Annotated in this window: 60 protein-coding genes and 1 tRNA gene (2 of these 61 running past the window's edge); 39 read left to right on the top strand and 22 right to left on the bottom strand. The window is 64.8% G+C overall.

All coding sequences use genetic code 11. From position 1 onward, the window contains the following. From EGD98_RS04035 to hpt, 9 genes are all read left to right on the top strand, one after another. On the top strand, positions 1–705 hold the final stretch of the coding sequence (locus EGD98_RS04035) for a Na(+)/H(+) antiporter subunit D (protein ID WP_220587068.1). 1,077 nt of this gene lie to the left of the window's left edge; 705 of the gene's 1,782 nt are visible here — the last part of the coding sequence; the start codon falls outside the window, past its left edge; it ends in the stop codon at positions 703–705. A gap of 139 nt (positions 706–844) precedes the next feature. Then, the gene (locus EGD98_RS04040; RefSeq protein ID WP_220587069.1) at positions 845–1,228 is read left to right on the top strand and encodes a type IV pilin domain-containing protein; all 384 of its coding nucleotides are present in this window, start codon (positions 845–847) and stop codon (positions 1,226–1,228) included. Between the two features lie 20 nt (positions 1,229–1,248). Continuing rightward, positions 1,249–1,626, top strand: coding sequence for a type IV pilin domain-containing protein (locus EGD98_RS04045; protein WP_220587070.1), 378 nt, complete (start codon positions 1,249–1,251; stop codon positions 1,624–1,626). 152 nt (positions 1,627–1,778) lie between these two features. Then, positions 1,779–2,228 (top strand): type IV pilin domain-containing protein, encoded by a 450-nt coding sequence (locus EGD98_RS04050; RefSeq protein WP_220587071.1) that lies wholly within the window; start codon positions 1,779–1,781, stop codon positions 2,226–2,228. 150 nt (positions 2,229–2,378) lie between these two features. Beyond that, positions 2,379–2,951, top strand: a complete 573-nt coding sequence (locus EGD98_RS04055) for a DUF7344 domain-containing protein (RefSeq protein WP_220587072.1) — start codon at positions 2,379–2,381, stop codon at positions 2,949–2,951. Between the two features lie 246 nt (positions 2,952–3,197). Then, positions 3,198–3,569 (top strand): type IV pilin domain-containing protein, encoded by a 372-nt coding sequence (locus tag EGD98_RS04060; protein ID WP_220587073.1) that lies wholly within the window; start codon positions 3,198–3,200, stop codon positions 3,567–3,569. Positions 3,570–3,940: 371 nt separating this feature from the next. Next, the gene (locus EGD98_RS20730; protein WP_236039220.1) at positions 3,941–4,312 is read left to right on the top strand and encodes a type IV pilin domain-containing protein; all 372 of its coding nucleotides are present in this window, start codon (positions 3,941–3,943) and stop codon (positions 4,310–4,312) included. 417 nt (positions 4,313–4,729) lie between these two features. Beyond that, complete coding sequence (locus EGD98_RS04070; protein WP_220587074.1) at positions 4,730–5,113, top strand: type IV pilin domain-containing protein; 384 nt, start codon at positions 4,730–4,732, stop codon at positions 5,111–5,113. A 108-nt stretch (positions 5,114–5,221) separates the two neighbouring features. Further along, positions 5,222–5,791 carry a hypoxanthine/guanine phosphoribosyltransferase gene (hpt, locus tag EGD98_RS04075; RefSeq protein WP_220587075.1) on the top strand — a complete coding sequence of 190 codons (570 nt, stop codon included), beginning with the start codon at positions 5,222–5,224 and terminating at the stop codon, positions 5,789–5,791. Between the two features lie 135 nt (positions 5,792–5,926). On the opposite strand, the gene EGD98_RS04080 is transcribed toward hpt, so the two are convergent. The 4 genes from EGD98_RS04080 to EGD98_RS04095 all read right to left on the bottom strand — a co-directional run bounded on the left by EGD98_RS04080 (position 5,927) and on the right by EGD98_RS04095 (position 8,817). Then, a complete protein-coding gene (locus EGD98_RS04080) occupies positions 5,927–7,165 on the bottom strand; it encodes an RNA-guided endonuclease InsQ/TnpB family protein (RefSeq protein ID WP_220587076.1) in 1,239 nt (412 codons plus the stop codon). A 256-nt stretch (positions 7,166–7,421) separates the two neighbouring features. Further along, positions 7,422–7,496, bottom strand: a tRNA-Met gene (locus EGD98_RS04085). A 68-nt stretch (positions 7,497–7,564) separates the two neighbouring features. Beyond that, positions 7,565–8,053: a GtrA family protein gene (locus EGD98_RS04090; RefSeq protein ID WP_220587077.1), complete on the bottom strand. Its 489-nt coding sequence runs from the start codon at positions 8,051–8,053 to the stop codon at positions 7,565–7,567. Further along, the gene (locus EGD98_RS04095; protein ID WP_220587078.1) at positions 8,050–8,817 is read right to left on the bottom strand and encodes a glycosyltransferase; all 768 of its coding nucleotides are present in this window, start codon (positions 8,815–8,817) and stop codon (positions 8,050–8,052) included. The genes EGD98_RS04090 and EGD98_RS04095 overlap by 4 nt, the downstream gene beginning before the upstream one ends. Before the next feature lie 99 nt (positions 8,818–8,916). On the opposite strand from EGD98_RS04095, the gene EGD98_RS04100 reads away from it, so the two are divergent. Further along, the gene (locus EGD98_RS04100) at positions 8,917–11,244 is read left to right on the top strand and encodes a DUF2298 domain-containing protein (protein WP_220587079.1); all 2,328 of its coding nucleotides are present in this window, start codon (positions 8,917–8,919) and stop codon (positions 11,242–11,244) included. A 60-nt stretch (positions 11,245–11,304) separates the two neighbouring features. Here the strand turns inward: EGD98_RS04100 and EGD98_RS04105 are convergent, their stop codons facing one another. After that, complete coding sequence (locus tag EGD98_RS04105) at positions 11,305–11,565, bottom strand: HAH_0734 family protein (RefSeq protein WP_220587080.1); 261 nt, start codon at positions 11,563–11,565, stop codon at positions 11,305–11,307. A gap of 116 nt (positions 11,566–11,681) precedes the next feature. On the opposite strand from EGD98_RS04105, the gene EGD98_RS04110 reads away from it, so the two are divergent. The 7 genes from EGD98_RS04110 to EGD98_RS04140 all read left to right on the top strand — a co-directional run bounded on the left by EGD98_RS04110 (position 11,682) and on the right by EGD98_RS04140 (position 15,120). Next, positions 11,682–12,095: a hypothetical protein gene (locus EGD98_RS04110; protein ID WP_220587081.1), complete on the top strand. Its 414-nt coding sequence runs from the start codon at positions 11,682–11,684 to the stop codon at positions 12,093–12,095. Between the two features lie 146 nt (positions 12,096–12,241). Continuing rightward, on the top strand, positions 12,242–12,526 hold the full coding sequence (locus EGD98_RS04115) for a 50S ribosomal protein L44e (protein WP_220587082.1): 285 nt from the start codon (positions 12,242–12,244) through the stop codon (positions 12,524–12,526). Positions 12,527–12,528: 2 nt separating this feature from the next. Further along, the gene (locus tag EGD98_RS04120) at positions 12,529–12,702 is read left to right on the top strand and encodes a 30S ribosomal protein S27e (protein ID WP_220587083.1); all 174 of its coding nucleotides are present in this window, start codon (positions 12,529–12,531) and stop codon (positions 12,700–12,702) included. 1 nt (position 12,703) lies between these two features. Then, complete coding sequence (locus EGD98_RS04125; protein WP_220587084.1) at positions 12,704–13,504, top strand: translation initiation factor IF-2 subunit alpha; 801 nt, start codon at positions 12,704–12,706, stop codon at positions 13,502–13,504. After that, positions 13,501–13,683 (top strand): RNA-protein complex protein Nop10, encoded by a 183-nt coding sequence (locus EGD98_RS04130; RefSeq protein WP_220587085.1) that lies wholly within the window; start codon positions 13,501–13,503, stop codon positions 13,681–13,683. The genes EGD98_RS04125 and EGD98_RS04130 overlap by 4 nt, the downstream gene beginning before the upstream one ends. Positions 13,684–13,688: 5 nt before the next feature. Continuing rightward, the gene (locus EGD98_RS04135; protein ID WP_220587086.1) at positions 13,689–14,447 is read left to right on the top strand and encodes a proteasome assembly chaperone family protein; all 759 of its coding nucleotides are present in this window, start codon (positions 13,689–13,691) and stop codon (positions 14,445–14,447) included. A gap of 61 nt (positions 14,448–14,508) precedes the next feature. Next, on the top strand, positions 14,509–15,120 hold the full coding sequence (locus EGD98_RS04140; RefSeq protein ID WP_220587087.1) for a J domain-containing protein: 612 nt from the start codon (positions 14,509–14,511) through the stop codon (positions 15,118–15,120). Here EGD98_RS04140 and EGD98_RS04145 read toward each other — a convergent pair. Together EGD98_RS04145 and EGD98_RS04150 are read right to left on the bottom strand one after the other, a co-directional pair. Then, positions 15,117–15,566 (bottom strand): DUF6653 family protein, encoded by a 450-nt coding sequence (locus EGD98_RS04145; protein WP_220587088.1) that lies wholly within the window; start codon positions 15,564–15,566, stop codon positions 15,117–15,119. The genes EGD98_RS04140 and EGD98_RS04145 overlap by 4 nt on opposite strands. Positions 15,567–15,627: 61 nt before the next feature. Then, on the bottom strand, positions 15,628–16,752 hold the full coding sequence (locus EGD98_RS04150; protein ID WP_220587089.1) for a threonine synthase: 1,125 nt from the start codon (positions 16,750–16,752) through the stop codon (positions 15,628–15,630). Between the two features lie 82 nt (positions 16,753–16,834). Here EGD98_RS04150 and EGD98_RS04155 point away from each other — a divergent pair, with 82 nt between their 5' ends. Then, positions 16,835–18,094: an NAD(P)/FAD-dependent oxidoreductase gene (locus tag EGD98_RS04155; RefSeq protein WP_220587090.1), complete on the top strand. Its 1,260-nt coding sequence runs from the start codon at positions 16,835–16,837 to the stop codon at positions 18,092–18,094. A gap of 9 nt (positions 18,095–18,103) precedes the next feature. On the opposite strand, the gene EGD98_RS04160 is transcribed toward EGD98_RS04155, so the two are convergent. After that, positions 18,104–18,250: a hypothetical protein gene (locus tag EGD98_RS04160; RefSeq protein ID WP_220587091.1), complete on the bottom strand. Its 147-nt coding sequence runs from the start codon at positions 18,248–18,250 to the stop codon at positions 18,104–18,106. Between the two features lie 129 nt (positions 18,251–18,379). Here EGD98_RS04160 and EGD98_RS04165 point away from each other — a divergent pair, with 129 nt between their 5' ends. After that, complete coding sequence (locus tag EGD98_RS04165) at positions 18,380–19,177, top strand: hypothetical protein (protein ID WP_220587092.1); 798 nt, start codon at positions 18,380–18,382, stop codon at positions 19,175–19,177. A 3-nt stretch (positions 19,178–19,180) separates the two neighbouring features. Here EGD98_RS04165 and EGD98_RS04170 read toward each other — a convergent pair whose 3' ends face one another. Beyond that, entirely contained in the window at positions 19,181–19,861 is a 681-nt protein-coding gene (locus EGD98_RS04170; RefSeq protein ID WP_220587093.1) for a metallophosphoesterase, read from the bottom strand. A gap of 447 nt (positions 19,862–20,308) precedes the next feature. Here EGD98_RS04170 and EGD98_RS04175 point away from each other — a divergent pair, with 447 nt between their 5' ends. From EGD98_RS04175 to EGD98_RS04210, 8 genes are all read left to right on the top strand, one after another. Further along, entirely contained in the window at positions 20,309–21,079 is a 771-nt protein-coding gene (locus EGD98_RS04175; protein ID WP_220587094.1) for a DUF7839 domain-containing protein, read from the top strand. Between the two features lie 35 nt (positions 21,080–21,114). After that, on the top strand, positions 21,115–21,279 hold the full coding sequence (locus tag EGD98_RS04180; protein ID WP_220587095.1) for a hypothetical protein: 165 nt from the start codon (positions 21,115–21,117) through the stop codon (positions 21,277–21,279). A 50-nt stretch (positions 21,280–21,329) separates the two neighbouring features. Next, entirely contained in the window at positions 21,330–22,535 is a 1,206-nt protein-coding gene (locus EGD98_RS04185; RefSeq protein ID WP_220587096.1) for a thiolase family protein, read from the top strand. 331 nt (positions 22,536–22,866) lie between these two features. After that, on the top strand, positions 22,867–23,196 hold the full coding sequence (locus EGD98_RS04190; RefSeq protein WP_220587097.1) for a HalOD1 output domain-containing protein: 330 nt from the start codon (positions 22,867–22,869) through the stop codon (positions 23,194–23,196). A 66-nt stretch (positions 23,197–23,262) separates the two neighbouring features. Then, positions 23,263–24,432: a pyridoxal phosphate-dependent aminotransferase gene (locus EGD98_RS04195; RefSeq protein ID WP_220587098.1), complete on the top strand. Its 1,170-nt coding sequence runs from the start codon at positions 23,263–23,265 to the stop codon at positions 24,430–24,432. A gap of 168 nt (positions 24,433–24,600) precedes the next feature. Beyond that, positions 24,601–24,879, top strand: a complete 279-nt coding sequence (locus EGD98_RS04200) for an ArsR/SmtB family transcription factor (RefSeq protein WP_220587099.1) — start codon at positions 24,601–24,603, stop codon at positions 24,877–24,879. Positions 24,880–24,922: 43 nt separating this feature from the next. After that, entirely contained in the window at positions 24,923–25,219 is a 297-nt protein-coding gene (locus EGD98_RS04205; RefSeq protein WP_220587100.1) for a DUF8036 family membrane protein, read from the top strand. Between the two features lie 63 nt (positions 25,220–25,282). After that, positions 25,283–25,663, top strand: a complete 381-nt coding sequence (locus tag EGD98_RS04210; RefSeq protein ID WP_220587101.1) for a hypothetical protein — start codon at positions 25,283–25,285, stop codon at positions 25,661–25,663. Positions 25,664–25,689: 26 nt separating this feature from the next. On the opposite strand, the gene EGD98_RS04215 is transcribed toward EGD98_RS04210, so the two are convergent. Continuing rightward, entirely contained in the window at positions 25,690–26,244 is a 555-nt protein-coding gene (locus tag EGD98_RS04215) for a hypothetical protein (protein ID WP_220587102.1), read from the bottom strand. A 183-nt stretch (positions 26,245–26,427) separates the two neighbouring features. Between EGD98_RS04215 and EGD98_RS04220 the strand changes: the two genes are divergently transcribed. Further along, on the top strand, positions 26,428–27,282 hold the full coding sequence (locus EGD98_RS04220; RefSeq protein ID WP_220587103.1) for a UbiA family prenyltransferase: 855 nt from the start codon (positions 26,428–26,430) through the stop codon (positions 27,280–27,282). An 18-nt stretch (positions 27,283–27,300) separates the two neighbouring features. Here the strand turns inward: EGD98_RS04220 and EGD98_RS04225 are convergent, their stop codons facing one another. Together EGD98_RS04225 and EGD98_RS04230 are read right to left on the bottom strand one after the other, a co-directional pair. Continuing rightward, positions 27,301–27,477, bottom strand: a complete 177-nt coding sequence (locus tag EGD98_RS04225) for a hypothetical protein (RefSeq protein WP_220587104.1) — start codon at positions 27,475–27,477, stop codon at positions 27,301–27,303. Positions 27,478–27,620: 143 nt separating this feature from the next. Then, a complete protein-coding gene (locus tag EGD98_RS04230; protein ID WP_220587105.1) occupies positions 27,621–28,769 on the bottom strand; it encodes an FG-GAP repeat domain-containing protein in 1,149 nt (382 codons plus the stop codon). 268 nt (positions 28,770–29,037) lie between these two features. Here EGD98_RS04230 and EGD98_RS04235 point away from each other — a divergent pair, with 268 nt between their 5' ends. Then, positions 29,038–29,607, top strand: coding sequence for a metal-dependent hydrolase (locus EGD98_RS04235; RefSeq protein WP_220587106.1), 570 nt, complete (start codon positions 29,038–29,040; stop codon positions 29,605–29,607). Positions 29,608–29,662: 55 nt separating this feature from the next. Here EGD98_RS04235 and EGD98_RS04240 read toward each other — a convergent pair whose 3' ends face one another. Next, positions 29,663–30,946, bottom strand: coding sequence for a glycosyltransferase family 4 protein (locus EGD98_RS04240; protein ID WP_236039221.1), 1,284 nt, complete (start codon positions 30,944–30,946; stop codon positions 29,663–29,665). Between the two features lie 430 nt (positions 30,947–31,376). On the opposite strand from EGD98_RS04240, the gene EGD98_RS04245 reads away from it, so the two are divergent. Further along, complete coding sequence (locus EGD98_RS04245; RefSeq protein WP_220587107.1) at positions 31,377–33,341, top strand: pectate lyase; 1,965 nt, start codon at positions 31,377–31,379, stop codon at positions 33,339–33,341. 107 nt (positions 33,342–33,448) lie between these two features. Here the strand turns inward: EGD98_RS04245 and EGD98_RS04250 are convergent, their stop codons facing one another. From EGD98_RS04250 to EGD98_RS04265, 4 genes are all read right to left on the bottom strand, one after another. Next, complete coding sequence (locus EGD98_RS04250; RefSeq protein ID WP_220587108.1) at positions 33,449–34,951, bottom strand: lipopolysaccharide biosynthesis protein; 1,503 nt, start codon at positions 34,949–34,951, stop codon at positions 33,449–33,451. Between the two features lie 166 nt (positions 34,952–35,117). Continuing rightward, a complete protein-coding gene (locus EGD98_RS04255) occupies positions 35,118–36,917 on the bottom strand; it encodes a hypothetical protein (protein ID WP_220587109.1) in 1,800 nt (599 codons plus the stop codon). Continuing rightward, the gene (locus tag EGD98_RS04260; protein WP_220587110.1) at positions 36,918–37,892 is read right to left on the bottom strand and encodes a DUF1616 domain-containing protein; all 975 of its coding nucleotides are present in this window, start codon (positions 37,890–37,892) and stop codon (positions 36,918–36,920) included. A gap of 176 nt (positions 37,893–38,068) precedes the next feature. Beyond that, a complete protein-coding gene (locus tag EGD98_RS04265) occupies positions 38,069–39,979 on the bottom strand; it encodes an alginate lyase family protein (RefSeq protein ID WP_220587111.1) in 1,911 nt (636 codons plus the stop codon). Positions 39,980–40,286: 307 nt separating this feature from the next. Between EGD98_RS04265 and EGD98_RS04270 the strand changes: the two genes are divergently transcribed. The 4 genes from EGD98_RS04270 (at position 40,287) to EGD98_RS04285 (ending at position 43,913) form a co-directional block, all read left to right on the top strand. Next, entirely contained in the window at positions 40,287–40,691 is a 405-nt protein-coding gene (locus tag EGD98_RS04270; protein ID WP_220587112.1) for a DUF8044 family membrane protein, read from the top strand. Positions 40,692–40,795: 104 nt separating this feature from the next. After that, positions 40,796–41,731: a glycosyltransferase family 2 protein gene (locus tag EGD98_RS04275; RefSeq protein WP_220587113.1), complete on the top strand. Its 936-nt coding sequence runs from the start codon at positions 40,796–40,798 to the stop codon at positions 41,729–41,731. A gap of 165 nt (positions 41,732–41,896) precedes the next feature. Next, positions 41,897–43,096 (top strand): glycosyltransferase, encoded by a 1,200-nt coding sequence (locus EGD98_RS04280; protein ID WP_220587114.1) that lies wholly within the window; start codon positions 41,897–41,899, stop codon positions 43,094–43,096. Positions 43,097–43,280: 184 nt separating this feature from the next. Next, on the top strand, positions 43,281–43,913 hold the full coding sequence (locus EGD98_RS04285) for a PIG-L deacetylase family protein (RefSeq protein ID WP_220587115.1): 633 nt from the start codon (positions 43,281–43,283) through the stop codon (positions 43,911–43,913). An 89-nt stretch (positions 43,914–44,002) separates the two neighbouring features. Here the strand turns inward: EGD98_RS04285 and EGD98_RS04290 are convergent, their stop codons facing one another. Then, complete coding sequence (locus EGD98_RS04290) at positions 44,003–44,677, bottom strand: HAD family hydrolase (RefSeq protein ID WP_220587116.1); 675 nt, start codon at positions 44,675–44,677, stop codon at positions 44,003–44,005. Between the two features lie 125 nt (positions 44,678–44,802). Between EGD98_RS04290 and EGD98_RS04295 the strand changes: the two genes are divergently transcribed. The 3 genes from EGD98_RS04295 (at position 44,803) to EGD98_RS04305 (ending at position 48,811) form a co-directional block, all read left to right on the top strand. Continuing rightward, positions 44,803–45,777, top strand: a complete 975-nt coding sequence (locus tag EGD98_RS04295; RefSeq protein ID WP_220587117.1) for an ATP-grasp domain-containing protein — start codon at positions 44,803–44,805, stop codon at positions 45,775–45,777. Positions 45,778–45,947: 170 nt separating this feature from the next. Continuing rightward, a complete protein-coding gene (locus tag EGD98_RS04300) occupies positions 45,948–47,378 on the top strand; it encodes a glycoside hydrolase family 55 protein (RefSeq protein WP_220587118.1) in 1,431 nt (476 codons plus the stop codon). Between the two features lie 182 nt (positions 47,379–47,560). Next, a complete protein-coding gene (locus EGD98_RS04305; protein WP_220587119.1) occupies positions 47,561–48,811 on the top strand; it encodes a glycosyltransferase family 4 protein in 1,251 nt (416 codons plus the stop codon). Positions 48,812–48,856: 45 nt separating this feature from the next. Here EGD98_RS04305 and EGD98_RS04310 read toward each other — a convergent pair whose 3' ends face one another. From EGD98_RS04310 to EGD98_RS04325, 4 genes are all read right to left on the bottom strand, one after another. Then, complete coding sequence (locus EGD98_RS04310) at positions 48,857–50,746, bottom strand: glycosyl hydrolase family 28-related protein (protein WP_220587120.1); 1,890 nt, start codon at positions 50,744–50,746, stop codon at positions 48,857–48,859. Positions 50,747–50,749: 3 nt separating this feature from the next. Then, on the bottom strand, positions 50,750–51,316 hold the full coding sequence (locus EGD98_RS20735) for a hypothetical protein (protein ID WP_236039223.1): 567 nt from the start codon (positions 51,314–51,316) through the stop codon (positions 50,750–50,752). A 9-nt stretch (positions 51,317–51,325) separates the two neighbouring features. Beyond that, entirely contained in the window at positions 51,326–52,141 is an 816-nt protein-coding gene (locus EGD98_RS04320) for a hypothetical protein (RefSeq protein ID WP_220587121.1), read from the bottom strand. A 330-nt stretch (positions 52,142–52,471) separates the two neighbouring features. Next, the gene (locus EGD98_RS04325; RefSeq protein WP_220587122.1) at positions 52,472–53,611 is read right to left on the bottom strand and encodes a Gfo/Idh/MocA family protein; all 1,140 of its coding nucleotides are present in this window, start codon (positions 53,609–53,611) and stop codon (positions 52,472–52,474) included. A 380-nt stretch (positions 53,612–53,991) separates the two neighbouring features. On the opposite strand from EGD98_RS04325, the gene EGD98_RS04330 reads away from it, so the two are divergent. Both EGD98_RS04330 and EGD98_RS04335 read left to right on the top strand, forming a co-directional pair. Further along, complete coding sequence (locus EGD98_RS04330) at positions 53,992–55,218, top strand: metallophosphoesterase family protein (RefSeq protein WP_220587123.1); 1,227 nt, start codon at positions 53,992–53,994, stop codon at positions 55,216–55,218. Continuing rightward, a protein-coding gene (locus EGD98_RS04335; RefSeq protein WP_220587124.1) for a cohesin domain-containing protein crosses the window boundary here: on the top strand, positions 55,218–55,314 show its beginning. 584 nt of this gene lie beyond the right edge of the window; only the first 97 of its 681 coding nucleotides appear in the window; the start codon lies at positions 55,218–55,220; its stop codon lies beyond the right edge, outside the window. Before EGD98_RS04330 ends, EGD98_RS04335 begins: the two co-directional genes overlap by 1 nt.

Below are 55,314 nucleotides of genomic sequence, written 5' to 3' on the forward strand. Positions count from 1 at the left end.
GGCTTCCCCGGCTTCAACGGGTTCGTCAGCAAGGGTATCGTCATCGACGGCGCTCACTACACGTTCGTCGATGGGCCCCTGCCAGTGTACGAGTGGACGACCCTGGAGTGGCTACTCCTGCTTGGTGGGGTCGGCACGTTCATGTCGTTCATCAAGTTCGGCTACTACGCCTTCTTCCACGGCGAGTACGACGGTGACGTCGAGGACGCCAATCGGGGTCAGAGTGTCGCGATGGTCGGTGTCGCCGTCCTCTGTGTGTTCTACGGCCTGTCGGACGCGTCCCTGTTCGCGCTGCTCCCCTTCGACGTCACCAGTAAGGCGGCGGTCGAGAAAGTGTACACGACATACACCGTCGTCCACGTCGTCGAAGGCGTGCTGCTGGGGGTCATCGGGCTCGTCGCCTTCGCCCTCCTGAAGAAACCGCTCTCGAAACTCGGCCGGGTCCCCGACATAGATACTCTCACCAATCCTGCCGTGTTCTACGGGACCCGCGCACTCGTCGTCGGCCTCACGGACCTCTACGACGCCGTCGACCGGGCGACTGTCGCCGGCGCGAGCACCGTCGTCAAATCAGTTACAAATCCTGATACCGTCTACGAAGGGGTCGTCGAGGCTGACCACTCGAACTCACTTCGGGCCGGTATCGGGGTTAGCATCCTCGTGCTCGCCGTTTTCGTGACTGTCGTGCTACTTCTACTGCCCTGAGAATCAAGGGTGTTTTCACAACGGATAATCGGTACTGTACCTTTATACGTATCTGCCCTAATTCTGGGGATAGGGACACGAATGGGACTCAACTGGTAACAGTGCGGCGCCAGCGTCTCAGAACGTGTCGGACACAATCATGGATCTGAAAACACTCATACAAGACGACGACGCGGTGTCGCCGGTCATCGGCGTCATCCTGATGGTGGCTATTACAGTCATCCTCGCGGCCGTCATCGCGACGTTCGTGCTCGGACTCGGCGATTCGCTCAGTAATCAGGCGCCCCAGGCGAGTTTCTCCTGTAACGACACTGGCGCGCTGATACACGATGGCGGCGACGAGCTCAAATCTGACAACCTGGAAACTGGTGACGGGAGCACCGGCTTCAGTTTCGGCACGGGAGACACCTACTCGGCTGGCAGTACGGTGGTTCCTGAGTTCAACAACAGTGAAGCCCCACTCACTTGGTCGTCAGATGGCAGCTCCGCGACGCTGCGGAGTGAGTCCTGCTCGACCACATAAAAAAAATCTAATATATTCAAATGAATATCAAAACCTTACTCGCTGACGACGACGCAGTTTCACCGGTCATCGGTGTCATCCTGATGGTTGCAATCACGGTCATCCTCGCGGCCGTTATCGCCACCTTCGTGCTCGGACTCGGGGACTCGCTGAGCGACCAGGCGCCGCAGGCGAGTTTCACCTGTGAGGGGACGACATTAGTCCACGACGGTGGCGACGAGCTCGACGGCGATAATCTGTACCTGGCGAACGACTCGAACAACGCACTGAGTAATTACGGGCCGGATACACTCTCCGCCGGCGACAATGTCTCAGCCCCGTTCGAGGATGCTCAGGCACCACTCACCTGGCGTTCCGACGGCAGCTCGGCGACGCTCCGGTCCCAACCCTGCTCATAAGCTGATTTGAGCCGCCTCTCTGGCCACCTTTTCGGCCGCTATTTTTCATTCGACGCTCAGTGGCGACGCCAGGAATATAAGATTCCAGTCACTTCCTAACAGTCATATAATAGCGGAACTAACTCCCTAGCATTCGGTACGGGAACAGGAATATGGCTGTCAGCACTCTCCGGTCGGCCGACGACGCGGTCTCCCCAGTCGTCGGTGTCGTCCTGCTCTTTGCCATCAGCATCACCCTCGCAGCAGTCACGGCGGGTGTAGTCGTGGGCGCCGAAGAGGGACTCATCAGTTCGGCACCCACGGCGTCGTTCGAGTTCAACTACGACGCCGATGCCACCGGGAGCGCTGACCTCAACCACAGCGGTAACTCCGGTGCGCTGACGCTCTCCCACGTCGGCGGTGACACGATGGACGCGTCGAACCTGGAGGTCAGGGCCCAACCAGGCGGGACGGCCGGCGAAAGCGCGCTCGGATGGAGCGGGGAGGTAGCGGCTGGTTCGAGCGTGACCGTCACCGTCGACGCCGGCGCGACGGTCAGGCTCGTCCACTCTACGGACGGCAGTTCGACCACGGTCGCGACCTGGGACGCCGATTCGGCCTAGTCCAGCCGCTGACAGCGGGAATTTGACGCCTGGACGGACTAACCCGTCAGTTGAACTTTAATTATTCCAATCGACCATCAACATTATTAGCTCCTGTCTCTCACTGCGTGGTAGAATGGCACTGCCGCGGGGTCAAGGTGAGCGTCGCAGATGAGCCAGCAGCTTCGACGTGCGGAATCCGAGGACGGCCTCTCGAACGAGGAGATATTCGACGTGCTCCAGAACGAGCGCCGTCGGCACGTCCTCCAGTATCTCCGCCAGCATGGCGGGCCGGTATCTCTCGGTGAGCTCGCAGACTACGTCGCCGCCGCGGAGTACGACTGTCTCACCGACGAAGTCACGAGTGCCCAGCGCAAGCGTGTCTACACCACCCTCCAGCAGTCCCACCTCTCCCAGATGGACGAGGTGGGTATCATCGACTACGATAGCGACGAGGGCGTCATCACCACGACCGACCAGACCGAGGAGCTGACGGTTTACCTGGAGATTGTCCCCGAGGGAGAGTTCCCCTGGCGCGAGTACTACCTCTCCTTTGGCGCGATCAGCCTCGCCGTCGTGACGGTGCTGTGGGTCGGCGTCTACCCCTTCACGCTTATTCCCCACCTCGTCTGGGCGACCCTGTTTGCTGTCGTGCTCACTATCTCGGCGCTCTATCATACGCTGGTCGCCCGGGAGATGACGCTGACCGAGTTCGCCAACGACGACGGCCGCGACGACGGCTAAGCGCCCCGCCAATCAACTATGATAGTTCCGGGTGTCGAACCCCGATAGATCGCTTTCTTCGTTGAAACTGAAATCCGGCAGTACAGTGTACTCTTGACGCCGTTCAAGGCGGTGCTGAACGCGTGAAACGTAGGGTGGGTATAAGGGTGGACACCACATGGTAAGTAGATAACACACCCTCGGGGTCCACCTCACGGGTTAGAGGTGCCTGCTCAGACACACGCGGTGTGTTGGAGAACACAACACATGGATCTCAAACAACTAATCCAGGACGACGACGCAGTCTCACCGGTCATCGGGGTCATTCTGATGGTCGCGATTACAGTTATCCTCGCAGCCGTCATCGCGAGTTTCGTACTCGGGCTTGGCGACTCGGCTGGCGACGCCGCACCATCGGTCAGTGTGGATTGTAACACGCAAGGCAATTATATGAACCACACTGGCGGCGCCGAGCTCCAGCATAATAACCTGAACGCCAGTACGGGTAGCCTCGATAAATCTTCCGGCGAGAATTACACCGCAGGTGACGTTATTATCAGCAGTGACGTGAGCGACGATACCCAGCTCGTCTGGAACAACCCCGACGGCAGCAGCTCCTCGATCATCGCCGAGTGCTAACGGACAGTCCCTAACCGATTTTCGTTTTTTGACCGTCAGTCCCGCAGTGACAACACCGACAGACGAGTCAGCCTGAGACCTCTATCAATAGTGACCCGTTCGACGAGACAGACTGGTTGCGCCGCACGCAGTCACCGTTTCGACGGAGCCTGGCTGATACGGTCACTCCGACAAACAACTTCTCCTCTCAACTCAAAATCTGGCATTATTAGTCTTTAGAAGCCGATTTCAAGGCGGTGCTGAACGCGTGAAACGTAGGGTGGGTATAAGCGTGGACGCCACATGGGAAGTAGATAACACACCCTCGGGGTCCACCTCACGGGTTAGAGGTGCCTGCCCAGACACACGCGGTGTGTTGGAGAACACAATATATGGATATCAAACAACTAATCCAGGACGACGACGCAGTCTCGCCGGTCATCGGGGTCATTCTGATGGTCGCGATTACAGTTATCCTCGCAGCCGTTATTGCGAGTTTCGTACTCGGGCTCGGTGACTCGGCTGGCGACGCCGCACCATCGGTCAGTACGGAGTGTAACCTCGGTGGCAGCGGTGACACGTATATGAATCACACTGGCGGTAGTGAGCTGGACAACAGCTCTATCGAGATCAACGGCGGTACTCTTGATGGTGCCGACAATTATACTGCCGGTTCCATCATTGCCACTGGCGTCGATAGCGATTCCCAACTCATCTGGAACAACCCCGACGGCGGCAGCTCCTCGGTCATCGCCGAGTGCTAACGGACAGTCGCTACCCAATTTTCGTTTTTTTGAACGCAAGTCCCGCAGTGACAACGCCGACGCTCGGCCAGGCGCCCGCGCCATTGATGTGACGTTGCGACGACGCGCGCCGCGCGACGACAACGACACAGGCCCCTGTGATACTGTCTCATGACAGCTGTTCTCTCAGCAACTATGATTTTGCCCGCTTGTAGCGGGGACCGACAACCCAAACCGCCAGACCCGACGGTCACTGTCTCAAACCCGATTCCGGTCGGACAGTCGCCCTTGAGAGGGTTCAAGCCACCCCTGAATCAATGAAGAATCGGGTGAATATAAGACTGGATAGCTCATGGTACCCAGACAGCACACTCGCGGGGCTCCCCCAAGGTGGGGTGGCAGTCGGAGACACGCGATGTGTCATAAAAAGGGCAAACTATGGACATCAAACAACTTATCCAGGACGACGACGCAGTATCACCGGTCATCGGGGTCATCCTGATGGTCGCTATCACAGTTATCCTCGCGGCCGTCATCGCGAGCTTCGTACTCGGGCTCGGTGACTCTGCCGGAGACGCTGCACCAACGCTCAGTGTCGAGTGTAACGTCGCGAACGACTACATCAACCATACCGGTGGTGACGAACTCAACGGTGACGAGCTTACACTCCAGAACGGTGATGGCGGTACTATTAACTCAGGCACGTACAACGCTGGAGATCAGCTAGCGAACAGTTCGACTGGCACAACTGTTAGTGGTGACGAACAAATCCAGTGGGCAAACCCCGACGGTAGCAGCACCTCCATCATCGCGGAGTGCTAACGCCAGCTACCTAACTCGAATCGGCACCTGACCATTCCTTTTCCGTTTTATCAACCGACCAGCGACGGCTGACGACGAACTTTAGTACGCCGTGCCAGAAGCACGGCTATGGACAAGCTGCAGCAGTCGTTGCTCGACGCGCCAATCATCGAGAAGGAGGGGTACCACTACTTCGTCCACCCCATCAGCGACGGCGTGCCGATGTTGCGACCCGAACTCCTGCGCGAGATTGTCATCAAGATCATCCGCAAGGCCGAGCTCGACGACGTCGACAAGATCGTCACGCCTGCGGCGATGGGCATCCATCTCTCGACGGCGGTGTCGCTGATGACCGACATCCCGCTCGTGGTGGTCCGCAAGCGCCAGTACGGCCTCGATGGCGAGGTCGCCCTCTCGCAGGTCACTGGCTACTCCGAGAACGAGATGTACGTCAACGACGTCTACGACGGCGACCGCGTGCTCGTCCTCGACGACGTCCTCTCGACCGGCGGCACGCTGGCGGCCCTGACCGGCGCCCTGGAGGACATCGGCGCGGACATCTGTGACATCGTCTGTGTTATCAAGAAAGACGACGGGAAGAACAAGCTCGCCGAGGCGGGCTACGACGCCAAGACGCTCATCAACGTCGTCGTCGAGGACGGCGAGGTCGTGGTTACGGACGAGAACGGCGACGGGTAGGGCGGTATCGGCACTGGTCGAACGTGTGGGTCTGCTCTGATTGCGGACAAAAATAGCGGGAGATGAACTGTCCCGTGTGCTGAGACTTCCTGTGGATTCCGCTAACACACCCGCGACATCATCGGTATGGTCGCCTCAAGTGATGTCCCGGGCCACAGTCGGGGCGTCCACGGCCCCCGATGCCTGCCGTCGTGCCTTCCGAACTGGTGGAAGATTGTCGAGAGCAGGCACATTCCCGTCTTGCGTTTTGTTGACACCTTTCGCAGCGATATTGACGCTTGCACTGCGGTCGCTGTGGTCTTGATGCTCGCAGCTTCGGCATTTGAATCGCTTTTTCCTCCGATTCGCTCGTTCTGTATGTCCACACATCGGACACTGTTGACTTGTGTATTCGGGATCAATCCATCCTGTCGGGATACCTTCGAACGACCCCTTGTACGACGTGTAGTACTGGATCGCTCGAAACGGGAGCCGATGCAAGCGTCGGTTCATCCGCGTGCCGCAGTCGATACTGTCGCGCATCTCTTTGAGGTCTTCAAAGACGATACACGGCTGCACGAACTGTTGGCACCATTCTACGATATGTCGGGAGACTTTGTGGAGTCGGTCACGGACAAACCGCTTTTCGCACCCTTCCAGCGTGCTGTGGATGCTATTTTTCCCAGCCTTCTGTACACGCTTTCGAATCGTCAAGTACCGATGGCGTTCGAACTTGATTTCCGGGAAGTCGATAACCAACGTCTCCCTGACACCGTCTTGGGCAAGCGCGGCCAAAGCCACGTTGTCCTCGTTCACGTCCACACCGACCACTGTCTGCGAATCCTCCTTTGCGCGCACAGTCTGGTCAGTGTTGGTGACGCTGACGTGAAGTTCGGGGTTATCGTCGCGCCAGATTGCTTCGGCGGTACTGATCTTCCACTCGTCGCTGGCTAGTGCGGTCTTGAGAATTTCGAGGTGGGCTTCGTTACCGTTGAGGACTCCTTTGACATGTTTGTAGGGTTTCACACTAATTCTGAACGCTATCTCTCCATCGTCGGTCAGCGAAAGGGTGTACCCTTCCCCGTAGTTCGCTCTGAGAGGGTAAGTCCCGTCCTTGGTGTGACTCGGCTGGCCGAAGTCGTCGTACTCGTGGTAATTCTCCATCGCGTCGAGTGCCTTGGCCACAACACGTTGGGTCGTGTTCTTTACGAGACCAGCGTCGTTGGCTATTCGGTCGGGAATTTCATTCCAGTCCACGCCCTGTTTGGCAAGCCGGATGGTCTCGTTGTAGACTGACCGAGCTTCGAGTGTCGCATCGTACAGCAGACGCTCGTTGTCACTTTCGACCGCGAGCTGGAATACAAGCGTCTTAATTAATGTCGTTTCGCCTGACATATCTGCTGAGTGTTGGATTCATACCGGCGTGCGATTTCCCTGAATGACTCCAACGAGAGTGGTTGTGCTCGTAATGGTATTTAAATAAAAGGCTGCCCACACTCAACTACTCAGTTAGAAAAACCCCCAGAAAACGGGTTTTCAGCCGTCCAAACTACGATAGCACGAGTAGTCCGCCAGATTACGCTAACCGAGACTCACTGCTACTTTGGGAGACTGAACTGCTCGAAGAAATGTAAAACGACCGCCAGGTTGATAGCGGGAGGTAGATTTGAACTACCGATCTGCGGGTTATGAGCCCGCCGGAATCTCCTGGCTATCCCATCCCGCTACCTGTTCATACCCGAGTGCCCTCATTAAGGCTTGTGATTCGACTGCCGTCCGTGAATTCTTGTCGCGCTACGGCGTGTCGTCGCGGTGGACCTGCCAGGTAAAGAGGCTCTCGAAGACGTAGTTCACCGACATCGCGGCGGCGATGGCGATGGGACTGGCGGCGATGAACCACAGGTCCCGGCCGGCGACGACGAGTTCGACGGTCAGCTGCTGGGTCAGGACCCAGTAAACGACCAGCTGGACGGTGACGCCACCGGTTCGGACCAGATGTGATTTCCCCAGCCGCCGCAGGAACGGCGTCAGGCCGGCTTCGCCGTCCTCGGAGAAGGTCCAGTGTTCGTTGACCAGAAACATGACCAGGATGGCGGTCTCGATGCCGGCGGCCTTCGCCCACAGCTCGGGGACGCCGAAGGCCAGGCCTAGCACTGCAAGCACGGCGTTGTCGCTGATGGCTCCGACGATACCGACCGAGAGGAACTGACCGAACCGGACGCCGGAGACGAGCGACTCGAAGCGGTCCGGTACCGCCCGGCGGAGCCGGTCGCCGACGCTCATCGGTCCCGTTCGACGAGCGCGGTGGGCTGTTCGCGCCGGGCTGCGATGGCCGTGTGCAGCCGGTCGTCGCTCAGCTGTTTCGCGCGGTGTCTGGCCGACAGCAGCGCGCGGAAAAGAGCCAGCGAGTCTCTGACCGGCGAGACCGTCGAGCCGGGGCGGTCCTCCCAGTGAATCGGCACCTCGGCGACACGGAGGTCGAGCGCGCCCGCGATGGCGGCGAGTTCGACGTCCCACGCGAAGCCGGGTTCGTACAGGTGCGAGCGGACCTGTCCCCACCCGGCGGCCGTGATGGCCTTCGCTCCGCACTGGTAGTCGTACAGCGAGACCGTAAGCAGGGTGCCGGCGAGCCACGCGAACCCGTCACCCAGGAACCGTCGGGCGAACGTCTGGTGGCTCCCGACCTCCGACTCCGGGTGGCGACGGGAGCCGACGGAGAGGTCGGCCTCGCCATCGGTGACGGGGTCGACGACAGCCGAAAGCGAGTCGGCCGGCGTCGAACCGTCGGCGTCGGCAAACACCAGCACGTCCGTCTCGAGATATTCGAAGCCGGCTGTGATAGCGGCCCCCTTGCCACGCCGGTACGGGACGGTCTCGACGACGGCCGGCAGGTCGTCGAGCTCTGCCGCGACACCGTCGCTGGGCGAGTCGAGTTCGATGACGACCGTCTCCGGCGCCAGCGTCTCCTCGATTGCCGTGACGTACCGCCGCAGTTCCGCGATATCGGGGCGGAACGCGGGAATCACTACACCGACGGTCGTCGACATAGTATCACCCTGTACGGTCAGTGAGTAAAAACCGTTCGGTCGCCTCCAGGCTGAATAAATCAAAAAACGTATAGGGGTTCCCCCAACTCTTACCCTTTGATGGAGTACGGTCTCGTTGTCATCTGGCTCGCTCTATATCTCCTGTTGACCTATGTTGGAGCGACCATCGCGTCGGCGCTGTTCCCCCGCTTTGCCGAACGTGGAATCGCGTTCGGATTGCCGGTCGCACTGGTGGTCCTCTGGCTGTCCACGTATTTCGTCGGTCGTGTCTCGATAACGGCCGGCATCTGGCTCGGCGTGGTGGCCCTCGTCGCCGGGGCCATCGCGGTCGCCTATCGCCGTGAGCCGGTCGACCTCCGCTCCTTTGGCGAGGTCGCCGCCGTCTTCACCGTCGCGTTCCTGTTCCTGGTGTGGGTCCGTGCGCTGGACCCGGCCATCTCGCCGCTGGCCGGCGAGAAGTTCCTCGATTTCGGGCTGGTCCAGTCGCTGCTCCGGGCCGACACCCTTCCACCGGAGGATATGTGGTTCGCCGGCGAACCGGTCGCCTACTACTACGGCGGCCACTTGCTGACGGCAATTCTCACCAAGCTCACGGGGACGGCCGGGCAATACGCCTACAACCTCGCGCTGGCCGGCTTCTACGCGACGCTGGTGACGGGCGTCTACGGGCTAGCGGGGGCCGTCGCTGCCGCCCGGGACGTCCCCCGCCGGCTCGCCGCCGCCCTCTCGGCGTTCTTCGTCGGTATCGCGAGCAACCTCACGACGCCGGCCCGTACAATCCTCTGGCTGTTGCCCGACGGCGTCGCCAACGGGCTGGCCGGCGCTGTCGGCTACGAAATCAGCGGCCTCGCGAACGGACCCGACGAGTTCTACTTCTGGGACGCCAGCCGCGTCATCAAAGACGACCCCGCGGACTTCGCCACGTACACGCCCGCGAGGGGGTACAGCGTCAACGAGTTCCCGCTCTTTGCCTGGCTCAACGGCGACCTCCACGCCCACATGATGAGCACGGGTTTTCTCGTCCTGGCGGCGGCGCTGTGTTTCAGCTACTACCAGACCCCGGCCGAGGAGCGCAGACGGCGGCTGGCGCTCCTCTTCGGGGCGCTGCCGGCGGTCGCCGGGCTGATGGCCGTGACGAACACCTGGTCGTTCCCCTCTATCGCCGGGCTCGCGATGGTGACCGTCGCCATGGCACCGGCCAGCCCGCGGTCGCTCGTGCCGACCTCGCTCCGTGACCCCATCCCCCGAGAGGGGGCGGCCGGTGAGGGCTCCCGCATCGGCCTCGCGGTCGCCGTCGCGGTCGGCGTGGTCGGGCTGGGCCTGCTCTGGTCGCTCCCGTTCTGGTTCGGCGTCGGCAGCGGCCGCGAAGTGACGTACCTCCCGGACCGAAGCTCCATCGCGGAGCTGATAGGCATCCACGGACTCTTCCTCGCACCGTTCGCCCTGTATCTGTACGCGCAGGTCGGCCGGTCGCTCGACACCAGACAGACCCGGTACGTCGGGCTTGGCTTCCTCGCGACGGTCGCGGTCGGCGCGCTGGTCGACCTGGCCGCTATCGGACTCGTCCTCCCCCTGCTGGTCGGCGCGTGGCTGTTCGCCCGGTCGCCGACCGGCCAGCCGACCGAGGGCCCGCTGCCGGCGCTGGCCGACGGCGGCGAGCGCTCCGTCGGGTTCGAGACGGTGTTGCTGGTGGCCGGCGCTGGACTGGTCATCCTCGTGGAGTTCGTCTTCATCAAGGAGAACGTCGGGCGGATGAACACGGTGTTCAAGACGTACATGCAGGTGTGGGTGCTGTGGGCCGCCGCGGTCGGGCCGATACTCGCGTGGTTGCTGACGCGCTGGCGCCCGGACAGCGAGCGGACCCGGTCGCTCGTAAAGAACGGGACGACGGTGTTCGTCGTCGTGCTGGTCTGTTCGACGTCGGTGTACGCCGCCATCGCCTTGCCGAACCACGTCGGCCGCGCCGACGAACCCACCCTCGACGGGCGGGCGTACCTCGATGACTCACATCCCGCGGAGGCCGAAGCCATCCGCTGGATGGACCGCGAGATAGACGGTCGTCCGAACATCGTCACCGCGGCCCCGGCCGGCTACTACTGGGACCCCGAGGAGGGGCAAGGTGCCAGCGCCCCGTCGAGCCTGACCGGGATTCCGACGGTCGCGGGTTGGTATCACGAGAAACAGTACCGCAACGCCAGCGTCTACAACGACCGCGTCGACGACGTCGACACCATCTATCGGGGCAGCGGGGCCCAGCAGCGTGCGCTACTCCAGAAATACGACGTCAAGTACGTCTACTACGGGCCGGCCGAACAGGCCCGTTACGGCGTTATTACGGTCAGTCAGCTGGAGGGTGTGTCGGAGATCCACCGCTCGGGCGAGGTCGTCATCTACCGCGTGGACCAGACTGCGTTAGCAGAATCGTAGGCTACCACGTCGAGTAGAGCACGCTGGGAGAATGGCCGGCTTCAGTACGACGGCAGAACGTCAGGCCTCGGCCCGCTCGCGCAGGACGGTGACGGCCTCGGCGTCGACGTTGTCGGTCTCGAGATGCATCGGGATGTACTCCTGGGTCTTGAAGGTCTCTTCTTCGTCTTCTTTGCCGATGGTACACCACAGCTGGACGCGGTCGGGGCCGTGCCAGTCACCCTGCCGGGCGACCGCGAACACCTCGTACTCGTCGCCGTCGTACTCGATGCGGCCGCCCTTCCGGAGGCCGGGGTCGCCACGGATGATGAGCTTCTTCATACCCATAGCTTGGCAAACGGCGTACTTAGTGACTTCGAAGCCGCGTCTCTCGGGCGTCTGACGACAGGCATTTGTCAGGTCGGCCGGTACCACGGTCCGTACGCTCAGCCTTGATTATGACCGAAATCCTGAAACAAGTGCTCCTGAGTGCGTTGCTGGCAGTCGTGACGTGGGTCAGCAGTGCCCTCCTGGTGTTCGAAGTCGAGGTGATCAAGGGGGCAGTGACAGGGCTGTTCGGTGAACTGGGGATGTTGTTCCTCGTGTTCATCGCCGTTCCTGCGGCCGTCGGATTCGGCGCGGTGAAGGCCCTGGAGTTCGAGGCGATGTGGTTCTGTCTCGGTGTGGGCCTGGGATACGTCGCGCTCATCACCGGTGTGAGTATCTTCGCTGGCGGCGGAGAGTTGCACCCGGTCTTTCTGGCAGCCTGGGTGCTCCCGGCGGCCACCTGTCTCGGTGCAATCATCGACGCGCTCGGCCGTCGGTTGCGTGACGAGGCGTCCGCGACACAGGAACCGGCCGGCGCGGAGTGACTGTGACACCTGCACCACGGGACGTTCGCTGTCGCGCTCGCTGGGTCTGGCCTTCGTTGGCGGCCGTCCCCGACCCCGGTCACGATAATGCCGAACCGTCGGGGTTTTAAGCAGTCACATCAAAGCGACCTGTAAGGTCGATATCTATGGAGATGCCGCGACGTTTCAACACGTACTGTCCGCACTGTAACGAGCACAACGAACACGAGGTCGAGAAGGTCCGCTCGGGCCGCTCGTCCGGTATGAAGAAGGTCAACGACCGCCAGCGCAAGCGGCGCGGGACCGGTATCGGGAACAAAGGTAAGTTCTCGAAGGTCCCCGGTGGGGACAAGCCCACGAAGAAGACCGACCTGAAGTACATCTGCTCGGACTGTGGGAAGGCCCACCTCCGAGAGGGATGGCGCGCCGGTCGACTGGAGTTCCAGGAGTAACCATGGCAGGTAGTTTCGTCACCGTCGCCTGTCCGGACTGCGAGAACGAACAGACCGTCTTCGAGAAGGCCGCCAGCGAGGTCGCGTGTGCCGTCTGTGGCCACACGCTCGCCACCCCCACGGGCGGCAAGGCCGTCATCGAAGGCGAAGTGACCGACGTCGTCGAGGCACGGTAACATGAAATACAGCGGCTGGCCAGAACCGGGCGAACTCGTCGTCGGCAAGGTCGACGAGATCGAAGACTTCGGTGTCTTCGTCGACCTCGAGGAGTACGAGGGCAAGCGTGGCCTCTGTCACATCTCCGAGGTCGCGAGCGGCTGGATCAAGAACGTCCGCGACCACGTCAACACCGGGCAGACCGTCGTCGCCAAGGTGCTCGACGTGGACGAGGACGCCCAGCAGATTGACCTCTCCATCAAGGACGTCAACGACCACCAGCGCAAGGAGAAGATACAGGAGTGGAAAAACGAGCAGAAGGCCGACAACTGGATGGAGCTTGCCTTCGGCGAGGACATCGCCGACGAGGAGTACAGCGCCATCGCCAACGCCCTGCTCTCTGACTTTGGCTCGCTGTACGACGGCTTCGAGGCCGCCGCCATCCACGGTGAGTCCGCACTCGACGAGACCGACCTCGACGATGAGGAAGTCGAGGCGCTCGTCGAGACCGCCCGAAACAACGTCTCGGTGCCGTACGTCAACGTCACCGGCTACGTCGACCTGACCTGCCCCGACAGCGAGGGCGTCGACGTAATCAAGGAGGCGCTGAAAGCCGCCGAGGGCAACGGCGAAGTGCCCGAGGAAATCGAACTCGAAGTCACCTACGTCGGCTCGCCCGAGTACCGCATCCAGGTACAGGCCCCCGACTACAAGACCGCGGAGGGCGAACTCGAGGAGAGCGCCGCCCGCGCCCGAGCCGTGGTCGAGGAGCACGGCGGCAGTGCCGGCTTCCACCGCGAGCGAACCGAAGACGACGAATGAAATCGGACATCCGGGTGTGTTCGGCCTGGCGGGCCGAACACGACCGCCCGGTGTACACCCTTTCTTCGACCTGTCCGGACTGCGGCGCCGCGGCCGAAAACAGCGCGCCCGCACCCTTCGACCCGGCGGACCCCCACGGCGAGTATCGACGTTCACTTAAGCGCCGACGCCGGCAGTAGGGGGTATGGACGAATTCGATATCGACGATATCGCCGACCCGGAGCTCGAGGAGCCGGTGCTCGTCGAGGGGCTGCCAGGCGTGGGCCACGTCGGCAAACTCGCCGCCGAGCACCTGCTCGAAGAGCTCGACAGCGAGCTCGTCCGGCGGGTCTACTCGACGCATTTCCCGCCCCAGGTCAGCGTCGAGGACGGACGCACCCAGCTTGCCTGTGCCGAGTTCCACGCGGTCACGCCCGAGGACGGGCGGGACATGCTCGTACTCACCGGTGACCACCAGGCCCAGGACAACGAGGGCCACTACGGCCTCACGTCGACGTTCCTCGACATCGGCGAGGCGTTCGGCGTCGAGGAAGTGTACGCGCTGGGCGGGGTCCCGACGGGCGAGCTCATCGAGGAGTACGACGTGCTCGGTGCGACGACGACCGACGACTTCGGCGACCGCCTCGAGGACGCCGGCGTCGAGTTCCGTGAGGACGAACCCGCCGGCGGCATCGTCGGCGTCTCCGGCCTCCTGCTGGGACTGAGCGACCGCCGTGACCTACCCGCTGCGTGTCTGATGGGTGAGACCTCTGGCTACCTGGTCGACCCCAAGAGCGCGCAGGCGGTTCTGGAGATTCTCCAGGAGGTCGTCGGCTTCGAGGTCCCCTTCGACCCGCTCGAAGAGCGCGCCGACGAGATGGAGGAGGTCGTCAGGAAGATACAGCAGATGGAAGAGCAAAATGCACCTTCGCCGGCCGACGAGGACCTTCGCTACATCGGGTGAGCGAGCGCAGTGACACGGTGAAAGCGGACGTTTCTTAGGCGCCGGGACCTAACGAGGGCCCGTGCAGGCAGACCCGGGCGGCCTCCCCGCGTGGCTGGTGTTCGGACTTCTTCTGGGGGTAGCCGGGAGTCTCGTCGTCGCCGCGCTGTTTGTCGTCGCCGGAAAGCTTTTTCCAGCCAAGCGACAGGCCCGCGGGGTTCGAGAGGGCGGCGAGGAGCGCCGTCGGGTCGAGATTCGCGAGTACCTGACGGCCATCGACGAGCAGTTCGCCGAGAACCACCCGCTGGCCGGCGGGGAGGTCGCTTTCTATCTCCCCACCCGCGACGTCGCCATCACCTTCGACGCCAGAGCGTTCTACCGTCTCGAGCGCTCGCCGACCGTTCCGGTGCTGGTCGAACACGAGATGCCGGGTGCCGCCCTGGGCAAGCGTCTGCCCTTCGAGACGCCCGACGTCTCTATCGGGTCCGAGCCCGAATCGGAGCCACAGGCCTCCGTCGACCCCACCCGGCAGGCCTTCGCCGAGCTGGGGCTGCGAGAGACGGCCTCCGTCGACGAGGTAAAGTCCGCCTATCGGGCCCGGGTGAAGCAGGTCCACCCGGACCACGGCGGCGACGAGGAGGAGTTCAAGCGCGTGCGGGAGGCCTACACGCTCGCGAAACAGCACGCTGGCTAGCTGTGTCCGGGAGCGTGGTCCTCGTACAGATGGACCATCTCCGCGACGAACCAGAACTTCAGGGCCATCGACAGGGCCGTCGCGAGCGCGATCTCGGCCGGTCGTCGCTCGATGGCGGCGTAGACGGCATACAGCGCAGCGAGTCCGTTGAAAAGGTTCAGAATCTCGGGGTAGCTGAAACGACCGTGGTCCCGCTGGGTCCACAGTCGCTCACCGTACACCACCCTGGTCATCCACGCGCTGTCGTCCTCGGGCGGCGAGAACAGGACGGGGTTGAGGATAACGAACGCCAGTGTCAGCGCCAGCCCGCGCCAGTTCCGGCGGTAGATGCAGGTCATCAACAGCGGCATGGAGGCGACCCGGGACCAGCCGCTCTTCGGGTTCGCGTGACGCGCCCAGAAGTACCGGTCGAGAGCCGAGGCGTCTTCGGGTAGCTCGGGGGCCATACTTTCGGAGACGGAGACCGGCGACAAATCCCTGTCCCCAACATGTACGCCTGCTGCCGGCTCACATCCCCTGGCTCATCAGATGGGAGCGCAGGAGGTCTGCCTCCTTGCTGCCGGCGACGGGATTGACGAGCACGACCTCGTCGGCAGCGTCGAAGGCTCCTCGGTCGGCCAGCGCTCGCGCGCCGGCGACGGCGGTGCCGCCGGTGGCGCCGATTTCGGGCCCCATCTCGCAGCCGTCGACGGCCGCCTGGAGAATCGATTTGTCCTCGACTGCGACGCCGTCTCCGCCGCTCGCGTCGATGGCGTCGATGGCGGCGGCCCCGGTGACGGGGTCTGGCACTTCTAGCGGGCCGACGATGGTGTCGGGATGCTCGACCGGCACCGGCTCGGCCGCACCGTCGGTGACTGCCGCTGCGATTGGCGCACAGGCGTCGGGCTGGGCGGCGTAGATTCGCGGGACGGCGTCGGTGAGGCCGGCGTCCACCGCGAGGGCGAACCCGCGCTGGAGCCCCACGGCCGTCTCGCCGTGGCCCGTCGGGTGGACGACGGCGTCGGGGGCGCCCTCGCGGTCGGCGAGCAGCTCCAGGGCCAGGGCCGTCCCGCCGGCGATGCGGAACGGGTGGCCCGGCGCGACCGGCGTGAGCGGCTCGTCGCCCTCACCGAACGCGTCGACGGCGTCCTCGTAGCGCCCCTCGACGACGTACATATCGCCGCCGTGGACGTTCACCATCGCCTTGTTGAGGAACGGACAGCGGGTCGGGACCACACCTTTGGAATCGATGCCGGCGCGGGCGGCGTAGGCCGCCGCCGACTGGGCGCCGTTGCCCGTCGATGGCGTCCCGACGCGGTCGGCGCCCCCCTGGACGGCGGCCGCGACGGCCAGCGCGAACTTCCGGTCGGCGAGCGAGCCCGTCGGATTCCGGCCCTCGTCTTTGATTGCGATGCTTTCGACACCGAGTTCGTCGGCCAGTTCGGAAACGGCCACGAGTGGCGTGGCCCCCTCGTCGATGGAGACGGTCGCCCCGGGCGGGAACGGGTGAGCGTCGGCAGCCGAATCGACCCGGTCCGCGTCGAAGTCGACGACCAGGACGCCCCCGCAGTCGGGACACCGGTGCGCCGAGAGTTCGGCCGACTCGCCACACGCCGTACAGCTCAACCCGCGGACTGCCGCTGTCGTCTGCATACGCGGCTCTCGGGACGCCGTCCCCAAGTGTCGTCCGGTCCACTCCAGCACGCTCTTTTAGCCTGCGTCCGAACGGACGGCCATGACAGACGCCGTTGTCGTCGGTGGCGGCCTCGCTGGACTGGTCGCGGCCCGTCACCTCGCCGAGTCGGGACAGGACGTGACGCTACTGGAAGCGAGCGACGGCGTCGGTGGCCGCGTCCGGACGGCCCACGAGGACGGCTACACCTTCGACCGGGGGTTCCAGGTGCTGTTCTCGGCCTACCCCGCAGTCAAGCGCGAATTCGATGTCGAGGCCCTCTCGCCGCGGCCCTTTACTCCGGGGGCGACCATCGCTCGTCCGAACCACCGCTCGGTGCTGTCGGACCCCCTGCGCAATCCGACGGCGGCCCCCCAGACCATCTTCAACCGCGACGTTCGGACGGCCGACAAGCTCCGCGTGTTCAAACTGCAGCGCGAACTCGCAGGCAAGGACCCGGAGGCACTGCTCGACGGGGGCGGCGAGCCCATCGCCGAGTACCTGGCCAGGCGAGGGTTCTCAAAGCGGTTCGTCGAGCGGTTCGCGGCGCCCTTCTACGGCGGCATCACGCTCGACAGGTCGCTGGGTACCGACAGCGGGATCTTCGAGTACACCTACAAGATGCTCTCCGAGGGCGAGATATTCGTGCCGGCCGACGGGATGCAGGCGATGCCCGAGCAACTCGCCGACCGGGCGAGCACAGCGGGCGCGACAATCGAGACGGACGTGCCTGTGGAGGCCGTCGAGGCTGCAGACGGTCACAGCGAGGTGACAGTCGAGACAGCCTCGGAGACACTCTCCGCCGAGGCCTGCGTCGTGGCTACAGACCCCGCGACGGCCGCGGAGCTAACCGGTGTCGATACGATTCCGACGGAGACACTCGGCTGTGTCACCCAGTACTTTGCCCTGCCGACGAGCAAGGCACCCAGCATGGGCAAGCGTATCGTACTCAACGCCGCCGACGACCGGCCCAACACCGTCGCGCCGCTGTCGGCGGTCGCCTCCGAGTACGCCCCCGAGGGGATGGAGCTGTACAGCGCGACGTTCCTCGGCGAGCAAGCCGCCGACGACGAGGACCTGGCCGCCGACGTCTACGACGCGCTGACCGCGTGGTATCCGTCGGCCGGGTTCGACGCACTGGAGCTCCTGCGGACGGACCGCGTCCCGCTCGCGCAGTTCGCCCAGCGGCCCGGGTTCCGCGAGTCGTTGCCCGCGCCCGACGCCCCCGAGGGACCGGTCGCCCTGGCTGGCGACTACACCCGCTGGTCGTCGATTCAGGGCGCACTGGAGAGCGGGCGCGTGGCCGCCGAGCTACTGGCGTAAAAAGGCGCCTCAGGCCGCGTGGTCGCCGTCGTCGTGGTCCTCGTGTTCGTCCCCTACCAGCACGTCCGAGACGTACTTGATGGTCGCGAAGTAGAGCAAGACGATACAGATGAGTGTCGTCGCGATGAGCGCGAGTGCCGGTCCGGTCTGAATCATATTCGCTGTTCCACCGCGATAGCCCAAATACCTACCGACCTCGGGTCAGGTGCCGACGGGGGGCGACGCTACTGCTGGCAGGTCGGGTTTCCAAAAGTGCTTTAATTAGCTGTCGGCTTACTGCCATTTATGCGACCGAAGACGCTGTTCAGCCTCGGGGGTGGCCTCCAGGGGGGTGGGGGAGTCGCGACGTTCGCCGTCCTCCTGGCCAGCGTGGCCGGCGGTCCCACGGTCGAGACTGCCCTTGTCGCGGGCTGTCTGGGCTCGGCGGTGGGCTTGGCGCTGGCCCGCCAGCCCGCGGAGGCCGACATCGAACGGTACCAGGGTGCGCTGGTTCCCGTCCTGACGGTGTTCGCGCTCCCTGCCCTCTCACTGGTGGCGGTCCTGGCCGTTCACTGGTGGGTACCCGGCGGCGTCGCGTTCTACGAGGGTCTGACCGCCGCTGGCCTCGCTATCCTCGGGGCCCTCCTGCAGAGCCACGCCGCCGAGCGCCAGCACGTCCTCGCTCTCACGGTCGGCCCGGCGGTCGCGGTGACACTGCCCGGCCGCTACACCCAGTTGCGCCGCGAGCATGGGTCGGTGCTTCTGGTCCTCGGCATCGGTCTCGCACTCCTGTACGGCTACTTCGCCTGGTTCAGCCGTAGTCTGGTGAGTGTCGCGGCGGGACTGGGCTTCCTGCCGCTGGCCTACGGTGTCGTCCGGAACAGCGAGGCGAAGGTGGTCCCGGACGGCCTGGTCACCGGGTTCAGAGTCATGCCGTGGGACCGGTTCGAGGGCTACGAAATACGGGACGACGCGGTGGTTCTCCACCAGTGCAGCGCGCTGGGCCGCGCGCGGTTGCAGTTCCCCCTGGCCGATATTGACGACCCCAGAGCCGTCACTTACGCACTCTCGCAGTATCTCCGTCCGAAACAGACCGACTGGTGACCGCTATAACAGCCGCCGGAACTCGCCCAGCGGCGGGAACGCCTTCGTCTCCCGGGCGTGCTCGTCCCACACCACCGGCGCCAGCGAGTCCGCGTCGGTCACCAGCGGCGACTGGAACTCGCCCGCCGACATCGTGTTGACCCTGACGCCGGCGTTCAGTTTGTTGAACGACGGGAGCATGACGACCTCGCTGCCGCGGTACTGGCCCTCACCGACCAGATAGCAGGGCCGTCGCTGCCCCTCGATTTCGATGGTCGGGTGGTCGTGACCGACGACGTACCGGTCGGCGTCGCCCTCGGGCGCTTCGTGACCGTGCAGGACGAGCGTGTCGCCGACCCGGTACTCCCGCTCGACGGGCCCGTCCCACACCGAGTCGAGCATCGTGTCGTGGTTTCCCGGCGTGACGACCAGGCGAGCCCCCGACTCCCGACAGACCGCTCGCAGCCCCGCGACGGTGGTCTCGACCGTTCGGGGCACGGTCTGGAAGGAGTGCAGGAGGTCGCCGGCGACCACCACCTCGTCGGGCTCGTGGCGCTCGACGAGGTCGCGGAACCGCTCGACCATCTCGCTCCCGGAGCCGACCGGGAACTCCAGCTCCCCGCCGGTCCCCCGGCCGACGTGGCAGTCCGCGACGACCAGCGTGTCCTCGAGTACGAGCGCGCGGCCGTCGTACGTCAGGTCCATTGGGATGGTGTCCGGGCTGGGGCTACATACCGATGACGCACCTAGCAACCAAAGCCGATGCTATCGTCCTGATTGAGAACAGCCAGAAAGCCCCGACTGGCTTCGGTCCCACGACTCGCTGAGCCCTTCGCTCCTCACTCCGCTCGTCGCTCCAGTGCTTGCGTCGTCGGGGTTCCCGAAGCCAGTCGCCCCTTTCAGTCCCACCCGTAGCCGGTTGGTCAGTCGGCATGGGTGGGACTGAAAGGGGCCGAGCGCTCGACGAGCGAGACGAAGTAAGCACCGAGCGAAGCGAGGCGCGCAGCGAGTCGCAGCCGTCGAGCGCTCGGGGGCTTTCTGGCTGTCGACAGTAGCTATCCCGATAGCCGTCCCGCTGTCCGCGATTCTCTGGGCCACGAACGTTGTTCCTAGGCGGCGGTCTTTTAGTGGCAGGAATCCAGAGACACGGGTATGGTCGACGTCCTCGAGAACAAACGCTCGGCGACGCGGTTCCGCATCCTCGTCGAGATAGCGGACCGGCAGCCGGCAGTCAGCCAGGGGGAGATCGCGGAGGCCGTCGGCGTGACGAGCCAGGCCGTCAGTGAGTACATCCGGGACCTGGTCGAGGAGGGGTTCGTCGAGAAGGAGGGCCGTTCGCGCTATCGCGTGACGAAGGAGGGCGTCGACTGGGTGTTCCAGTCGGCCAACGACATGCGCCGCTTTGTCGACCACGTCACCGACGACGTGCTGGGCAGCGTCCAGGAGGACGCCGCCATCGCCGACGCCGAATTCGCGGCCGGCGAGACGGTGTCACTGTCGCTGGAGGCGGGGCTGCTTCACGCGGGCCCGCAGGAGGGTGACGGTGCCACGGGCGTGACGACGACCGACGCGGCCGCTGGCGAGGTGGTCGGCGTCACCGGCTTCGAGGGTGTCATCGACCTGGAGCCCGGTCACGTCAGTGTGGTCCAGGTGCCGACGGTCCGCACCGACAGCGACGGCTCCGGGGCGGACATCGCAGCGACCTGTGCGGGCGTGCCCATCGTCACCGCCGCCGGCGTCGAGGCCGTCTCGGCGCTCCGGGACGCCGGGGTCGAACCGACGACCTACTTCGCGCCGGGTGCGGTCGCCGCCGACGCCGCCTCGCGGGGACTGGACGCCGTCGTCGTCGCGACCCAGGACACCATCGGCCGGGTCACCGACGCGCTGACGGACGCGTCGGTGAGCTACGACGTGGCGAAGTGAGGACGGTTTTGTGCGGTGAGCCCGTCCGCTTGACTATGAGCGACACTGACGACCTCGAAGCCGCCGTCGAAACGTTTCTGTCCGAGGCTGACTCGGCCTACGAGGAGTACGACCGCGGGTACACCGACGCCGACGCGACGCTGCGTCGGCTCGAGACCGCCATCGAGCAACTGCGGACCGCCGAAGCGGCGACCGAATAAGCCTCCGCTACCGCCCGACAGTATTTGTAGCTCCGGCGACACGTTCGCGTATGACCGACGTGGTCGTCGTCGACGGCGCGAGAACCGCACACGGGGAACTACTGGGCTCGCTCGCCGGGAAGACGGCGACTGAGCTGGGTCTCACAGTCACCGAGGGGCTGCTAGAGCGGAGCGGTATCGGCCCCGACCTGATCGACTGGGTCTGCCTGGGCAACTGTGTCCAGGCCGGCGTGGGCCAGGTGCCGGCCAGGCAGGTCGTCGTCGATTCAGACCTCCCCGATAGCTGTCCAGCGACGACCACGAACGAGGCCTCCGGGTCAGGCTTGCGGGCGATTACGAACGCTATCGACCGCATCGAAACGGGCCGCGTCGGGGTGGCTATCGCCGGCGGGATGGAGTCGATGTCGAACGCGCCCTATCTGGTCCGCGAGATGCGTGGTGGCCGCCGCCACGGTAACACGACGCTCGTGGATTCGATGATTTACGACGCGCTGTGGGACGTGAACTACGACGCCCACATGGGGACGCTCACGGACCGCATCGCTGCGGAGTTCGACATCGGCCGGGCACAACAGGACGAGTACGCCCAGCGGAGTAACCAGCGGGCCGGGGAGGCCATCGAGTCGGGCGCGTTCGAACAGGAAATCGTTCCAGTAGAGGTTAGCGGCGCGTCGGAGACGCGCCGAGCAGACGGCGAAGCCGTCAGTGACCACCTCGTCACCGAGGACGAGGGACCGCGGCCCGAGACGACCGCAGAGGACCTCACGGCGTTGCCGCCCGCCTTCGGCGATGACGGGACCATCACCGCCGGTAACGCCTCGAAGCTCTCGGATGGCGCGGGCGCGGTCCTGCTGGCCGACGCCGAGGCCGCCAACGCCGCCGGTGTCGGTCCGATGGCCCACGTCGAGGAGTACGCGGTCGCCTACCGCGACCCCGCCGAGTTCTCGCTGGCGGTCTGTGACGCCCTGCGGGCCCTCTTCGAGCGGGCGGATATCGGTGTCGCCGACGTCGACCACTTCGAGCTCAACGAGGCCTTCGCCGCTCAGATGGTGTACGTCGCCGACGAACTCGACATCCCGGCGGCGAAACACAACCCGCTGGGCGGGGCCGTGGCGCTTGGCCACCCCATCGGTGCCAGCGGTGGCATTCTCACGACCACGCTGGTGTACGCCATGGAACACGGGGATCTGGATAGAGGGGTCGTGGCGATGAGCGTCGGCGGCGGGGGCGCGCTGGCGATGTCTTTGACGCGGTGAGCCCGCCCGGCGGCGACGCGATGGAAGTCGGCGGCGGGGGCGCGCTAGCGATGTCGTTGACGCGGTGAGTCCGCCCGGCGGCGACGCGATGAGCGTCGGCGGCGGGGGCGCGCTGGCGCTGTCGTTGACGCGGTGAGTCCGCCCGGCGGCGACGCGATGGAAGTCGGCGGCGGGGGCGCGCTGGCGATATCGTTGGTCCGGTGAGCCCGCCCGGCGGCGACTTCGACGACAGCGATACGCTCGTAGCTGTCGAGTGCTCGTCGGCCGCGCCTATCAAGTTGGTACACACTCTGACACTACGCTTGTAACCACCCATCGGGTATGTCATATGATGTCAGATTCTCAGTCAGATAACTCCGGAGACGGCCAGACCGACGGTGGCGGAATCGTGCGCCGGCAGATACCACCGGACCCCGCGACCTCCGAATACGACCTCCTGGAGATACTCGCCGATATCGAGGAGGTCGACATCGAAACGCTCCCGCCGCTGTACAACCAGGTCGAACACGTCGTCGAGACGCTGTTCAAGACGCCCCCGTCCGCCGACGCCCAGATGTCCATCTCGTTTTCCTACGCCGGCTACCGAATCACCATCGACCGGACCGGCACCGTCCAGTTCGTCCCCGTCAAGGACACGATAGAGCGAAACCGTCAGCTGTAATCTGACCTGCGCTGACCGCCGCCCGTTTCGGGAAGAATTATCGGCCCGGCCGCCCCCAGGGGAGATATGACAGGATTCTCCAGTCGCGTCGAAGCCGTCTCCATCTCGGGTATCCGTGAAGTGTTCGAAGCCGCCGGCGAGGACGCTATCAACCTGGGGCTGGGGCAACCGGACTTCCCGACCCCCGACCACGCCCGCGAGGCCGCAATCGAGGCCATCCAGTCGGGGAAGGTCGACGCCTACACCTCCAACAAGGGGACGCTCGAACTCCGCGAGGCCATCGCAGAGAAACACGCACGCGATAACGACCTCGACGTCGACCCCGAGGATATCATCGCCACCTCCGGCGGGAGCGAGGCACTGCACATCGCGCTGGAGGCCCACGTCGATAGCGCGGGACATCGTCCCGCGAACGAGCGGACGCAGTCCGAGAGCGCCGGCCAGGAGGTCATCTTCCCCGACCCCGGCTTCGTCTCCTACGACGCCTTGACCCATCTCGCCGGCGGGACGCCGAAACCAGTCGGCCTGCGCGAGGACCTGACGATGGCGCCCGAGGCCGTCGAGGAGGCAATCACCGACGACACCGCGGCGTTCGTCGTCAACTCCCCCGCCAATCCGACCGGGGCCGTCCAGTCCCCCGAGGATATGCGGGAGTTCGCCCGCATCGCCGACGAACACGACGTGCTCTGTATCTCCGACGAGGTGTACGAACACCAGGTGTTCGAGGGTGAGCACCGCTCTCCGGCCGAATTCGACGAGTCGGGCAACGTCGTCGTCGTCAACGCCTGCTCGAAGGCCTACTCGATGACCGGCTGGCGGCTGGGCTGGGTCACCGGCGCGACCGACCGCATCGAGCGGATGCTCCGGGTCCACCAGTACGCCCAGGCCTGTGCCTCCGCGCCCGCACAGTACGCTGCCGAGGCGGCCCTGACAGGACCTCAGGACCCTGTCGCGGAGATGCGGGAAGCCTTCCAGGAGCGCCGGGATATCCTCCTTTCGGGGTTCGACGAGATGGGGCTGGAGTGTCCCACACCCAAGGGGGCGTTCTACGCGATGCCGAAGGTCCCCGAGGGGTGGGTCGACGAGGTCATAGAGCGGGGCGTCGTCGTCGTTCCGGGCGACGCCTTCGGCGAGAACGGCTCGGGTTACGCCCGCATCTCGTATGCGACCGATACCGAGACGCTCCGCGAGGCGATCGATATCATGGCCGACGCCACTGCAGCGCTGCGAGAGTAGTCACGAATTTGGAAGAGAGTTCGAAGAAGGGTTTTGTAGTCGGGTTACATCGCTACGGACGAACCAGCCGTGGTCACCGTTCATGAAACCGACCGACGCAAGCGACGTAAACGGGACCGTGAGAGCCAACTATTTAGTACCGGCACAAAGACCACCGAAGGGAGAGGAATGGAGAAAGCGCTCTGGTATCTGTTGACGGCGACGCGTGGCGGCGCCAACCGGGCGCGTATCATCGACGCTCTCACCGAACGACCACAGAACGCCAACGAGCTGGCCGACGAACTCGACGTCGGGTACAAGACCATACGCCACCATATGGAGCAACTCGAAGAGCACGACATCGTCGAATCGGGTGAGGAATCGTACGCGAAACTCTACTTCCTCACCGACCGGTTCGACAAGTACCGCGAGACGTTCGAGGATATCACGGAGCAGATGGACACATGACCGGACACATTGACAGGACGTGCCAGCGCGGGGGCGGTCAGTGATGGCGATGGGGACGCTCATCACCGCCGCCGTGGTCCTCGCGGGTCTGAACACGCTCCTCTTGCTTCCGCTCGTGGGCGTGTGGATCCGCAACTACAACACCTTCGGGACCGGCCTGGTCGGCGGCCTCGTCCTCTTTGCCGTCGCCATGCTCGCCGAGAACGCCATGGCCATCTACTTCTTCTTCTCGATGGCCAGTTTCTACAGCGGCGACCCAGGCGTCCAGAAAGTGGTCTTGATACTGCGGGGCCTGCAGTTCGTCGCTATCGCTGCGCTGTCCTACACGACGCTCCGGTAAATTCGCGTGCGTTCGCTGGAACGAGCGAAGCACCGATAACGCTGCACCCGTTAGGAGGGCCCAATGGACCACCTCGCACGGTCGAACGTGCCGGTGTACGCGACGACGGCCGAACAGCAACGTATCTGGGACCGCTGCAGCGACCGCGGGCAGCCGGTCATCGCCATCCGGACGGCCGCCCGTGGCCACATCGTCAGATACGACCTCCAGCATCTCGACGTCGAGCTCTCACAGCGCACCCTCCAGCAGCTCCGCGACCGGGTCCGCTCGCGACGAGGCTACCAGACCAGCCCGGACGCGTCCGACCCCGTCTCCGAGACGGAGGGGGTCGGCGGCGAGGCCGGCGCCGTCTCCGGCGAGCTTCACACGCCGACCGAGCGCGCGGCCCGAGACCTGGCCTCGCACATCTCACCCTTCGTGCTGGACCGGGACAACTGGCGTTAGATGGTCGCGCAGGAGCCGGCCGGCTCTCATTGGTTGTATTTAACGAACGAGACCTCTTCACTGTCGGCCGCTCGTTCGGTCATGACCTGGTCCATCGGATACGCCCAGACCATCCCACGGAACTCGGAGGTCATCTTCTGAGAAGTGCTGTCCTCGTCGTAGTCGACGACGCCCTCCGCAAGTTCATATCTACTGCTAGTGATATTGTAACTCCCGTCGCTTTTCCGCCCAACCTGACCGAGTGATTCCGTAAACGTCATCGAGTCGCTCCCGACACTTGCGTCGACGGTCTCGATACCGATGAGACCGAAGGAGTTGTCCGTTTGTCCCTCGGCCCCCTCTTCGTCGAGTACTACCCGAGTCAACTCCCCGAAGTTATAGAAGATCTCGTATTCGTCGATCCCGTACTGGTCAAGGGGGCCGTCGACCTCGACCAGACCCCCGACGACTCTGTAGGAGTTGTCGTCCTGTTTTTCGGCGTCGGTAAACGTCACGTCGAAGTTCAGTTCCGCCCCGAAGTCTCCGTCCTCTGTGTCGAGGGTCCGCTCGAAATTCAGGTCGACGTTCTCGATGTCTACCATAATTCAACAATAATGTTCATATTAAATAATATTTGCGGGCGTAATTAAGGGCACAAACGGGGATTGGGCCCGGAGCCACGCGATCCAGCCCCGGGTGGCCCGCATCGTCGACAGATCTCCCGATGCAGTCGGACTATGGCGGGTGTGCGAGACTTTTTCAGGCTGCCGTCCCTCGGTACCGGTATGGCAGTGGCCCGACACGAGACCGGCGTCGTCGGTGCCAGCAAGGCGCTCGCCTCGCAGGTCCATCCTGTGTTTATGTTGCCGCCCCTGGCGACCTCGCTCTTTGGCGCCGTCCTCGCCGGGACTGTCGACCTCCGGGTGGCGGGGCTGCACACCCTGGCGATGTTCTTCGCCGTCTACACGGCCCACGTCAAGGACGGCTACGTCGACTTCCACGTCCGCGGCGAGGACGACGACCATCCCCTAACCGTCGGCGGCTGTCGGGGTGCACTCCTCGCGAGCGCTGCGGGCTTTCTGGCCTGTACAGCCGGGCTCTGGCTGCTCGTCTCTCCGCTCGCAGCGCTGGTGACGGCGCCGACCTGGCTCATCGGCTACACGCACGCGCCCCAGCTCGACCTCAACCCGGTCGGGGCGACGATGGGCTATCCGACTGGTATCGCGCTGGCGCTGCTGGGGGGCTACTACGTGCAGGCGACGAGCTTCGGTCCGCAGGTACTGGGGCTGGCCACAGTGTTCCTGCTGTTGCTGACTGGTATCAAGATAATCGACGACGAGACTGACTTCGACTACGACAGCTCCATCGACAAACGGACCGTCGCGGTCGTGCTCGGCCCCCGGCGGGCCAGACAGCTTGCGCTCGGACTCTTTGCCCTCGCGATGGTCGGCGTCGTCGCGCTCGCGATTGCGCTACCCGGGATTCCGCCGACTGCGGCGGGCGGGGCCGTCGTCTTCGGCGCCGTCCTGGCGCTTGCCTACCGGGCCGAGGCCGAACTCGCGACGATGCTGTTGATACGGGGGTCGTATCTCTTTCTCGCCGTACTGGTGGCTGCGGTGTGGTTCCGGCCACTGGTGTAGCGCGCGGTCGCGAGCGGCTCACACAGTGTCTAGCTCACGTGTCCGCTCGTCCGTCGACCCACAGAGGGTGACACCGCACCGCAGCTCTGCGAGACAGGCCCGGTGCACCAGCAGTTCCTGTCGCCGGTCGTCCGGCCGGGGAATCGGCTGGTGACAGACTCGACAGATATGGTCCGGGTCCGACGTATCTGACACACCAGCTGACTCCTGGGGCTGCGAGTTCGACGTTGGTTCCATAGCTACTAGTTGCGTGGAAAGAAACGGCATCCACACCTTGTTAGATGCTGTTTAAACCAGGGGACTGCCAGTTCAATGTCCAGATACTGGCCAGCCGTCGCTCACGACCTGTTGAACCAGACGTCGACGTGGTGGTCGGGGCCGTAGGACTTCCCGACGAGGTCCGGTCGGCCGCTGCCGGTCAGGTCGACGACTTTCGCCTCGTGGGTCTCGATGCCAGTCGCGACCGTCTCGCGCTCGAACTCCCCACCGCGGTTGTAGAAGACGAAGTGGCGAGGGTCGCTGTGTTTTCCGAGCCCCATCTCCGCGACGTAGATGTCCGGCCGGCCGTCGCCGGTGAAGTCCTCGACCTCGAGCGAGTGGGGACAGAACAACCCGTCCGCGATGACGGTCTGCTCCCAGTCGGGCGGGTCGAACCAGGCGACCCGTCCCGGATGGGTCCCCAGATGGGGCGAGTCCCCCTCGGAGAGGACGACCTCGAGGTCGCCGTCGTCGTCGACGTCGGCGACGGCGACCCGGGTGTTGTCCCATCCGTCGACAATCGTCTCCCGTCGCCACCCGGTCTCGGCGTCGGGCTCCCGGTGGTAGACGTTCGGCCCGGCGACCAGCTCCGTCCGGCCGTCGCCGTCGATGTCGACGACGGCGACACCCTCTAGCTCGCGCCCCCGGTCCACGATGTGGAGGTGCTCCTCGCCCCAGGGGCCCTGTCGCGGTTCGACTGGGATGTCGTAGTAGAAGACGGTCTCGGACACCTGTGAGAGCCCGACGACTTCCGGCTCGCCATCGTCGTCGACGTCGGCGACGGTGACGTCGTGGTACTTCTCGAAGCGGTCGGTGACGAGGTGGCGTTCCCACGGCTCGCGCGGGTCCGCGCCCGGTTCGAACCAGTACAGCTCCGTGTTGTCGATGCCCTGGCCGGCCACGACGTTGGGGTCGCCGCTGCCGGTGACGTCGCCGACGGCCCCGCCCACGTCCAGGTCTGGTGTGAACGATATCTCGTGGCGCTCGAAGCCGGGATTCTCGTACCAGAAGAGGTTGGACTCGCCGATGCCGACCGCCGACCGGAACGCGGCCGTGGGGACCCCGCGGCGCTCGGCTTCCCAGACGATGCCCTTGCCGGGGAACCCCTCGCCGGCACCGCCCACGATGACGTCCTCGCGGCCGTTCCCGGTCAGGTCCGCGGTCAGACAGAAGCCGAGTTTCGAACAGGGGGGCCGCTCGTCGATCCGCTCGTGACTGAACCCACTCATACGTTGTATCCCGGGAATCGACCGGATAGCTCATGAGTAATCACCAGCTAACCAGCTCGGTCGGTGGTCTGGGACCGAACCGGAAGTAGCGACAGTGCAGGCCCACTGGTCGTCCTTCTCGGGTGCCTGTCGGTCGATTCCGGGCTGGGTAACTAACTGTCAGAATCGCGAGTCGTTCGTCAATGCCCTGCCCGAAGCGGTGGTCACGACCGCGACCTGTGGCGTCGAGTCTCCGAGGTGCCCAGCCGTGTCGCGACGGGCGAGGATAATGTGGCCGTGGACCCATCTGGCCTTTGGCTACCTTCTCGTCTCGCTACTGTGGCGCCTGCGTGCCAGGCGACTCGACGGCACGGCGGCCGTCGCCGCGGCGGTCGGGACGCAGTTTCCCGACCTCGTCGACAAACCGCTGGCGTGGGCGCTGGGGGTCTTGCCGGCCGGGCGCAGCCTGACACACTCGGTTCTTGTCGCGACTGTGGTGTCGGCGGTCGTCCTCTACGTGGCTCGCCGACGTTCCCACCCGGACTCGGGGCTGGCCTTTGTCGTGGGCTACGCCAGCCACCTCGCCGGTGACGCCATCCCGAAGCTTCCGGCCGGTGAGTTCGACTCGCTAACCTTCCTCCTGTGGCCGCTCCTGCCGCTCCCGGAGTACGACGGGTCGGGGCCGGTGGTCGCGAACCTCGCCGAGGTACTCGCCGCCCCGGCGGCGTACCTGCTTGCCAGTCCGGGCCGGCTGGCCTTCCTCGTCGTCGTCCTCGCTCTCTGGAGCGCCGACGGATTCCCGGGCGTGGCCGGAATCGGGCGCTATCTCACGCGTCACACGGGGCGCAGAACCGATTGAGAGTCCCGATTCCCACGCCGGCGGTAGTCGATTGCAGCGCCGGCCGCCAGCGTCCTCAGGACTGGACGGCCGAGCGCTGGGGCGCCGTCGCTCCGTCGTCCGCACCGACGAGTCGCGACAGCAGGTCGTCGAGTCGGTTCGCGATAGCCCGGCGGTCGTACTGCTCGACCACGTGCTCCCGGCCGGCCGCGCCGAGCTGCCGACGGCGTTCGGGCGCGGCGAGCAAGCTGTCGAGCGCCTCGGCGATGGCTTCCGGGTCGACCTCGGCGTGGTGGCCCCCGCCGGAGACCTCGACGAACCGCTGGACTTCGCCGCGGCCAGTGACGACGACCGGGACTCCGCAGGCGAGATACTCGTAGGTCTTCGTCGGCATCGCGTAGGCCAGTTCCGGGGAGTCCTTGATGGGTGCCAGCCCCACTGCGGCGTCGGTGATGTGGGCGGGCACCGCCTCGCGGTCGACCAGGCCGACGAACTCGACGCGGTCACCCAGCCCGAGCCGTTCGGTCAGGGACTCGAGACGAGAGCGCTCGTCGCCGTCCCCGACGAACCGCAGGACAGCGTCCTGAGAGAGTTCGTCCATCGCACGGATGCAGGGCTCCAGAGGTTGTGCGCTGCCGAGGTTGCCGGTGTAGACGATGACTGGCCGCTCATCGCTCTCTGTCCCCTCGCCCTGAACCGACCCTGTCCGTTCCGCAGCCGGCTCGAAGACGTCCGTGTCCACCCCGTTGGGCACGTGACGGACCCGGTCGGCCAGCTCCGCGCCGTACTTTTCGCTGACGGCGGCCCCGAGCGATTCGGTCGTAACCGTGATGCGGTCGGCCGTCCACAGGACGAGGCCCTGAAACCAGCGGCTCGCTCCGACCAGCGGGCTGTCGGCGTCGACGTAGCCCAGCGCGACCGAGTTGTCTATCCAGAGGTCGCGGACGTCGACTACCCACGGGGTCCCGAGGAGCGCGGCCGCCAGCCCCGGGAGACCGGTCGTTATCGGCGGGGTCGACGTCAGCACCGCGTCGTACGAGCGGTGGTTCCAGCAGAGCCACAGCGTCGCGTGCAGCGCGAACAGGAGGTAGTACGGGAGCCGGCGCAGCAAGCCGGGATTCTCGACCTGGGGCTGCCAGGACCAGAGCCGGTGGACCACGACACCGTCCCTGCGCTCGGTAACGCTGCGCTCCCAGCTCCGGTCGAAGTTCCCCGGTGGGTACGACGCCGGCGGTGCCAGGACGGTCACACTGTTTTCCTCGGCGACGTTGACCGCGAGGTCACGGATACGGGAGGCGTTGCCCCCCTTCTCCGGTGGGTACCGCTGGGAGACGAAGACGTACCGATTGGAGTCGGACATCGGTTAGCTGCCTCGCTCCCCTCGTCGGTCACCGACGACCCCGCTATCGCGGCGCTGTTTCACCGAAGGCGACCCCCTGAGACCGTCGCATCCATCCGTAGCTGCGCTCATTGAACCATCGGATAGCAGCGCTGAAATCGACATTAGTATACGTTCTTTACCACTCCAGCCCGCTGTCTACGTGAACTACGCGGCACTTGATACCGAGGTATATACCAATTCGAAACACACGGTTACGCCGCGATACAGCCCCGCGGACGCCCAGCTCCGGCGATAGTCCGGGCCAGTCCATCGCTGCGAGCGGGTGCCGTACTCGCTGTTCGGCGCAACCCCGAATCGGCGGCGTAGAGACGATATAACGGCTCAGTAGCCCATTTCGACCGCGTTCATGGCGAGCATACTTACCTACTGAGCACTCCGCGTTGGTTCCATGGAACGCAGCGTTGCAGACAGGGTGGGACCGCTGGTCGATTCGCTCCAGTCACAGTTCCCACAGGATTCGCGAGTCGAATCGGACGACACCCACCTCGACGCCGCCATCGACTGGCTCTGTCACAGTCAGGACGTCACGGACACCGGCGGCTCGGCCGCGACGTACAATCTGCTCCTTGGGTGGGAAGACCCCTATCCCGAGACCTCCGGTTACATCGTCCCGACGCTGTTCGAGTACGCCGACCGGTTCGACGACGACGCGGTCCGCGAGCGGGCGGTCGCGATGGCCGAGTGGACCCTCGCCACGCAACACGATACCGGTAGTTTCCCGGGTGGGACCGGCGGGGACGGTGACCCGAACGCGTTCAACACGGGCCAGATTATCCTGGGGCTGGCCGAGGCCTACAGACAGACGGGCGACCAGAAGTACCACGATGCGGTTCGGGACGCCTGTGATTGGCTCGTCGACGCCCAGTCAGCCGCGGGACACTGGGCGGACCACGACTACAAGTCCCGCCCACACGTGTACACGGCGCGTGTCGCCTGGCCGCTGCTGGTGGGTGCCGAGCTACTGGACGGCGAGACGGAGCCGTACCGCCGGGCCGCTCGACGGAATCTCGAGTGGGTCGTCGACAACCAGCGCTCGAACGGGTGGTTCGACCGGGCCAGTTTCGACGCGGGCGAGTCCCCGTTCCTGCACACGATAGCCTACACCATCCGTGGCCTCCTCGAAGGCGGCCGTCTCCTCGACGACGCCGAGATTTTCCAGTCTGGGAAACGAGCCGCCGACGCCTTACTGACCATCCAGTCGAACGAGGGCAGTCTAAAGGGGAGCTACGACGAATCGTGGACGCCCAGCTGGTACCACTGCCTGACCGGCAACGCACAGATGGCGCTCGTCTGGGCTCGTCTCTACGAGTTCACCGGTGACCACGACTATCTGGTCGGTACACGGACGGCGGTGCAGTTTTGCAAACGCCACCAGTCTATCGACGGCGACGCTGCGACCAGCGGCGGGCTTCCGGGCTCGTACCCCATCGTCGGGCGGTATATGTATCTCCGGTACCCGAACTGGAGCGCGAAGTTCTTCGCGGATGCCCTGCTGAAACTGCAGGAACTGGACGGCGACCCGACCCAGACGGACGGGACGTCGGAGACTCGGACGGACAGTCCGGCGGCCCCCCTCCAGATGTGTCTCCTGGTCGACGGTGAACACGTCTTCCGGTGGGTCGCGGACGCGATAACGGAGCTGGTCGAAGCGACCGAGACCGAAATACCGCTGGTCGTCATCAACGAGGACGCGGGCCTGCTCGACAGCGGGAACGTCAAACGGGGGAAGCGGTATCCGGCCTACGCGGCCTATCGGATTCTCTCGAGTCCGTTCACGAACGCTGGCGACGAACCTCAGTACGACGACAGTGTCCATATCTCGGAGATTCCAGCAGTGCGTAACGCGGAGTGGATACGGACGTATCCGGACAACGTCGACGGGTTGTGGAACGAACTGCCCTCTGAGGCCGTCGAACGAATCGAGGCGACCTCGGACATCGTCTTCCGGCGCGGGTTCGGACTGATTCGGGGCGATATCCTGACGGCGACCGAACACGGCGTCATCAGTTACCACCACGGTGACCCGGAACAGTATCGGGGCGGCCCGGCCGGATTCTGGGAGTTCATGCACGACGAACCGACGGCCGGGATGATGGTCCAGTCGCTCCGGGACGAGCTGGACGCCGGCGTCGTCCAGGCCTACTCTGAGGTCGACCTGACGGACTGTGATAGCTGGGGTGAGATACGGAACAGACTGTACACCCAGTCGACGCATCTGCTAACCGACGCGGTCCGGACGATTCAGTCCGAGACGGTAGAGCCGATGCGGGTAGAGGAGTTCGGGCCGGTAAACACCCCGCCGTCAGCGGTCGAACTCGGGAAGTGGGCCGCGAAACACGTCCAACAGCAGTAGGCTCCAGCCGCGGGCGTCGTTCGACCACTGTCGAGACGTCTTCTGCAGCAGTAGACCCTTCGACCGACGAGTCGCGGGCGTCGTCGGTGCCGTTTGGGTCGGGACGCTCAGCCCCTGATGCCCTTCGTTATCATCTGGAGGTTGCTGCGGATGCCCCACTCGAACTGGGACTCAAGCAGCACTGCGACGCCGCCATAGATGACCGCGCCGGCGGGGACGAGGATCGCGAACTCGACCAGGTTGGACACGTCGAGCAGGGAGCGTGCGTACCACAGCGTCCCGAACATCGTGACCGACGCGACGAAGGGATAGACGTACTCCCTGTAGAGCGCTATCGACCGAAGTTCGGTCAGGTTAGCGGTGAGGTAGATATCGAGCGGGAGTATCGGGAAGATGTAGGTGGCCGTGATGACGAACGCGGTGCCCTCGATACCCCATCGGGCTGTGGCCGGCAGGATGAACAGGCTGAACATGAGTACGCGGAGCCCCGACGTCTTGAGAATCAGGTCGGGACGGTCGAGCGTCTTCCACACTTCGCCGTAGTTGCCGGTGATCGCGTGACAGAGGCCATACAGCGCGAGTAGCTGCATCGTCACGACCATCGGCGTCCACTGGGGGCCCAGCAGCAGCGGCACGAAGCTCGGGGCGACGAGTGCGATACCGAACGACATCGGGAAGGCGAGAAACGCCACGAACCTCGTCGACTGCAACAGGGCGTTCTGCAGCGCCGAGATATCCCCCTGGACGGCCGAGTAGGCGGGGAAGGTGACCTGTGAGACGATCTGGGACATCTCCGTCGCGGGCATATCGGCGAGCCGGTAGGCGTACTGGTAGAAGCCGAGCGCGGTGGCCGAGAGGAACCAGCCGACGAAGGCGTCGTCCCCCTCGCGAGCTATCCAGTACATTATCGAGGCGCCGGTCATCCACTTGCCGAAGCTGACGAGGTCTCTCGCCGCGTCGACGTCGAACGACGGCCACGGACGGTAGTCGTGGAGGACGTACGACAGCACCGTCTTGACCGTGGGCCGGCTGAGCGACGCTGCGACCAGTGCCCAGACGGTCGGCGAGTACCACGCGACGGTCACGCCCACGACGAACTGCGCGACTGCCCCGCCGGTGTTGTACAGGAAGTCCCGGTGGAACTCGAGGTCCTTCTCGAAGTAGACGATGGCCGGGTTCCTGAGCCCTCCAATCAGGGGGACGAACCCGATGGCTCGAATCAGATTCGTGGCCCTCGGTTCGCCGAAAAAGTCCGCGACGAGCGGGGCGGCCAGAAACAGCACGCCCAAAATCAACAGCCCGCGGGCGATCTCCAGCAGCCACGTCGTATTGAGATACCTGTCGATGTTGCTCTCCTTCTTCCGGATGAGTGCGGCGTTGATACCGATATCCGTGAACCGCTTGCAGACGGAGAGCAAGAGCAGTGCAATCCCCATGAGCCCGAACTGGGCGGGCGAGAGCACCCGGGCGAGCACTATCAGCATCAGCACCTGCAGGAGGCGCCCGGAGATGTTGGTCAGCGTCGCCCAGATGCCGCTCTTGACCGTCCGCTGGAGCACCGAGCCGGTCGGAAGGAACCGCTCGAACAGCTGTTTGAGCTTCTTTCGCATGGTTATTCTGTCGTGCCGACGTCGAGCCTGGCTTCGACCGTTCGACTGCCACAATTCATCGACTCGTCGTTGAACTAAACGTCACCTTGTTATGGTCGCAATAACCGGTTTCCCGATGGTGGCCGACGAAACCGGGGCTGTATACAGAGCGCCCGAGACGGCCGGTCTATGACTCTTCCTCGTCGGGCGCGTCGACCCGATAGACGTCGTACTCGCCGTTGTCGTAGACCTGCGTGACGGACTCGTCGCGGTCGAGCCGCTGGAAGTCCGCCTGCTCGTACTTCCAGTACTGCCGGTAGTCTGGGTAGAGATTCGGGTAGAAGATGCGGCCGGCCCGCGTGAGGACCATGTATCTATCGTCCTCGTACCCGGCCCCGAGCGTCTCCCGGTCGGTGTAGCCGAAGTGTGGCGGTATCTCGGCGGTGTCGCTGGTGACGACCTGTCGCGTGCCGTAACTCTCCCGGCCGTATATCGCGTCGCGATAGCGGTGGACGTCGGTGCCGAACTCGGAGAGCCGGACCTGGTTGTTGCGGTGTTCCAGATACCACTCCGACCCCTCAAGCTCCATCCGAGTGACCTGCTGGTTCTCGTCGACGCTGTAGGGCGAGGCGTAGAGCCCGAACGTGCTGAAGACGACCAGCAGCGTGACGATACCGTAGAGGCTGGCGTACATCGTCCGGCGGGACACGGCCGTGTTCGCCAGCGCGTAGAACAGCGACCCCGAGAGCAAGGCCGCGAAGAGTTCGGCGTACAGCAGCGGCCGGCCAAAGCCCACGACGAGGTCGACGAGGAAAAAGAGGGCCGACAGCCCGGTAAATACCGTGAACAGACCGACGAAGGACGCTCTGGAGACGTCCCAGCCCGAGCGCCGCCAGATAACCGCCCCGGCGAACAGGAGGGCAGCGAGCCCCCCGATGGTGAGGAGTATCGCCGACTGGCCGTATCTGACGAGCGCGATGCGGACGAGGTCTACCAGTGCAGGCGAATACTGCGACACCGTCGAACTGTACGTCGACGCCGGTGACCCGCCACCGCCCGGTGCGGCCAGGTTCTGGACGACGACACCGAACCGTTCGACGATCGTGGTGAAGTCGAGATACCAGACAGCGAAGACGGCGACGACGAGCTGGGAGAGCGGCTTCGCTCCGACCGAGCTACCGGCCGGCCCGTCGTCCGCGCCCAGGAGGTTGCGGTCAGACAGGAGCTGTGCCACCCCGTACACGCCGAAGATGAACAGGAGGAACAGCGCCGTAATCGGGTGGTAGATGACGATGCCAAACAGCGTCGTCGCCAGTGCGGCTCTGATATGCAGCGTCCGTGTCCGTCGCTCTTTGACGAAGAGATACAGTACGAACGGAACGAGGAGCGTGCTGAACACGTACGGAACCGACTGGACGGCGACGAGCACTGTCGCGAACGGGAGCGACAGCAAGGCACGGCGACGGTCGAACACCGTCGAGACCAGCGCCAGGAAGCTGACGATGCTAAAGAGCGAGCCGATGCCGGCGATACCCGTTATCATCGTCGACGGGTCGACACCGACGACGTAGGCAAGCGAAAGCACCAGCAGGTGGAAGTTCGGGTAGATGTTTCGCTGCCCGATAGCTCCCGTCTCCTGAATGTCTCTGATGTAGCCCACGTGGGAGAGGACGTCCGCCCTGCCGAAGACGGCGTAGCCCCGAAAGTACGGGAGGAAGACGAGCACGCCGACGACCGTGCCCACCAGGAGGAGCCCGTACATCCAGTCGGCCGTCTCCTCGGACGCACTGCGGACGATAACGACGTTGCCCAGAACCAGGGCGAGACACGCGATGGCCCAGAAGTACCAGGGATAGGCGTCGTAGATAGATATCTCGTAGGTCGTCGCGTCCGGCGTCAGGGACAGTATCACGGTCAGGACCAGAACAAGCCCGAACCCGACGGCCGCGAGCCACCGGGTTCCCGTTCGTTCGTTAGGTCGGCTCATCTACACACCGTCCTCCTGTGCGGGCACGTCGACCCAGATGTGCGTTTTCCTGTACGTGTCGTCCAGACCGGGGTTTTCGGAGACGCTCCCGGTGTAGAGCAGGAACGTGAGCCGGACCCGGTCGCCGCTGGCCCACGCCGGTGGCGAGAACTGCTGTTCGGTGCGACTGGATTCGCCGGGCCCGAGCGTGGTCCGGTATCGGTCGACCTCCGTCCGGGACGTGACGATGCGCTCGCCGTCGACGGACCTGAACTGCTGGAACTCGACGACGACTGTGTAGTTCAACGTGCGCCCCTCCTCGTTCCCGAGGCCGACGTGGACTGTCGCGGTCTCGTTGGGGCTGACCTCTGTCGGGTAGTCGTCGGCGACGAGGGCACCGGTTTCGTTCTCGGCGAGCAGCGAGAACTCGGTGAAGGTCTCGCTGTCGCCGGGCTGGACGAGCGCACTGCCCGCGACGCCGACCGACAGGACGAGCAACACGCCGATGACGACGTTGACCCGTCTCGCTGCGACAGCACGGAGCGGCCGACCGACCGGGAGGACGAACCGCTGCGTGGGTGGGAGGCGGAGCCGCCGAACGACGGCGACGGCGCTGGCGGCGAGTGTCACCGAGAGGAGTGCCAGCCGGATGGGGGTCGGATTGATTCCCCACGCCGTGAAGTTCAGGAAGAGGACGACCAGCGGGACGACGACGACGCTGAGGCCGACCGAGAGGGTCAGCCGCTCTAGGGCAGACAGAGAGGGCTGGCTGGACTGCCCGCTGGCGCTCCCGGGGAACATCGCCACAGTCAGGGCGTACCCGGGCAGGAAGACGACGAACGGGACCCCGAGCGCGACGCGCAGCGGCGTCACCAGGGCGCCGGTGTACTGCCAGAGCAGTGCCGTTGTGAGTGCGATGCCGACGACGACCGCGATATCGAGCAGCGTCAGCAGCGCTGTGTGGATACCACGCCCACCGTTTCGAACACGTACCATTGGCTCACTCCAGCGCGGATTGGTACATAATAAAAAGCTCCCTACTAGCCACCAGCTATCCAGATATCATCTGGTAACCAAACGGTGGCACCGGGTCATACTGCCAACTGTAACAAACGCAAATAATTCGCCACCTCGGGGTGGCGAATATTTTTACGAACGTACAGCCGGCAGTATCACTCCGTCGCGGGGAGCGACCGATATCGGTCGTCTATCGAGACGCCGGTGACGGTCTCGCCGTCGTGTTCGACGGCGACGGACCGACGCGGCCGCCTGGACAGCAGCCACCCGAACTGGACCGACCGCCCTTCTGCCGTCATCGATAGCTTCGGCCTGGTCTCGGCCCGTCGAAACTCGGGGAAGTACTGGCTCGTCGCCACCGTCGCGCTGTCGGCACCCAACGGGACCAGCGAGGCGAGCGGGTCGTCGGTGTTCCCGTCGGCAGCGGCCAGTTCGAACCGGGGCTGTGTGCTGTCAGTTTCGGTCGCGACGTCGATACCCGGCTGGACGTGGAGGCGGCTCGTCACCGGCGCGCTCTCGGACGCGTCGACCGTGTCCCAGACGAGCCACCAGTCCTCGTCGTGGTAGATACGCCGACGGTGGCTGTACTGGGTCTGTAGCCGCCCGCGCCGGCTGTAACGCCCGTCGAAGAACTGGACACCGTCGCCCTCGGCCTCGCGAACGGTCGGGTCGAGCCGGCGACCGAGCAGGTAGCTGCCGCTGATGGGTATCGGTTCGATATCACCGTACTGGACCGTGTTGTGAGCGGCGACGCTGCGGGAGTACTGCCGTTTGTCCGTCGGCGCGTACTCGTAGGTGCCGGTGTCGGTCAGGAGCCGCTGGCCGTCGGCCCAGAACGTGATGGCGAACTGGTCGTTGTGGCTGTGTCCGGGGAGGTGTGCCGGGCCGCTCTGGCCGCCGTCGACGAGCATACGGTCCTCACCCTCGCCCAGCCAGTAGTAGCCTGACGCGTCGAGCGACGCCGCCCCCACCGACCCAGACTGGATGCCGACGGCGTCGGCGTATCTCAGACACGCGTCGACCGGCAGGGCCTCACCGAACACCGCGTCGTTCACGAGCGGGAGCCGACCGTCGGGCGGTCTGAGCTGTCGGAGAAACTCGGTTCCCGACGTCGCGACGTCCAGGAGCTCGCTCGGCACGTCCCGGCCCTCCCGTCGCAGTGTATCGACGGCCGTGAGATAGCGCGAAAGCGCTATCACGTGGTACATCGGACTCCGCTCGAAGTGGCCGCCGTCGGCGAGGAACTGGTCGCTCGCGTCGACGAGTATCTCGATACCGGTCTCGGTCCACTGGGTGCCTTCCTCCTCGAACAGCGAGCCCGCAAGCAGGAGGGCGAGACCGTTCTCTATGAGGTGGTTCCCACCGACGTCGTACTCGACGTGATTGGCGAGGAACGCAGCGTTCCGGTAGAGGATGCGAGCTGCGAGTGTCTCCACGCCGGTGTCGTTGCGAACCCACGCACAGAACCGGGCGAGATGCACGATGCGGAGGGAGACCGCGTACGGCGTCCAGCCCCGCCGGAGGTAGCCGTCCGTGCCGATACGCGTCTCGTCGGCGCCGTACCAGTCCTCGAGCCAGTCGCTGAACGCCTCCACCGTCGCAGGACAGGCCTGTGGCTCGTCGTGGCCGAGATACGCCCACGAGAGAAATTCGAAGCCGTGGAACTGCAGCGCCCAGAGCTCCGGCGGCTCCAGGACCGCCGAACTGAACCAGTCGACGCCGTCTGACTCGCCGATATCGACCGTGCGGTTGAGAAAGGTCACCGAACCGCGCCCCGCCTCGCTCGCCCGCTCGCGGTAGCGTCGCCGGTCGTCGCCGCCGAGACAGCGACGGAGTGTCGTCGTATTGCCCCGGACGGTCTCCGGCGCGAAGGCGAGGCCGCTCGGCACTTTTCGGTCGTACCACTGGTCGGTATCGACCGGGAGCGACGGCACGACGAGCTGGCGCAGCGTCCGGTCCGCGATGCCGAGCAGCTGCTCGGACTCCATGTTTCTGACCGTGTTGTACAGGACCGGCATCGTCTCCGTATCCGTCAGCTGGGCCAGTCGAGAGTCGACGTCACTCATCGCTCATCGGGCTCCCGACCCTGCTGGGCCCTGGGTCGGGCCTGGCTGTGGGTCCGTCGGAGTCTCCGAGCGGGGCAGTTCGACAGCGAGCACGCGCGTTCGAAAGCGGGGTGTCATCTACTGCGACGGCGGACACCGAGGCAGTTTGTTAGTTCGCTCCTGAAATATCGCGTGGCACCCGATGACGCCGAGACAGACCAGAGCCTGGCTACCCGACGGTGTGGTTACACTGTCACTAACTGAGTACCAGGCTGACGAGGTAGCCATACGATGGACATCAAAGTGAAAACAATCGAGTTGGTCTCTCATGGGTGTGCGTAGTATCGCGGTCGAACTGTGGAAGCGGTGTGTCTCACTCGCCGGAACGTCGAATACGCACCGCGAGACAGGCGTGACGGCCTCGAACTCGACTGGACCGTTCCAGGCCGAGCGGCCCAGCGGGAGTGAGGACGACGGCCGCAAGCTCACCCTGCTCGTCTACGGTCAGAGCCTCTGGATGGCGGTCACCCTGACGCTCCTGTTCGTGTTGGGTCTGTGGTCGCTCCGACTCTACTTCGTCGTCTCGTTCATCGGCCTGTTGATAAATCGGCTCCTCTTCGCGCCGACACGGCGGAGCCAGCGGTGGTGGCGCGTCGTGAGCGCTCTCACGTGGCTCTGCTTCCTCGGACTCTCGTATCTGATTTCTCTGCGCATGCAGGCTGCAGTGGCGTGACACGCCGTGGTCGCCGCGGGTTTTGGGAGGTTGAACCCGGAGTAGCTGTGACATAATTAACTGCCGGCTCGGCCTGTGAGAAGCTATGTGGGTCCCAGAAAACCATGACTGAGCCGCGTTCCGAACCGCTCGTCACCGCGGTCATCACGACGTACGACAGACCGGCTCGCCTCGAAGCAGCCGTCGAAAGCGTGCTCGAGCAGACCTACGACAGTATCGAACTCGTCGTCGTCGACGACCACTCGGAGACGCCGGCCGAGGCGGTGCTTTCCGACGTCGACCTCGGGGTTCTTTCCGGGGCCACTATCGTCCGCCACGAGACAAATCGTGGTGCCAACGCGGCACGAAACACCGGCATCGACGCCGCGTCGGGCGAGTACGTCGCCTTTCTCGACGACGACGACCAGTGGCACCCGGCGAAACTGGCACGCCAGGTCCGGGCCATCGAGCGCCACGGGGACGCCGGCGTCGTCTACACCGGCATCGAACGGGTCGGTCCCGACGAAACCCGCGCCGAGATTCCGCCGGCCGTCGACGGGGACATGACGAAGGCGCTGCTCTGTGAGAACGTCGTCGGGTCGATGTCCGTCACGATGGTCCGGACGGAGCTTGCCCAGTCAGTGTCGCTGGACGAGCGGTTCCCCTGCTGGGCCGACCTGGAGTGGTATATCAAGCTCTCGCGGGAGACGGCGTTCGTTCGGGTTCCGGAACCGCTGGTCGTCTACGACTGTGACTCGGTGGAGCGGCTGAGCCGCGACTTCGAGAAGACCCACGCGGGCTACGAGCTGTTCGTCGAGGAGTTCGAGCCGCTGGCGGCCGAGTACGGACCGCTCTTCCGACGGAAGATGCGCGGCTGGGCCGCCTTCCGTGCCGGCAAGAGCGCGTTCCACGACGGCCGCTACGACCGGGCCCGCGAGCTGCTCGTCACCGCGGTCCGCTCGTACCCGCTCGAACCGGCCTTCGGGACGTATCTGCTCGCCTCCCTCGGTGACCGGCACAGTCACCGGCTGGCGAGCGCGGTCGCCAGCATCGCCACCTGAACGAGCGCCCGTCGTCCGGCCGCCTTCGACCAGTCGGCACGTGTTAGACGGCGTGTTACTATTTTCCGTTCCCGTCTCCGCGACAACTATGCACGCCAGTGTCCAGTCGCGACAGCCAGCCACCGGCGCCCGTCCGCAGCGCGACGGCGCCACTGGAGCGATGCCATGAGTGACCACGCCGGCGGTACCACGTCGCGGGAGTCCACAGCGGGGACCCACGATGCCAGTGACACAGCGGTCGATGGACAGTCGTTGCCGCGGGTCGCGTTTTTTACCCCGGCGCCCTCCTTCGGCGGCGCACAGCGGGTGACAGTGACAATCGCGAACAGCCTCGCACAGCGGGGCCACGACGTCGACCTCGTCGCCGGGCGGCTGGAGGGGGAGTTCGCCGATGTCATCAGCGACGCGGTGAACACCGTGGAGCTGGACGTGCCGGAGGTCCCGGGCGTAGGTATCCTGGCCGGGATTCCGAAACTCGTCTCCTATCTCGACGCCCGACAGCCGGCGGTGCTGTTCGCGAGCCGGACGCACACGAACCTCGCCGCGGTGGCCACGGGCGCGCTCGCCGACGTCGACGTCCACGTCGCGATAACGGAGCACAGCCCCTTCGACTACCAGGCCACGGCCAAGGACAGCGCCACGGCCGCAATTGCCTCCCATTTCTACACCTACGCGGACGACGTCATCACGGTCTCGGAGGGCGTCGCCGAGACCGTCGTCGAAAATACCCGCGTCTCGACGGACCGGACGACCGTCCTCAACAACCCCATCGACATCGCGGCCATTCGGTCCGGAGCCGAGGAACCGGTCGACCACGAGTGGCTCGACGACCCCGACCTGGAACCGATTGTCAGCGTCGGCCGACTGGAACCAGTCAAGGGGTTCTCGACTCTGCTTGAAGCCTTCGCCGAGCTCCACGTGTCGCGCCCGGAGACGCGACTGATACTCGTCGGCAAGGGGCCGGACCGCGAGCGACTGACGTCGCTGGCCCGGGAGCTGGGCGTCGCCGACAGCGTCTCGCTCCCGGGCTACACCGACAACCCCTACGCCTACATGGGCCGTGCCTCGGTGTACGTCCTGTCCTCGGCGGTCGAGGGGCTCCCGACGGTACTCATCGAAGCGCTCGCCTGTGGCTGTACTATCGTCTCGACGGACTGCCAGTACGGGCCACGCGAGATTCTCGAAGACGGTCGGTACGGCCGGCTCACCCCGGTCGGCGACGCCGAGGCGCTGGCCGAAACTATCGGCGACGCGCTCGAGGACCCCACGCCACCCGAACGGAGCCGCGAGCGCGCCCAGCATTTCTCGATGGCGGCCGGCGCCGACCGGTACGAGTCCTACATCGCGTCTGTGACGGACGACTGACCGGCCCGTCCCAGGGCGTCCGACTGCGGTTTCGACTTCGGTCCGCGACGCGAGCGCCGACCGCCCGCGGGTCGACCGAGTATCGAGTGGCCAGTCGGTGACTCTCGACACTGTTCCGGGAAACGATGCGTTACTAGTGATAACTAAAAAATAACAACACTAACAGAAGCGGTACCGACAGTCGATGCAAGTTGCTGCTATTGGGGCACACCCCGATGATATCGAAATCGGTGCGGGTGCGTCGATTGCCGTCCACCGCAACCGCGGTGACGCCGTTCGATTTATAATCCTCACGAACGGTGGGAAGGTCGCAGCGCAGTCCCAGCGGCGGGCCGAAGCGGAGCGAGCGGCCGAGATTCTGAACGTCGACGACGTCCACTTCCTCGACTACGCGGACACAGAGGTCCCGTACAACCAGGAGACGGTCGACGAGCTGGAGGCGAAGCTGACGGCGGTCGACCCCGACCGGGTGTACATCCACGCCGAGGAGGACACCCACCAGGACCACCGACGGGCCGCGAAGGCCTCGATCACCGCCTCGCGAAACGTCAACCAGGTCCTCGCCTTCGAGGCCCCCTCGACGCGCTCCTCGTTTGCGCCCCAGTACTACAACTCGGTCCCCGAGGGCGTCATCGAGGGGAAGATAGAGGCCATTCGCTCACACGAGTCCCAACAGGAGAAGAAGTACCTCGAAGCGGAAGCGATGAAGGGGCTCGCGCGGTTCCGCGGTCGACAGGCCAACTCCACGTACGCGGAGGCATTCCAGGTCATCCGCATCAACAACATGTACAAGTCCAACTTCTACGGCTCGCGCTGAGACGGCGTTGGGAGCGATGTCTCGGGGCCCGCTGAGACGGCGTGGGGAGCGACCCACCGGGCCGGGCCACCCGCTGGCGGCGTGCCGGGCTACAATCGACAACTGTCCGGCTGCACCGCCCCGGCATCGAGGCGCTCGACCGCGTCACGGGCAGCGGCCAGGGAGTCGACCGCGACGTCCGGGACCGCGTCGCCACTGGCCGTCGCGGTCGCGTAGTGGCCGCGTCTGAGCCTGATAGTCGTCATGCCCAGGCGATTGGGCTGTGGGAAATCGAGCGGCGGCCGGTCCCCGACGACGACGACGGACCCGTGTGCCACACCGAACCGGTCGGCCAGCTCGACGAACGGGTCGGGGTCGCGTTTCGAGTCCTCGCGGTCCGCCGTCACGATGAGTTCGTCGACGTAGTCGTCGAGAGCCAGCCGAGAGAGCTTTCCGCGGCCGTTAGCCCCGCCGGTGATGACGCCGATGTCGTAGGTGTCGCCCAGCGAGTCCAGTGTCCCCGCGGCGTCCGGATACGGGACCAGCGGCCCCTCGGTGTCGTGATACGCGTTGACGAGTGCCGGGACGTGGTCGTCTGCGAGCCCTGCCGACGACAGCACGACGTCGAAGGTCGCTTTCCGGTGGCCGTCACTGAAGTACGCCTCGATGAGCTCCTCGGTGAGGTCGACGCCGGTCCGACGCAGGAGCTCCCTGGCAGCGTTCTCCAGTCCCGCTCTGGCGTACTGCCGGTCGTCGAACAGCGTCCCGTCCAGGTCGAAACACACTGCTCGGACCACGGTGATACGTATCCCAACTGACCAGAGGGTGAACAAAAAGTATGTACCTGCTAGCCGGCCGTCTGCAGGTGAAGTACGTGTATAGCTAAACGGCAGTATCGCCGAGGGCCTCCATGGCGACCGTTCTCGTCACCGGCGTCGGTGGTGCAAGTGGTATCGGTGCGGTCAGGGCGCTCCAGGAGACGACGACACACGACGTCGTCGGCGTGGACATGGATCCCGAGGCCGCGGGACTGTATCTCGCCGACGTCGGACGTTCGATTCCGCCCGCGAGCGACGACGACTGGGCCGTCGTGATCCGGGACGTAATCGAACAGTACGGCGTCGACGTCGTCGTTCCCACCGTCGACGAGGAGTTACCCCTGCTCGACGGGCTGCCGGACGACGTCCCCGTTGTCGCCCCCCGGGACGACGTTATCGAGGTCACGCTCGACAAGTACGCCACCTACCAGCGCCTCGACGAGGCGGGCCACACCGTCCCGCGGACCTGGCTCGCCAGCGAGGCCGACGCGATTCCCGAGTCGGCGTACCCGCTCATCCGGAAGCCCCGACGGGGCCGCGGGAGCCGGGGCATCGAACGCGTGGAGACGCCAGCGGCACTGTCGCAGTCACTATCGGGGACAGACCGGCCGGCCGACGAGGTGCTCCTCCAGGCGTTCGTCGGGGGCACCGAGTTCACCACGAGTGCCGTCGTGGCGACTGACGACCGGTTGCTGGCTGTCGTCCCGAAGGAGGCCATCGAGAAAGACGGGTCGACGGTCAAAGGCGTGACGCGGGACCACGACGCCGTCACGGAGTCCTGTCGGGCTATCGCCGAGACGCTCGCACCCGGTGGCCCGATGAACGTCCAGCAGATAGTCGACGACGAGGGCCGGCCACACACCATCGAAATCAACCCACGGTTCTCCTCGACGGCATGTCTGACCGTCAGGGCCGGCGTCAACGAACTGGACATGCTCGTCCGGGACGCCCTCGGGGAGTCCGTCACCCCGTCGACGGAGTTCGACGCCGGCGTCTACCTCCTGCGATACGACAATCACGTCTTCGTCGACAGGGACCAGGTCCACTCGCGGGTCGGCCAATCGTAGCGCGGCGGGACAGGACAGCGACCGAACGCGGGGCAGGAGGGCACTACCCGGGGCCGGCCCAGGTGGCCGTCGTCCGTTCTCGCCTCGGCGACCAAAATTAACGCTGCCCGGCAGTTGTGCCGGTCGTAGCCAGTGGATAATTATATCGGATTGCGGGCTGGTTCAAGACGATGGTAACACGACGGCAGCTCCTGGCCACGGCCTCCGGTATCGGGTCGGTCGGGTTTCTCGGGTATCTGCTCTCCCGGAATAGTGACGACTCCGACAGAGCGGTGCCCAACGAGAGCACCCCACGCGAAACTGTGGCTCAGCCGACTGCGGAGGAGGAGGTAGAGGAGACCGAGGAGGACCCCGACATCTCCCAGCGCGAAGACGTCGTCGATATCCGCGAGTTCGGTGCCGTCGGCGACGGGACGACCGACGATTCCGAGGCGATACTGCGTGCAATCCGTGCCGCAGAGCCCGGAGAGACTGTCTTCGTCCCCCAGACGGACGACTCGTATCTCCTCTCGTTCGACGGGTCGGGCGACGAAGTGGCGCTCAATCTGGGTCCGGAGACGGGGCTGGACGGAATCACTATCACGGGCGAGCGGCCCGCCGAAGGCGCACAGACGCTCCGGGTCGAGCCGGGCTCGTACGACGCCTCGACGTTCAACTGGATGCTCAAACTGCGCGGTGACCAGGTCATCGAAGGGCTCACGTTCCGCAATCTCACCTTCGACGGGAGCCGGCCACCGGGAGACGGCCCGGCAGGGGCAGACGGCGAGGAGTCACTGCTGGGTGTCCTCCTGCGCCGAGGGAGTGCCAACGGCGGCCACGACATCACCTTCCAGGACTGTGTCGTTCGGAACTGTTCGGCGACTGCGTTCCGATTCGAGGAATCCGGGGTCGTCTGCGAGCGCGTCACCGCACGCGGCGTCGGACGCCACGGGTTCAACCCGGTCGCGGGGGACACGACAGTCGACCCTGGATTTCTGGGCACGTCGATAAAGGCGGTCGACTGTGGCGGCACCGGTATCGACCACCGTCGCGGGACGGCACGCCTGGAGGACGTCTACACGGAGAACAACCGGTCGGGAAACAAGTGGAAACACCACGTCGAACGGCTCGAGGTGCGCAACCACCGCTCGGTACACGACCGGAACCGGGGCTGGCGGTCCAACCACTCCTACGAGGAGGGCGACGAGGTGCCGGAGACCCAGCATATCGTCATGGACCGCGTCTTCGTCGAGGAACCACAGATAAGCGGTATCAGAGTCTCGGGCGACGATACGAACATACGCTGTGATTTCAACGATATCGAGGTCCGCCAGACCGCTGTCAGCGAATCCCTGGGCGGCATCGTCTTCTCCCGGGACGTCGAGACGCCGTCCCGGACGTCGAACCGCCTGATTGTCGTCAGAACTGACAACGGACCCGGCGTGTTCGTCGGGGACGACGCGGTTCTCAACGTCGGCACCTTTCAGCACTACGCGAACGAGGGCGGCCCGTTCAAAGCCGCACGGGGGAACCTCCACTACGAGGAGAAGGCCAACGTCGACCCCGGGCGGAATGTTTTCGGCACGCCGGGACGGGACACGGTGGGCGCGTTCACCGAGTAGACGACGGCCGGCTCCCGCTCCAGCTGAGACGGACTGGTGTCTATTGTACCGTATTGGGCGACCGAACGCCGTTCGAGCGGCGGCTCCCCCAGCGGTTTCAGCCTGTTTCTGGTTGGTTCTATGGCACCACCAGCGAAATTACAGAGTCTATACTTACTGTGCAAGGTGTTGACCTCCGTGCCATGTACCAGGCAGTGGTCAGTGCGATGAACCATCCCGACCCGTACAACCCGTACATGGGGCTGTTCAACGCTCGTTCGTTCGCCTCTCTCGGTGCGCAGGGCGTGGACTTAGACGTCGTCTCCCCGCGACCACGGGCCCCACCCGTCGGTCCGTACTCTGAGTACGGACGGATTCCCGCGGAGCACGACTACGGGCCCTACGACGTGTCGTATCCGCGTTTCGCGTACCTGTTGCCACAGAAGCTTTTCAAATACACGCTCTCCTCGCGGTCGATACAGAAGATGCTGCCCGCGTATCTCGAGGCGAACGTCGCCACGCCGGACATCTGTCACGCCGGGCACATCCACTACGACGGCTACGGTCTCCTGCCCTACTGCAGAGAAAACGACATTCCGCTCACGGTCATGGGTCGCGGGAAGATACTGAACAACTACCACGACCTGGCCACCGTCAGCCAGCGGAAGATACGGGCGACCTTAGAGTACGCCGACGGCATTCTCTGTGTGAGCGACTCGCTGGCCCAGATTGCACAGGATATCGTGGACGAACCGAAGGCGACGGTGTTGCCAAACGGGGCGGACCCGTCCCGGTATCCCACCGAGAACGAATCCCAGATACGGTCCGAGATGGGACTGGACCCCGAGACGACCGTCGTGCTGTTCTGTGGCGGGTACACGGAACGGAAGGGGATTCACGAGATACGCGAGGCCATCGACGATATCGACCACGACGACGTCCACATGGTCTTTGCCGGCCACTACGGCGACCTGCGGGCCGACCTCATCGACTCGTTGCAGGCAAGTCCCGTCGACTCCTACCAGGTCCTCTGGGAGGTGCCGCCCCTGGCGCTCCGGCGATGGTTCGCCGTCGCGGACATCTTCATGCTGCCGAGCCACGCCGAGGGCAGGCCAAACACCGTGTACGAATCGATGGCCAGCGAGACCGCCGTCGTCGCCTCCGAGGTCTCTGGCATCCCCGAGCAGGTCGTAGACGGGGAGAGCGGCCGCCTGATACCGCCCAGAGACCCCGGCGCGCTCGCGGCCGCGCTCGACAGACTGATCGAAGACGAGACCACCCGGAACCGGTTCGCCGAGAACGGGCTGGCGCGGCTCCGCTCGAAGGGCTGGACCTGGGAGGCACACGGCGAGCGACTCGCCGATATCCACGAGTCGATTCTGGACGGGGACTGGGACCCCTCGCGTCGAACCACCCCTGCCACCCACACCGACCCGCTGGTCAAACCCACGTAGCTGGGCGTCGACCGACAGTGGTCGACGGCTCGTCGGTCTCGGGGGTCACTCCGTCTCTATCGTCCCGTTCAGCGTACTGATTACCGCGTTGCGGCTGTAGGACGTGGACTCGTCCTGTTGCAGGTCCGGCATCGGTGCGGGCTCGCCGCCGATGCCGACGCCGACGAACCCCCAGTCGTCGGCGACCTCGCTGTAGGACCCGACGCCGACCCAGCCCGAAGCGATGCTCGTGTCCTGGACCGTCGCGTCCCACGAGTCGGGTTCGCTCGCGTCGACGGGCCAGACCCGGGCCCGTAGACTGTCGCCAGATGCCTGGAAGCGGGCAAAAAGCCACTCCTGGTCGGACGGTGTCCCCCACTCCGTCAGAATCTCGGAGTCGCCGTCGACGTACCGCCAGATGCTGAAGGTCCCGGCGGCTGCGTTGAAGAAGTACGCAGTCTCCGAATCGCCGGTCCCGGACCCGCGCAGCATCAACCGACCGCCGTCGGAGATAGACTGTGCGAGGTCGCTGAGACGGAACAGACCCAGCAGCTCCGCGTCGCTGGCAGTGCCGACCGGGTCGTAGGATAGCGCGTGCCGGTCGTTCGCAGTCGAATCGAACCGCAAGACGCTCTCGCCCGCGGGGGAGCTCTCCGCCACTACGGACCAGTCGTCGCTGCTCGAAGCGAACTCCGGCGACCAGTCGGTCGGCGTGGCGCCGACCTCGTCGCTCGTGAAGTTCGTCCGGTAGGTGGCTGGCTCGTCGGTCGGTGCCGGTGCGGGCTCCTCTTCTTCCACAGTTCCCGAGCTACTGGTGAACGCACCGACGTCGTTGGCGCCGGGGACGTTCAGTTCGCCCGACTCCTCGTCGTACTGGCTGCCGATGGAGAGGCTGCCGGAGTTGTCGTCGAGGGCGCCGTCGGGGTTGTTGTAGTGGTAGTAGTCCGCGATAGCGCTCGACTCGGGGGAGTCGTTTCGGATGCCCGGTCCGTAGTCGGAGTTTTGCACCCGGACGATATCGGCGTCGACCGACGCCGAATCGGTGATGTAAATCGGCGCCCGGTTGTCCGGGCCGTAGCCCGTGCTATCGGTGAGTATCTCGGTGATGGTGTAGTTCGCGGCGTTGGAGAGGCGAAAGCCGTGGAGCTCCGCGTCGATTACCTGGACGGTGTCGAGTGTGACGTCCGTGTTCGTGCCGTCGGGCATCGTCTCACGGAAGCCGCTGTTGCCCCGGGCGTTCCGGAGGTTCGCGTTCCGAAGCGTCACGCTGTCGGCCGGGCCGCCGGACGCGCCCATCTTCGTCCCGCTCCGATTGCTGTCACAGTAGACGTCCTCCGCGATGTGGGTCCCGTTGTGGAAGTCGATTCCAACCCCGTCGTTGTCCACCGATTTTATCGACTGGGCGTCGGTGTCGAGCGCCTCGCCGGCACCGGTAAAGTCGAACCCGTGGAGTCCGTTGTTCCGAGAGGTGATTCGCCGGAGCGTCACCGAGCCGGAACCGCGGTTGGCGAATCCGGTCCCGGCACAGTTCTCCAGCACCAGGTCTTCCACCCGGATGTCGTGGCCGCCGCCGCCGGGATAGAGATTGAACCCCATCGTCGACTCGTCGCCGTTGACGTCGCGGCTCCCGTCGATTGTGAGCTTCCGGATACTGATGCCCGAGAGCGCGCCCCTGTCGGCTTCGGCGCCGATGACCCACTGGTTGTTCCGGTCGGTCACGTCGCCCATCTTGAGGCTCGACCCCGGCCCCTCACCGGTGATGGTCACGTCGTCGGCGACACCAGTGAAGTCGACAGCAGCGCGGTTGTCCGTGCTGACGAGGTAGTCGTCGGCCGTGGCCGGAATCAGGACGGTATCGCCCGTCCCCGCGTCGGCGATGGCGTCGTTTATCGCGGCCGTGTCGTCGCTGTTCCCGTCGCCTACTGCACCGTAGTCCTGAACGTTGAGTGTCGCCATTGCTTAGCTCCTGATGTTGGCCCACACCTTCGGAATCCCCGCGATAGCGGAGCCCGACTGGTTGGTGACTGTGACAGTTACCGGCCCGGTCTCCCCGACCCACGGCGCGGTGTCGGCCACGGCGGCTCGCTCGAAGGTGTTCCCCTCGATTTCGACGAGGAGTTCCTCGCCCTCGTAGACGCGCAGCGCCACGTCGGCGACGGTCTCGCCGCTCGGCGTCCCCTTTATCGGAAAGGCAAGTCGCGTCACTTCGAGTGACTCCCCATCGCCAAACAGGAAGTCGTTGACTGGCTCGTCGACCAGCCCGTCTGCGTAGCTGACGTAGTGACCGATATCGCCGCCGACGGCCCGCGTGGCGTAACCGACGAGCCGCCAGGCGGAGCCGTCGCCGCTGTATATCGCACCCGAGTCGGTCGCGAAGAACTTCGCACCGGCGACCGGCTCGTACTGGTCGATGTTGGCTTCCTCGTCCCGTCGTTCGACGTCGCGGTCGAGCTGTTCGAAGTTCTCGTTCAGCGGGACGTGCCAGTCGAGCGTGCCCTCGTTCGGCGTGTTGTATCTGTCTGTCATGCGTATCTCCTAGGCATCGATACCGCCGTAGCCGTACTCGCCGTAGCCCTGCTCGCCGTAATCGTCTTCGAGGGGTGTCGCGGTCTCGGTCGGTGTCGCCGTTTCCGTCACGACCGGCGTCGCAGTCTCGGTTGGCGTCGCAGTTTCCGTCGGCGTCGCAGTCTCGGTTGGCGTCGCAGTCTCGGTTGGCGTCGCAGTCTCGGTCGGTGTCGGCGTGGCCGAAGTCCCGTCGCCGACAGTCATCGTGTAGCCGCCGTCGCTATCCTGCGTGTCGACGACCTGGATGTAGTACGTCCCACTGGTCTCTGCCGTCTGGGCAACGGTGACAGGCTCGTCCGTCGAGACGTATCTGAGATTGGTGAAGGTCCCGCCGGGGCCGTACAGTATCACGGCGGTGACGCCGGTCGCTGCCGCCCGCGAGAACTCGACGACCATGTCCTCGCCCGCGGACAGCTCGACCACGTACCAGTCGCTGTCGCTTGCGGTGAGCGTGGCGGTGACCGTCGTTCCCAGACTGACCCCGTCGGCGGTCCCCTCGCGGTCGTTCGGTTCCGACTCGGAGACGCTGAGTGAGGACGGCTGCTGTATCACCTGTGACCCACCGTAGCCATAGGCCGACACTGGGCGGACGCTCTCCCCGCCGTCGAGGTCCGCACAGCCCGCCAGTGCCGCGGTCGTGAGGCCGGCCGCCGCCAGATACGACCGGCGGTCCAGTAGTAACCCGTCCTGTTCCGAGTCCGAACTGCTTTCACCGGTTATGATTCGATTACCCCGTTCAAGCAACCCGGTAAGACTCGTCTTCTTTCGTTCGCTGTTATCGTCCATTCGCAAACCCACGGTTAGTACACTCTTAATTAATAATTATTACCAGATACCAGCCCTATACCGGCTTTTCACTGCCAGTAATCTATGAGTCAACACTGAATACTCGTATATTACGTACAGTTAGTTACCAATAGGGCGGATTTCGTTGACAGGTACGGACCATCCCAGCTACGGCGCAGCTGTGGGCGAGTGGTTACCAGATACCATCATGGACGGCCGCCACTGGGTAAGGTAGTGTTACTCCGGGTCGTCATACTGGTGGCTGTAAGTTCGTAAAGATATTCGCCACCCGGGGTGGCGAATTACTTTAGTTTGTTACAGCCACCAGTATCAGTCGGCTGGCTGCGGACTGAGCTCGCCCGCCTCGACCATGCTCTCGAGCGGGTTGTCGTCGATGTCGAGCGGCAGGTCGATGCGGGCGCGACGTCGTGCTGACTCCCAGCTCGCGAAGATTAGCTCGGTCGACCGCAACGCTGCCCGGCCGCCGATTTCCGGCGGCCGCCCCGCGTCCAGTGCCCCTACGACCTCGGCGATGGCACGCTCGGTGTAGGTCGCACTGGGACCGCTGTCGGTGGCGACGAACGGGAGCGCGTCGACCAGGCGATTCCGCACCCGTCCGAGTCGGCTCGGCGCCGTGCCGTGGATGCCTTCGCGATTCGTGTCGACCCCCGTCCACCCGTTACCCTGGCGGAGCCGGAGCGGCGGGCCTCCGGTCGCACCGATTTCGAGACAGCCTTCGCTCCCGCGCAGGCGGAGATAGCAGTCGACGAAGTCACTCCCCGCACCGGTCATCGCCAGCCCGCGGGTCCCGTCCGCGTAGGCCCACGTCGTCAGCCCGTGGTTCTCGTTGTGCGCGCCGAACCAGACGTTCTCCTCGCGGTAATCCACCTGGCCCATCACCCAGTCGACGGGCTCGCCGTCGGTCATGTACGAACAGATATCGAAGACGTGCGTCCCGGTGTCGTAGAGGTGCTCCTCGCTGAACTCCAGGCGTTCGAGCTCGCCGATAGCGCCGTCCTCTAGCAGCCGCTTGGCCTCGCGGACGGGGCCGCCAAAGCGCTTCTGATGGTTGAAACTCAGCTGAACGCCCTCGGCCTCGCAGGCCTCGACCATCGCCCGGCAGTCGCCCCAGGTCTTGGCCATGGGCTTCTCACAGTGGATGGCGTCGGGCACGCCGGTCTCGGCGCAGTCGATGACGATGTCGGCGTGCAGCCCCGGCGGCACGCAGACGCTGACGATGTCGGGCTGTGTCTCGGCGAGCATCCGCTCGTACTGTTTGTAGACGTGTTCGATGTGGTACTCGACGGCGAAGCGCTCCGCGTTCTCGCGGACGATGTCCGCACACGCCGTCAGCTGGCAGTTATCGAGCGCTTCGTAGCCCGCCGCGTGCCGGTAGGCCATCGCGAACCCGTCCTGGTCCGGGTCGTCCGGATCCGCCCCTGTGCCGATAAATCCAATGTTGTATCCCATCTTCCGGTAAAGACACTCGACTTTTGTGCATTAGTATACACTTACTACGGACACGACGCGTTCCACTTCATGTCTAGATGGTGTCCAGTCGTCTACAGGGGACTGCCGTCCGGACAGGCGGTCCCTCGTCTGTCGACACCGCAGTTTCGAACTGTTCCCTGAGTGGGGCCTCCCACTCCTTCCGTCTGGAATCCAGTTCGTATCCGGGAACAGACTGTGTCGTCGGCAGCTGGATTTAACGGCTTATAACTAATGGAACGAACTGGAATTTTCCCGACAGGCTCGGCCCCAATGACTGTTCGATATTCTCATCGCGGCACACACCAGCGACGTCAGCAGCTCCCCAGACCCAGACCAGCAGGCTATCGGGGTGGCACACGATGACTGAGTCCACGGCGTCGGGCCCCGACAGCTCGCGGACGGTCAGTCGCCGAACGGTCCTGGGCTCACTCGCCGCCGGTGCCGGCGTGGCGACACTCGGGACGATAGCGGGCGCGGTCGAGGACTACTGGACAGTGGTCGCGCTCCCGGACACGCAGTACAGTGCGAGAGACGAGCGGTACGCGCGACCCCAGACCAAGTGGATAGGGACCGAGGAACACGTCGCGTTCGTCTCTCACGTGGGCGACGTTGTCCAGAACCCCGACCGACCGGTCGAGTGGGAGTACATGGACCGTGCCATCTCGAATCTCGACGGGAAGGTCCCCTACGCCATGATACCCGGGGACCAGGACTATATGACGCCGGACGACCGCAGCTCCTCGATACGGCGGTACAGGCGGCTCTTCGGGCCGGAGCGATATCGGTCCAGGGACTGGTACGGTGGTTCGGGACCCTCGAACGGCGAGGGGGACCTGAGCTCCTACCAGCTGTTCTCCGCCGGCGGATACGACTTCCTCCACCTGGCCCTGGAGTGGCCGGCCCCGGGGAACGTCACGGACCCGTCGACGCCGCTGGGCTGGGCACAGACGGTCCTCGACGAGTACCCCGACCGGCCGGCAATTCTCACGACCCACTCGTATCTCGACGTGCGGGCGGCGGGACGGTCGACCGACGTCGAGGAAGTCAACGGCAACGGGAACAGCGGCGAGGCCATCTGGCAATCGCTCGTCAGCCCAAACGCACAGATATTCATGGTCCTCTGTGGCCACTCCTGGCGCGACGACGGTGAGTACCACCAGGTGTCACAGAACGATGCCTGTGGCTCGGTGTACGAGCTGCTCGCGAACTATCAGGGCGGGGAGAAACGGGGGCAGGGGTTCCTCCGTCGCATCGAGTTCCGGCCCGGAGCGGGGGACAGTGCGCCCGACCGCATCCAGGTCAGAACCTACTCGCCAGTGCTGGACGAGTACCGGACCGACGACAACAGCGAGTTCGCCTTCGACGTGGACTTCGACACGCGGTTCGGGACGTCGACGTTCGATACTGACTGTTCCGGCGACGCCGACGCCGACGGCGATATCGACGGGCAGGACAGCGAGGTCGTCCAGCGGCGGCTCGCGAACGAGGACGTGGACGTCGACACCGACGCGGCCGATATCGACGACGACGGTGACGTCGACATCGGCGACGCCGTTCGCATCCGGAACAAGGGGCGGGGATACTGATGGGGGACCACTGGGGCGTGTGGTTCCTCGCCGCCCTCCTCGTCGTCCCCATCGCTGTGACGCCGGTCGCGGCGACGCAAGCAGCGACCGACGGCG

The organism is Haloarcula salinisoli, from assembly GCF_019599405.1.
GTDB classification, from domain to species: Archaea; Halobacteriota; Halobacteria; order Halobacteriales; family Haloarculaceae; genus Haloarcula; species Haloarcula salinisoli.

Coding starts and splice junctions, on each gene's coding strand:
- EGD98_RS04165 (WP_220587092.1), top strand. CDS start 18,380: ATGCGACCGAAGACGCTGTTCAGCCTCGGGGGTGGCCTCCAGGGGGGT.
- EGD98_RS04280 (WP_220587114.1), top strand. CDS start 41,897: ATGAGTGACCACGCCGGCGGTACCACGTCGCGGGAGTCCACAGCGGGG.
- EGD98_RS04210 (WP_220587101.1), top strand. CDS start 25,283: ATGGACCACCTCGCACGGTCGAACGTGCCGGTGTACGCGACGACGGCC.
- EGD98_RS04115 (WP_220587082.1), top strand. CDS start 12,242: ATGGAGATGCCGCGACGTTTCAACACGTACTGTCCGCACTGTAACGAG.
- EGD98_RS04105 (WP_220587080.1), bottom strand. CDS start 11,565: ATGAAGAAGCTCATCATCCGTGGCGACCCCGGCCTCCGGAAGGGCGGC.
- EGD98_RS04235 (WP_220587106.1), top strand. CDS start 29,038: ATGTGGCCGTGGACCCATCTGGCCTTTGGCTACCTTCTCGTCTCGCTA.
- EGD98_RS04230 (WP_220587105.1), bottom strand. CDS start 28,769: ATGAGTGGGTTCAGTCACGAGCGGATCGACGAGCGGCCCCCCTGTTCG.
- EGD98_RS04130 (WP_220587085.1), top strand. CDS start 13,501: ATGAAATCGGACATCCGGGTGTGTTCGGCCTGGCGGGCCGAACACGAC.
- EGD98_RS04270 (WP_220587112.1), top strand. CDS start 40,287: ATGGGTGTGCGTAGTATCGCGGTCGAACTGTGGAAGCGGTGTGTCTCA.
- hpt (WP_220587075.1), top strand. CDS start 5,222: ATGGACAAGCTGCAGCAGTCGTTGCTCGACGCGCCAATCATCGAGAAG.
- EGD98_RS04215 (WP_220587102.1), bottom strand. CDS start 26,244: ATGGTAGACATCGAGAACGTCGACCTGAATTTCGAGCGGACCCTCGAC.
- EGD98_RS04240 (WP_236039221.1), bottom strand. CDS start 30,946: ATGTCCGACTCCAATCGGTACGTCTTCGTCTCCCAGCGGTACCCACCG.
- EGD98_RS04325 (WP_220587122.1), bottom strand. CDS start 53,611: ATGGGATACAACATTGGATTTATCGGCACAGGGGCGGATCCGGACGAC.
- EGD98_RS04050 (WP_220587071.1), top strand. CDS start 1,779: ATGGCTGTCAGCACTCTCCGGTCGGCCGACGACGCGGTCTCCCCAGTC.
- EGD98_RS04275 (WP_220587113.1), top strand. CDS start 40,796: ATGACTGAGCCGCGTTCCGAACCGCTCGTCACCGCGGTCATCACGACG.
- EGD98_RS04060 (WP_220587073.1), top strand. CDS start 3,198: ATGGATCTCAAACAACTAATCCAGGACGACGACGCAGTCTCACCGGTC.
- EGD98_RS04100 (WP_220587079.1), top strand. CDS start 8,917: ATGGAGTACGGTCTCGTTGTCATCTGGCTCGCTCTATATCTCCTGTTG.
- EGD98_RS04330 (WP_220587123.1), top strand. CDS start 53,992: ATGACTGAGTCCACGGCGTCGGGCCCCGACAGCTCGCGGACGGTCAGT.
- EGD98_RS04125 (WP_220587084.1), top strand. CDS start 12,704: ATGAAATACAGCGGCTGGCCAGAACCGGGCGAACTCGTCGTCGGCAAG.
- EGD98_RS04160 (WP_220587091.1), bottom strand. CDS start 18,250: ATGATTCAGACCGGACCGGCACTCGCGCTCATCGCGACGACACTCATC.
- EGD98_RS04040 (WP_220587069.1), top strand. CDS start 845: ATGGATCTGAAAACACTCATACAAGACGACGACGCGGTGTCGCCGGTC.
- EGD98_RS04070 (WP_220587074.1), top strand. CDS start 4,730: ATGGACATCAAACAACTTATCCAGGACGACGACGCAGTATCACCGGTC.
- EGD98_RS04185 (WP_220587096.1), top strand. CDS start 21,330: ATGACCGACGTGGTCGTCGTCGACGGCGCGAGAACCGCACACGGGGAA.
- EGD98_RS04180 (WP_220587095.1), top strand. CDS start 21,115: ATGAGCGACACTGACGACCTCGAAGCCGCCGTCGAAACGTTTCTGTCC.
- EGD98_RS04110 (WP_220587081.1), top strand. CDS start 11,682: ATGACCGAAATCCTGAAACAAGTGCTCCTGAGTGCGTTGCTGGCAGTC.
- EGD98_RS04135 (WP_220587086.1), top strand. CDS start 13,689: ATGGACGAATTCGATATCGACGATATCGCCGACCCGGAGCTCGAGGAG.
- EGD98_RS04285 (WP_220587115.1), top strand. CDS start 43,281: ATGCAAGTTGCTGCTATTGGGGCACACCCCGATGATATCGAAATCGGT.
- EGD98_RS04150 (WP_220587089.1), bottom strand. CDS start 16,752: ATGCAGACGACAGCGGCAGTCCGCGGGTTGAGCTGTACGGCGTGTGGC.
- EGD98_RS04055 (WP_220587072.1), top strand. CDS start 2,379: ATGAGCCAGCAGCTTCGACGTGCGGAATCCGAGGACGGCCTCTCGAAC.
- EGD98_RS04255 (WP_220587109.1), bottom strand. CDS start 36,917: ATGAGCCGACCTAACGAACGAACGGGAACCCGGTGGCTCGCGGCCGTC.
- EGD98_RS04045 (WP_220587070.1), top strand. CDS start 1,249: ATGAATATCAAAACCTTACTCGCTGACGACGACGCAGTTTCACCGGTC.
- EGD98_RS04095 (WP_220587078.1), bottom strand. CDS start 8,817: ATGTCGACGACCGTCGGTGTAGTGATTCCCGCGTTCCGCCCCGATATC.
- EGD98_RS04295 (WP_220587117.1), top strand. CDS start 44,803: ATGGCGACCGTTCTCGTCACCGGCGTCGGTGGTGCAAGTGGTATCGGT.
- EGD98_RS04170 (WP_220587093.1), bottom strand. CDS start 19,861: ATGGACCTGACGTACGACGGCCGCGCGCTCGTACTCGAGGACACGCTG.
- EGD98_RS04250 (WP_220587108.1), bottom strand. CDS start 34,951: ATGCGAAAGAAGCTCAAACAGCTGTTCGAGCGGTTCCTTCCGACCGGC.
- EGD98_RS04220 (WP_220587103.1), top strand. CDS start 26,428: ATGGCAGTGGCCCGACACGAGACCGGCGTCGTCGGTGCCAGCAAGGCG.
- EGD98_RS04195 (WP_220587098.1), top strand. CDS start 23,263: ATGACAGGATTCTCCAGTCGCGTCGAAGCCGTCTCCATCTCGGGTATC.
- EGD98_RS04080 (WP_220587076.1), bottom strand. CDS start 7,165: ATGTCAGGCGAAACGACATTAATTAAGACGCTTGTATTCCAGCTCGCG.
- EGD98_RS04245 (WP_220587107.1), top strand. CDS start 31,377: ATGGAACGCAGCGTTGCAGACAGGGTGGGACCGCTGGTCGATTCGCTC.
- EGD98_RS04155 (WP_220587090.1), top strand. CDS start 16,835: ATGACAGACGCCGTTGTCGTCGGTGGCGGCCTCGCTGGACTGGTCGCG.
- EGD98_RS04260 (WP_220587110.1), bottom strand. CDS start 37,892: ATGGTACGTGTTCGAAACGGTGGGCGTGGTATCCACACAGCGCTGCTG.
- EGD98_RS04145 (WP_220587088.1), bottom strand. CDS start 15,566: ATGGCCCCCGAGCTACCCGAAGACGCCTCGGCTCTCGACCGGTACTTC.
- EGD98_RS04305 (WP_220587119.1), top strand. CDS start 47,561: ATGTACCAGGCAGTGGTCAGTGCGATGAACCATCCCGACCCGTACAAC.
- EGD98_RS20730 (WP_236039220.1), top strand. CDS start 3,941: ATGGATATCAAACAACTAATCCAGGACGACGACGCAGTCTCGCCGGTC.
- EGD98_RS04120 (WP_220587083.1), top strand. CDS start 12,529: ATGGCAGGTAGTTTCGTCACCGTCGCCTGTCCGGACTGCGAGAACGAA.
- EGD98_RS04320 (WP_220587121.1), bottom strand. CDS start 52,141: ATGGACGATAACAGCGAACGAAAGAAGACGAGTCTTACCGGGTTGCTT.
- EGD98_RS04090 (WP_220587077.1), bottom strand. CDS start 8,053: ATGAGCGTCGGCGACCGGCTCCGCCGGGCGGTACCGGACCGCTTCGAG.
- EGD98_RS04175 (WP_220587094.1), top strand. CDS start 20,309: ATGGTCGACGTCCTCGAGAACAAACGCTCGGCGACGCGGTTCCGCATC.
- EGD98_RS20735 (WP_236039223.1), bottom strand. CDS start 51,316: ATGACAGACAGATACAACACGCCGAACGAGGGCACGCTCGACTGGCAC.
- EGD98_RS04310 (WP_220587120.1), bottom strand. CDS start 50,746: ATGGCGACACTCAACGTTCAGGACTACGGTGCAGTAGGCGACGGGAAC.
- EGD98_RS04190 (WP_220587097.1), top strand. CDS start 22,867: ATGTCAGATTCTCAGTCAGATAACTCCGGAGACGGCCAGACCGACGGT.
- EGD98_RS04300 (WP_220587118.1), top strand. CDS start 45,948: ATGGTAACACGACGGCAGCTCCTGGCCACGGCCTCCGGTATCGGGTCG.
- EGD98_RS04205 (WP_220587100.1), top strand. CDS start 24,923: ATGGCGATGGGGACGCTCATCACCGCCGCCGTGGTCCTCGCGGGTCTG.
- EGD98_RS04200 (WP_220587099.1), top strand. CDS start 24,601: ATGGAGAAAGCGCTCTGGTATCTGTTGACGGCGACGCGTGGCGGCGCC.
- EGD98_RS04265 (WP_220587111.1), bottom strand. CDS start 39,979: ATGAGTGACGTCGACTCTCGACTGGCCCAGCTGACGGATACGGAGACG.